Origin of the sequence: Aestuariivirga sp., assembly GCF_047600585.1 — a bacterium.
GTDB lineage: Bacteria > Pseudomonadota > Alphaproteobacteria > Rhizobiales > Aestuariivirgaceae > Aestuariivirga.
In genome coordinates this window covers 3,907,501-3,963,443 of record NZ_JASGKP010000001.1, presented here as the reverse complement: position 1 = coordinate 3,963,443, position 55,943 = coordinate 3,907,501, and the positions used below count along the sequence as shown (strand labels likewise).

Below are 55,943 nucleotides of genomic sequence, written 5' to 3'. Positions count from 1 at the left end.
TGCCGCCGATCACCAGCGGAACCTTCTTGATGTTGACGAGCTGTGTCGCCTGATCGACGGCGACGTTGCCTTGCGTCTGGCTGTCGCGCGTATCGGTCACGATCTTGCAGCCGTTGGCGCCGCCCGCATCGTTGAAATCACGGAGCGCCATCTCGACGGACTTGGCGCCCGCCACGCCGTATGCGCCGGCCGGACCCGTCAGCTCGAGATCGAGGCCGATGGTGATGGTGCAGTCTTCGGCGGCGGCAAGGCCGGGACAACCGGCGATGGCGGCCGCGAAAGCGGCGGAGAGAAGCAGTTTCTTCATGGGTCTTTTTCCTTCCCTGGAGTGGCCGGATCATTCCGGCGCGTTGGTTGACGTTCTGATGGAATGAAAGACAGTCTCAAGCCGACTTGGCGATCCCCTCGCTGTTGAGATTGTATTTCATGATGGAGCCGTGACCGGAAACGTCACGTTCCAATTCGTAGACATCGCCCTTGAGCGGGCGGGCCTCGGCCAGCACCGCATCGATGGCGCGAAGGTCCTCCGGCGCGAGCACGATGTCCGAAATCCGGAGATTGGCGGCAAGATGCGCACGGTTGCGGGCACCCACGATCACCGCGGCGACACCGCGCCGCGCCAGCACGGCGGCACTCGCAATGGTCGCGATGTCGGTTCCATGGCGCTGCGCAATGCCATCGAGGACACGCAGCAGCGCCTGGAAGAGATCCCAGCCACCCAGGTCATCGATGATGAGCTTGTATTTGGTGAGGGAGCGGTTCTCGAGCGGCGGCTTCGGTTCGGCAGCGCCCAGCCAACGGTTGCCGAGGAAACCGCCCGCCACCGTGCCGTAGCAATAGAGGGCGACACCTTCCTGCATGGCGACGTCGACAAAGCTCTTCTCCGGGCGGCGGTCGAGCAGCGAATACTGCACCTGCATGGAGCTCATCTCCACGCCTGCGCGGCGCATCGCCAGCAGGTGGGCCGTGTCGAAATTGGTGCCGCCGACGCGGTTGATCTTTCCCGCCTTGCGCAAATCCTCAAGCCACTGCGCCGCCTGCAGCCAGCGCTCGGCACTGTAGTCCCACCAGTGGAACTGCACCGTATCGAGCCGTTCCATGCCGAGGCGGCGGAGCGACCTATCGATCACGCCTTCCACATAGGATTTGGTAATGTCGCGAAGCCGCGCCATGTCGGGCACGAACTTGGTGTGCACGCGGATGCGGGCCAGCGCCTCTCGCCCGCGCAGGCGGGCGTATTCACTGCGGAAACGGCCGATCATCTCCTCGACGCCGGTATAGATGTCGGCGCAGTCGAAGGTGGTGATCCCTGCATCGGCAAACGCGATCATATCAGCCACGGGATCGTCGCTGACGCTCTGGCTGTGGCTCGCCGACAATTGCCAGCCCCCGCGGATAACGCGGGAGATCTCGTAGCCGGGCGCAAGGGTAATCCGCTGCATCGTCACGAATCCTTGGGCAACGGCACCGCCGTCGTCTGGGCGTGGCTGAAGCGGCGGAGCCCCGTCCGCGTGATGCGAAGGCGTGTCGAACAGTTGGGATCGGGACAGGCCACCTCGGCATCGGTCGACATCCAGTCATGGGGATGTGTGGGCCGCTGCTTGGCGGCGAGCAAAGGCAGAACGGCAGAGAGCGAATAGATGGAGAAGCCCTGCCCCGGCGGCAGGTGCAGCATCTCACCCCGCAGTTCGAAATGATCCCCGGGCTTGGCGCCGCAATAGACCTTGCCGCCCTCAGGCACCACCACTTCCACCTTCAGGTCGTAAAGCTCGAATGAATCGTCAGCCATGAGCGGTCTGCCCCTCTGTTGCCTCGCGCTCGAACTGCACGCGGATCAGATTGAAGGCCCGCGCGATGTCGTTGTTGAGGGCGGTCACCGCCGCCGCCCCGTCGCGCCGTTCCAGTGCGGTGATGAGGGCCCAGTGATGATGGGTGCCGGCGGGATCCTGCTTCTCGTCGTGGAGGAACGCAGCCTTCTGCACGAAGGCGCCCGACTGCAGCCACAGGCTTTCGATCACGGGTGTCAGAACCCGCGAGCCGGCGGCGCGGTAGATATGATTGTGGAAGGCGTGATTGAGTTCGATCGCGGCGCGGATGCTGTCCGGGCTGCGGTTGACGAAGGCGCGCTCACAGTCTTCCGTCAGCGTGCGCAGGGTGCGGAAGTCATCGGCCGTGAGATTGTCCATGGCGAGCAGCGTCACCTGCCCTTCGATGAGGCGGCGGGCCCGCGACAGGTCTTCCAGCCGGTCGAGGGTGATCACCGGCACGCGCACCGAGCGGTTGGGCAGGGCTTCGAGGGCATGTTCGGAAACAAGCCGGCTGAGCGCATCGCGCACCGGCATGGTGCTGGTCTGGAACCTGTCGGCGAGGTCGGCGATGCGCAGGGTTTCGCCGGGTGCAAACATACCGTGGATCAGGGAGCGGCGGAGTTCGGCATAAACCTTGTCGTTCACCGTCTCACGGGTGATGGGCGCAAGCCCGTGCCCCCCATTCACGCTCTGAACCGACGCTGGCTTGTCCACCACACTCACCTCTTCACGGAAAAAACTACTTGCAACCCGCGGGCACGTAAAGTGTAATCAGTGATCTGTGATCAAACTTTTTGAGGACGCCAGCGTTCCGATGGATGGCAGCCCTGCAGACGTGCGTTCTGGCGCACTTGCGCCGCATGCAATCGCTGCGTCCGGACTTTCACTGGCATTCGGTGGCGTGAAGGCGGTCGATGGCATGGACCTCCGCCTCGGCCATGGCGAATTCCTCGGCCTGATCGGCCCCAATGGCGCCGGCAAGACCACCCTCTTCAATATCCTCGCCGGCACTTACCGTCCCGACGGCGGCACGGTGCTCATCGATGGCCACCCTGCGCCGCCGGGAGATGCCAAGGCCCGCATTGGCCTCGGTCTCGGCCGCACCTTCCAGATTCCCAAGCCCTTCCCGCAGATGACCGTCCTGGAAAATGTCCTGACTGGCGCCCAGAACCAGGCAGGCGAGCACATCTGGCCCAACTTCCTGCAGTTCCGCCGCGTCGCTAATGAAGAGCGTGCAGCGGTGGAGAAGGCGAAGGCGCTTCTCGACTTCGTCAAGCTCACGCCCCTCATGCACGAACCGGCGCGCGTCCTGTCCGGCGGCCAGCGCAAGCTGCTCGAACTGGCCCGCGTGCTGATGGCCGATCCGAAGATCCTGCTCCTCGATGAACCTGCCGCGGGCGTGAACCCCACCCTCCTCGAATTCATCATCGGCCGCGTGCTGGACCTGAACCGGCAGGGCAAGTCGATCCTGCTCATCGAACACAACATGGACATGGTGACCAGGCTCTGCCAGCGCGTTGTGGTGATGGCGGGTGGCCGCTTCCTTGTCGAAGGCTCCGCCCGCGATGTCTCGCGCCACCCCGCGGTGATCGAGGCCTATCTCGGTGCCGCCGCATGAGTGCAGCACCGGCCCTTGAGACGCGCGGCCTCGTCGCCGGATATGAACGCGACCTCCCCATCGTGCGGGGCGTTGATCTTTCCATCGGCCGCGGCGAGCTCGTCGTCATTCTGGGGCCGAATGGTGCGGGCAAATCCACCTATGTGAAGGCCATCGCCGGAACCGTGCCCACCTTCGGCGGCACCGTGCTGCTCGCCGGCAAGGACATCACCGCAACACCCCTTCACAAGCGGATCGGCGAAGGCATCGCCTTCGTGCCGCAGACCGAGAACATCTTCGCGAGCCTGACGATTGCCGAGAACCTGCAGCTTGCCGCCGACGTGCTGGAGGCTTCGCTGCGTGCTGCGCGCCTTCAGAAGATGTACGCCATGTTCCCCGATCTCGCGGCGCGGCCGAAGCTGCGGGCGGGGCTTCTCTCCGGCGGGCAGCGGCAGATGCTGGCCTTGGCCCGCGCCCTCATCGTCGAACCGGGTGTGCTCATCCTTGATGAACCTTCAGCAGGCCTCTCGCCCAAGATCGTGGGCACGGTCTTCGCCATGCTGAAGGAGATCAACCGCTCCGGCGTCACCCTGCTGCTCGTCGAACAGAATGTCCGCGCCGCCCTCGCGATTGCCGACCGCGGCGTGATCCTCGTCGAAGGCGAGCTGCGCCATCAGGGCAAGGCGGCCGACCTCATCAATGATCCGCTGCTGGCGGAACTCTATTTGGGCGGTGCTGCTTCCCGGGGTGCCGGATGATCGCCCAGACCCTCATGGATGGCCTCATCGCGGGAAGCATGATCGGCCTTGGCGCCATCGGCATCACCCTCACCTATTCCATCCTGCGCTTCGCCAACTTCGCCCATGGCGATCTCATCAGTTGGTCGGCCTATTTTGCCCTCAGCGTGAGCACGGCGCTGGGGATGCTGGTGCCGGGTCTCGCCACATCAATCGGCCCCTTCTCCTTCGGCTGGTCGCTGCCCATCGGGCTTGTGGCTGCCATCGTTCTCACGGGATTACTGGCGCTGGTGGTGGACTGGCTTCTCTTCGCGCGGCTCCGCAAGCAGGGCGGCGCCATCATCATTCTGGTGATGGCGGGCTTCGGCGCGGCGCTAACGCTTCGCAGCCTGCTCGAATTCCTCTTCACCTCGAAGCCCTACTACTTCACCGATGCCCTGCAGATCGCACGTCCGCTTGTTGCAGGTGCGCGCGCCACACCGGACCAGTTGCTCGGCCTCGGCCTTGCTGCCGCGCTGGTGGGGATCGTCCACGTCATCCTCACCCACACGGCCGCAGGCCGCGCCATGCGCGCCGTGAGTGAGAACCAGGCGCTTGCCGGCCTTGCAGGCATCGACGTCGCCCGCACCATCCGTCTCGTCTGGTTCTTCGGTGCTTCCCTCGCCGCCGTTGCGGGCGTCATGACGGGGCTCCTCGTACAGATCCGCCCGCACATGGGGCTTGATCTTCTCCTCCCGCTCTTTGCCGCCGCCATCCTTGGCGGCATCGGCAGTGTGCCGGGCGCCATGCTCGCCGGCCTCATCGTCGGTCTTGCCGAAGCGCTCTGCGTGCAGTTCATCGGCGCGGAGTGGCGGGCTGCCGTCTCCTTCGTCATCCTCGTGGCGATCCTGCTGCTGCGCCCGCAGGGCCTGTTCGGAAAGCCCGCCGCATGATCGAGCTCATCAGTTACGGCGCCTTCTTCCTCACGCTTGCCCTCACCTACGCGATCATGTGCCTGGGGCTCAATGTGCAATGGGGACAGACCGGACTGTTCAACGTCGGCGTTGCAGGCTTCGTCGGGATCGGCGCCTATGTCTCGGCGCTTCTCACCACGCCACCTGCCACCGACCATCTCGGCGGCTTCGACCTTCCCATCGTGGTGGGCTGGATCGTGGCCGCCCTCGCCGCCGGATTTGCGTCCGTCCTGCTCGGCGCCCTCACCGTGCGGCTGCGCGCGGACTATCTTGCCATCGCCACGTTTGGATTCGCCGTGGTGGTGCAGCTTGCCACCCTCAACCTGCAATCCCTGACGGGCGGGCCCTTCGGCATCAGCTTCATTCCCCGCCCCTTCGGCTGGCTCGCCAGTGACCCGCTGCGCTTCAGCCTGCTCAACCTCGCAATCCTCGTGGTGATCACGGGTGGCGTCTATTTCGCCCTCGAACACCTGATGCGCAGCCCCTGGGGCCGCGTGCTCCGCGCCATCCGCGAGGACGAGGCCGCGGCAACCGCACTCGGCAAGGATGCCACCTCCTTCCGCATCCAGGCCTTTGCCGTGGGCGGGGCCATCATGGGGCTTGCAGGCGCGGTGCAAGGACATTTCATCGGCTACGTCTCGCCCGACGGCTATGTCCCCATCCTCACCTTCCAGGTCTGGGCCATGCTGATCGTCGGCGGCTCGGGCAACAACCGCGGCGCCATCCTGGGTGCCATCGTGGTGTGGGCGCTCTGGGCCTTCTCCGGCGCGCTCATCTCCGAACTCGTGCCGCCCGACCAGCAGGCTCGTGCCTCCGCCCTCAAGATCGTCATGATCGGCGTCGGAATCTGCCTCGTCCTCCTGCTCAGGCCGCGCGGCCTCCTGGGCGAACTCAAGACCGTCTCGCGCCATGTCGATGACAGCGCAGCGAAGGAAAAGACCTGATGACACAGAAGCCCCTGCCCACCAGTACCCTCAATCGCGGCCTCAACGGCGGTCTGACGATCCCGCGCATCACCTGCGGCCTCTGGCAGGTGGCTGACATCGAGCGGAGCGGCACGCCCATCGACCCGCAAAAGGGTGGCGATGCCCTGCAGGACTATGTGAAGGCCGGCTTCACCGCCTTCGACATGGCCGACCACTACGGCACGGCGGAACTGATCACCGCCAATCTGCTGAAGCGCTATCCGGAGGGACAGAAGCCGCTCGCTTATACCAAGTGGTGCCCGGAGCCGGGGCCGATGACGCCCGGGGTGGTTCGGGCCGGTGTCATGGAGCGCCTCACGCGGCTGGGCGTGAAGACAGTGGATCTCCTGCAGTTCCATTGGTGGAGCTTCGAGCATCCCGCCTGGCTCGATGCCCTGCACGAGATCAAGGCGTTGCAGGCCGAAGGGCTGGTGCGCGCCATCGGCGTCACCAACTTCGATGCAGCCCATCTCTCGCTTGCCCTTGCCGACGGCATTCCCATCGTTTCCAACCAGGTGTCCTTCTCGGTGGTGGACCGCCGCGCCGCGGGTGATCTCAGCGCCGCCTGCGCGGCCTCCGGCGTGAAACTGCTCGCCTACGGCACGCTCAATGGCGGATTCCTCTCGGAGAAATGGCTGGGCAAGCCCGAGCCCACCAGCATTCCGGACTGGAGCAAGTCGAAGTACAAGCGCTTCATCGACACGGCAGGCGGCTGGACCATCTTCCAGCAGCTTCTCGCCACCCTCGATGGCATCGCAAAGAGGCATGGCGTCTCGCTCTCGAACGTCGCAACGCGCTGGGTGCTGGAACAGCCCGCCGTCGCCAGCATCATCATCGGCGCGCGGATCGGCGAGACTGCGCATCACGACAGCAACCGGCAGGTCTTCGATTTTTCACTGACGCCGGACGACCATGCCGCGCTGGACTCGGTCTTCGCCCGCATGACACCGATCCCCGGTGACTGCGGTGATGAATACCGCAAGCCGCCCTTCCTCACCGCCTCTGGGGACTTGAGCCATCATCTGAGTTCCATCCCCTCGGCCTATGCCGCCGCGCCGATGAAGCATCGTGTTGGCCTGCGCGTCTCGTCCGGCAGCCAGTGGGAACCGATTGCCGGCTACAGCCGCGCCGTGCGCTTGCGCGACACGATCCATGTCTCCGGCACCACCGCCACCCACGGCAACAACCGCTGCGTGGCGCCGGGCAATGCAGCCGCCCAGACCACCTACATCCTCGACAAGATCGCCGCCTCCCTCACCGCCGCAGGGGGCCGGATCGAAGACGTGATCCGCACCCGCGTCTTCCTGCGGAAGGAAGAGGATTGCGAAGCCGTCTCCCGCGCCCATGGCCGCGTCTTCGGCACCATCATGCCGGCAAATACGCTGCTTGTGGCGGGTGGCCTGATCGGCAACTATGAAGTCGAGATCGAGGCCGAGGCGCTGGTCGAGGCGAAGTCCTAGGCGCGCCCATCACGACGCCCGGACCGCTGCCAAGCGCGGCATTGCCTTGTTCTGAAGCGCGGCACTGGCCGACGTCACGAACGAGGCCACGAGCTTTGCAAGCTCCTGGGACTGCGAGGCCAATTCCTGGGTGGCCGCCGTCGCTTCCTCCACCATCGAAGCGTTCTGCTGCGTCGTCTGATCGATCTGGTCCACGGCGGTGTTGACCTCGGCAAGACCGGCCGACTGCTCTTCGGCGGCAGCAGCAACACTGCTCACCACCTCGTTGATGCGCACGACGCTTTCGATGATGTGCTTCAGCGATGCGCCCGTTTCGGTGACCAGCGTCACACCCTCGATCACTTCAGCGGTGGCCGAATCGATCAGGGTCTTGATCTCCTTCGCCGCCTGTGACGAGCGCTGCGCCAGGGCGCGCACTTCCGAGGCGACGACGGCAAAGCCCTTGCCCGCCTCGCCGGCGCGCGCTGCTTCCACGCCCGCATTGAGGGCGAGCAGGTTGGTCTGGAAGGCGATCTCGTCGATCACGCTGATGATGTTGGTGATCTCCTTCGAAGACTTCTCGATGCCGCGCATGGAGTCGACGGCCTTCTGCACCACCTGCCCACCCCGCGTGGCATTCTCCCGGGCGCTCGCAGCAATGTCGCGGGCCTCATGGGCGCCCTGGGCCGAGAGCTTCACCTTGCCGGTGATCTCGGCGACGGCAGCCGCCGTTTCCTCGAGGTTCGCCGCCTGCGATTCCGTCCGCCGCGAAAGGTCGTCGGAAGCGGTCGAATCTCGTGCGTGCCGTTGCTGATGGTGCGGGTGGACGCCGTCACCGTGCGGATGACATTCTCGAGCTCGTCCATCGCCGCGTTGAAATCCTTCTGCAGCCCGGCATAGGCCTCGGGCAGTTTCTCGGTGATGCGGTAGGTGAGGTTCTTGGAGGCGAGGCTGCCGATGCCGGTGCCGATCGACCGGTTCACCAGCGCGCGCTCGTCGTCGATCGCCTGCTGGCGCATCCGGATGGCTTCCAGCGCATTCTGCTTCAGCACATTGATGTTGCTCGCAAGCACGCCCACCTCGTCCCGCCGTTTTACGCCAGGCACATCGACAGCATAGTCGCTGGCCGCCAACCGCTGCACCACACGGACCAGAGCTCCGAGCGGACGGACAACATTGAACTGCAACACCAATACGGCAAGCACGATGGAGATCAGGCTGGCACCGCCGATAAAGGCCGCGGTCTCGAGGGCAGACGCCTTGCTGATCGCGTCGGCCTGCGCCACTTCGTCGTTCATGTTCTTCAGGATCTCGTCGCTCATGCCACGGATCGATGTCCGGAGATCATCGACCTGCGTCTCGATCTCCTTCATTAACATCTGGCCGGTGCTGATGTCGTTGGTGCGAGACGCCGCTTCGAACGTGTGGAGAGTATCAGTGATGTTCTGGAAGCTGACGACATTTTCGTCGAAGCGGGCACCAAAACGGTCGGGCACCAAAGGCTTCGCCTCTGCGATCTGGCGCAGGAAGTCCTCCTCCCTGGTGTCCATCTCCTTGGCCGTTGCGTCCTTGGCTTCGGGGGTTGCCGCCGTCAGGTGGCGGTAGGCCAGGATGGCGATCACGTTCACATCGATGTTGGCCCGGAGGTTGTCGCGAAGACCAACCACATCCTCATGGATGATGCTGTCATAGGCAGCGCCCACTTCCTGCATCTTCTGCAGCGACATGTAGGTTGCGCCCCCGACCATGAGGGCAAAGAAAACGAAACAGCCGATCACCTTGTAGATCAGCTTGATGTGGGAAAAGATCATGTGACACCCCGAAGGAGCAGCGCTCCGATAGCCCAGGGCAAAAGTGCCCATTGGCGTCGGGGGTAGGACGGAAAGCATGTCCCAAACTGACGAAATGCCCATTTGAATGGCATGATTTCAACCAAAAGATGCAAAGTGGAAAGACCACGCGAGAACTTTGCGGAACTGTCAAACTGGGCTCTACCGCCGGATGCGAAACAGCCCAAAATCGACTCAGACACACGCCATGGCTGCATGACCTGTGAGTGCGGCAAACCAACACAATGACAGAACGACAGCGCGGCGGTCCGAATACTTATGCAAGCGGGGGCATTTCGCACCCGAAGCAAAGCCGCTAAGCCGCCCGCATGACCGCTGAACTCGACCGCTTCACCACCGCCATTTCATCCGCGCGCCGTGCCGACGATTGCTGGCGGGCCCTCCAGCACCTGTCGGCCCACATGCCGGGACACATTCTCTTCACCGTCATGACGGTCGACATGGCGGCGGGGCTCGCCCGTCGGGCCTTCAGCAGCCACCCGGAGGCCTACCCTGTCTCGGGCACCAAGCCCATCCACCGTGACCAGTGGTTCGACATCGTCCACGGCGAGCGGCGGAGTTTCGTCGCGAACACGATCGAGGACATCGCCAAGGTCTTCCCGGATCACGAACTCATCGCCTCGCTCGGCTGCGGCTCGGTCCACAATCTTCCCGTCGTGCTGGACGGCGAACTTGTCGCCACCATCAACATGCTGGCTGCGGCGCACCACTACACACCCGAGCGGGTGGCCGCCGCCGAGAGCCTGCTTGCCCTTCCCGCCCGCCTCTGCTGCGCACTCGCCATGCTGTTTGACAGCCGCGCAAAAACCCCCGCATGATGACGCCTCGCGCAACGTGAAGGGGCAGAAGGCATGGCATCGGACTTGGCCGGACGGGTGATCCGTCAGCTTGCGTCCTTTTGCGCCAGCCTGATCCTCACCTTCATCGGTCTCACCGCCGTCACCTTCTTCATCGGCCGTCTCACCAAAATCGACCCCGTTCTTGCCGTCGTCGGCGACAAGGCAAGCAAGGAGGTCTACGAACAGGCCTATCAGGCGCTCGGCCTCGACAAGCCGCTCATCGTGCAATACGTGCTCTACCTCAAGCGGGTGCTGAGCGGCGACTTCGGCATGTCCGTGCTCACCTCGCAGCCCGTTCTCTCGGACCTAGTGCGGGTTTTCCCGGCCACCTTCGAACTCGCGACCCTGGCCATCATCATCGGCGTGGCCGTGGGCATTCCGGCAGGCGTGCTCGCGGGCGCCCGCAAGGGACGCTGGCCCGATCACGTGGTGCGCGTGGCGGGGCTCTTCGGCTATTCCGTGCCCGTCTTCTGGCTGGGCCTCGTCGGGCTTTTCTTCTTCTATGGCAAGCTCGGCTGGGTTTCGGGCACCGGCCGGCTCGATGTCTTCTACGACGACATCGTCACCACCCGCACCGGCATCATCCTCATCGATTCCGCCCTCGAAGGGGAATGGGACATCTTCCGCAATGCCTTCAGCCACCTCATCCTGCCGGCCACCATTCTCGGCTACTTCTCGCTCGCCTACATCGCCCGCATGACCCGCAGCTTCATGATCGCGCAGCTCTCGCAGGAATATGTCACTGCCGCCCGCGTCAAGGGCCGCTCCTATTGGGGTGCAGTCTGGGGCCACGCCTTTCCCAACATCCTCGTGCCCCTCATCACCGTCATCGGCCTCAGCTATGCCTCGCTTCTCGAAGGTGCTGTTCTCACCGAAACCGTCTTCGCCTGGCCCGGCCTCGGCCTCTACATCACCCGCGCCCTCTTCAACGGCGACATGAACGCCGTGCTGGGCGGCACCATTCTGGTGGGGCTCGTCTTCATCGGCATCAATCTTCTGAGCGATCTGCTCTACAAGGTCTTTGATCCGAGGCTGCGCGGCGCATGAGTACATCCCTCATCACATGGCTCATGGACGAAGCCCCGCAATCGCGGCGGCAGGCGGTGATCGGCAGCCTCTACCGGCGCTGGCGCTCCATCCTTGCCAACCCCGCGGCTTTGGTGGGCCTCGTGATCGTGGCGCTGCTCATCCTCATCGCGATCTGCGCCCCGCTCCTCGACCGCGGCATCTCGCCCATCGCGCAGGACCTCAACAACCGCCTCGCGGCGCCGTCCGCGGCCCATTGGTTCGGTACTGACGAACTGGGCCGCGACATCTATTCCCGCACCCTCTACGGCTCTCGCGTGACGCTCACCATCGTCGGCCTCGTCTCCGTCGTGGTTGCGCCCATCGGGCTTCTTGTGGGAACGCTCGCCGGTTACCTCGGCGGCTGGGTCGATGCCACTCTGATGCGCATCACCGACGTCTTCCTCGCCTTCCCGCGCCTCGTGCTTGCGCTCGCCTTTGCCGCCGCCCTCGGCCCCGGCATCGAGAATGCGGTGATCGCCATCTCCCTCACCGCCTGGCCGCCCTATGCCCGCATCGCCCGCGCCGAAACCATCACGATCGCCAAGAGCGACTTCATCCAGGCCGTGGTGCTGCAGGGCGCCTCCACCTGGCGCATCCTTTTCCATCACGTGGTGCCGCTCTGCCTCTCCTCCGTGATCGTGCGTCTCACCCTCGACATGGCGGGCATCATCCTCACCGCAGCGGGCCTCGGCTTCCTCGGGCTGGGCGCCCAGCCGCCCACAGCGGAATGGGGCGCCATGGTCTCGGCCGGACGCGACGTGATCCTCGACCAGTGGTGGGTCGCCACCATCCCCGGCATTGCCATCTTCTGTGTGAGCCTCGGCTTCAACCTGCTGGGCGACGGCCTCCGCGACGTCTTCGACCCGAAGGACGCATCATGACTGCGCCGCTCCTCTCGGTCGAAAACCTCAGCGTCTCCTATGCCACCCGGAGCAGCGTCACCCATGCGCTCCGCAATGCCAGCTTCACGCTCGGCCGCGAGCGCTTGGGTGTGGTGGGCGAGTCCGGCTCCGGCAAATCCACCATGGGCCGCGCCCTTCTGGGCCTCATCCCCCGGCCCGGCATCGTCACCGCCGACCGCATGGATTTCGCCGGACAATCGCTGCTTCAGGCCCGCGACAGCGACTGGCAGAAGCTCCGTGGCCGCCGCATGTCCATGATCATGCAGGACCCGAAATACTCGCTCAATCCGGTGCGCCGCATCGGCGACCAGATCGCCGAAACCTGCTTGCTGCATCTGGGGTCCAGCCGCAAGGAGGCCGAGCGCCGCGCCCTTGCCATGCTGGAAGCGGTGAAGATCCGCGACCCCGACACGGTCTTCCGCCAGTATCCGCACCAGTTGTCGGGCGGCATGGGCCAGCGCGCCATGATCGCCATGATGCTGGTGGCCGAACCCGATCTTCTCATCGCCGACGAACCCACCTCGGCGCTCGACGTGACGGTGCAGAACGAGGTGCTGCGCATTCTCGATGATCTCGTGCAGAAGCGTGGCATGGGGCTGATCTTCATCAGCCACAACCTCGCAATCGTCTCCAGCTTCTGCGACCGCGTGCTGATCATGTATGGCGGCCGCATCCTCGAGCAGATCGCGGCGAAGGACCTGGCGAAGGCACAGCATCCCTATACCCGCGCCCTGCTCGCGGCGGCGCCTTCGCTTGATCAGCCGCGCGACACCCTGGCCACCGTCGTGAGGGACCCGGCATGGCTGGAATGATCGAGGTGCAGGACCTGCACGTGGATTTCAGCCACGAGGGCAGGATCGTTCACGCCGTTCAGGGCGTGAGCTTCTCGGTGGCCGATGGCGAGAGCTTCGGCATCGTGGGGGAATCGGGTTCCGGCAAGTCCACGGTTCTGAAGGCCATCGCAGGCCTCGTGCCGAGCCGCAGCACCGCCCTCAGCGTCAATGGCCGCGCCGCCCAGCAGCGCCGCGCCAAGGCTGACCGCCGCCAGTTGCAGTTCGTCTTCCAGGACCCTTACGCCTCCCTGCACCCGCGCCAGACGGCAGACCAGATCCTGCGCGAGCCGCTCATCATCCATGGCCTCGACAACAAGGACGACCGCATCGCCGCCGCCCTGCGCGAGGTGGGCCTGAAGCCGGAACATCGCTTCCGCTATCCCCACCAGCTCTCGGGCGGCCAGCGCCAGCGCGTCGCCATTGCCCGGGCCCTCATCCTGCGGCCGCCCATCCTGCTCCTTGACGAGCCGACATCGGCCCTCGACGTCTCGGTGCAGGCCGAAATCCTCAATCTCATTGCCGGCCTCCGGCAGGCCAACAGGCTGACCATCATCCTGGTGAGCCACGACCTCGGCGTTGTTGCCCACCTCTGCAACCGGATCGCCATCATGCAGGGCGGAAAACTTGTGGAAGTGGTAACCGCGGCCGAGCTTCGCTCCGGCAACGCTGAAGCCGACTACACCCGCAAACTGGTGGCGGCGAGCCGCGGCTTCACCCGCGCTTGAGCCTCACTTCAATTCTCCTCATCTTGCCAAGCCCCTGAAAACGGTCTGTGATGCGGAAAGCTGCGCCCCGGCACCCAAACGGGAGCGCTGCCCTGTGTGATTGGGTGTTGAGGGAGAAAGACATGCTCAAGACGTTGAAATTCGCGCTTCTGGCGGGCGCGCTCGTGACGCTGGCGCCCATGGCGCAGATGGCCCTGGCCGAAACGCCGAAGGACACGCTCGTCATCGCCGAGAACATCGACGACATCATCTCGCTCGATCCGGCCGAGGCCTATGAACTCAGCGGCATCCAGGTGCTTGCCAACACCTACGACCGCATCATGCGCTTCGAGCCCACCGACATCACCAAGCTGGTGGGCGGCGTGGCCGAGTCCCAGACCGTGAGCGAGGACGGCAAGACCTTCACCCTCAAGATCCGTTCCGGCCTCAAGTTCGCCTCCGGCAATCCCGTGACGGCACAGGATGCGGCCTTCTCCCTGCAGCGCGTGATCAAGCTCAACAAGACGCCCGTCTTCCTGCTCTCCCAGCTCGGCTGGACGCCCGAGAACGTCGACCAGATGGTGACGGCGCCGGATGACAGCACGCTCGTCGTCAAGATCGGCGTCGATTTCGCTCCGTCACTGGTGAACGCCTTGCTCTCCTCCGTGGTGGGCTCGGTCGTCGACAAGAAGACCGCCATGGAACACGAGAAGAATGGCGACTTCGGCTACGAATGGCTGAAGACCAACACCGCCGGCTCCGGCGCCTTCACCCTCAAGGCGTGGAAGCCCAATGAAAGCGTCGTGCTGGAGGCAAACCCGAGCTACCGCGGCGGTGAACCCGCCATGAAGCGCGTGGTCATCCGCCATGTGCCGGAACCCGCAGCCCAGCGCCTGCTCATCGAGAAGGGCGACACCGACGTGGCCCTCAACATGACCGGCGACCAGGTCACGAGCCTCAAGGGCAACAAGGACGTGGTAATCACGCCCTCGCCGCAGGCCCTGCTCTATTACATCGGCATGAACGTCAAGCAGAAGGAACTGCAGGACGTGCGCGTGCGCCAGGCGCTCCGCTACCTCATCGACTATGATGGCATCGTCAATTCGATCATGCAGGGTGGCGCCCAGGTACATCAGTCGTTCTGGGCCTCGGGCTTCTGGGCTGCCCTTGACGACAATCCATACAAGCTCGATCCCGAGAAGGCCAAGGCGCTGCTGAAGGAGGCGGGCTACCCGGATGGCTTCGAGATTTCTCTCGATGCGCCGAACTCTTCGCCCTTCACCAACATCGCGCAATCGGTGCAGGCCACCATGGCGCAGGGCGGCGTGAAGGTGAACATCATCCCCTCTGAAACCAAGGCGCTGCTCACCAAGTACCGTGCCCGCGAGCATCAGTTGCTGATGATCTACTGGGGCCCGGACTACATGGACCCGCACACCAACGCCGACGGCTTTGCCAACAACGGCGACAACTCCGATGCCGCCAGCAAGGGCAAGCCGCTTGCCTGGCGCAACTCGTGGTCTGACGAGGCGGTGAACAAGATGACCGCCGACGCCGTGCGCGAGCGCGACGAGGCCAAGCGCAAGCAGATGTATCTTGACGAACAGAAGAAGGTGCTGGAGGAAGGCCCCTACGCCATCATGTTCCAGGAAACCAAGCAGGTTGCGACCCGCGCCAACGTGAAGAACTTCATCTTCGGACCGAGCGCCGACGTGGTCTACTACAACCTGACGACCAAGTAACGGCGGTCGGCGGTGACAGGATTTCTTGATCGCCGCCGCGCCTCCATACTCATGCAGAACGAGGGCCTTTCGGCCCTCGTTTTGTCTCAGCCCGAAACCCTGTCCTATGCCACCGGTGCCTTCCCCGGCGTCGCCACGTTCTGGCGGCGCGCCGGTGCCGCCTTCCTGATCGTCCCGGCCGACGTGGGCGAACCGCTCACGGCAATCGTGGGCGACTTGCAGGCGAGGAGCTTCGCCGCCGCCTCCGGCATCAGCGATGTCCGTACACTCCGCCTCTGGGTCGAAACCGATACATGGCCGCTTGATACCGCCAAGCCGCACCGCACGCCGCGTCCGGCGCAATATCTCCTGACCGAAAGTCTGGCGCTCCTGCAGGACGCGTTGCACGAGAAGGGGATCACGGGCCGCATCGGGCTCGAACTGGGATTCATCCCTGCTGCGGATTTCGAAGCCTTCCGCGCCCTGCCCTATCGCTGGACCGACGCAACCCGGATCGTCGAGCGTCTGCGCAGCATCAAGCATCCGGAGGAAATCGCCCGCCTCCGCAGAGCCGCACTCTACGCAAATGCTGGCCTCAGCCATCTGTTGGAGGCGCTCACACCCGGCATGACTGCCGCCGAGATGAGCCGCATCTGGAAAGAGGCCGCCCTTGCCCGCGCAGCACAGCAGGGCGAAGCCACGCCGCCTTCCACCTGGTCCTACATTGCCGTGGGCGGAGACGGCTTTGCCCCCGGCGCACCCGCGCAGCCCGGCGACATCATCAAGATGGATGTGGGCTGCGTCATCGCTGGCTACAGCTCGGACGGCGCGCGCTCAGCCGTGATCGGAACGCCGCGGCCCGAAGCGCAGAAGATCTACGATGCACTCCACCGCGCCTTCGATGCAGGCCTTGCCCTGATGCAGCCGGGGCGGCCCCTTGCCGAAATCTACAGCGCAACTGCCCAGACCATGTGGCAACAGGGCTATGACACCTACGGCCGCGGCCATTTCGGCCACGGTGTTGGCGCCTCGATCTGGAGTGAGGAATGGCCCTTCATCGCGCAAGAGTCCGATGCGGTGCTCGAACCCGGCATGGTGATGGCCTTCGAGACGCCATGGTACATCGATGGCCTCGGCGGCTTCATCATCGAGGATCAGTTGCTGATCACGGACAAAGGCTGCGAGGTGATGGCGCCGCTGCCACGCACGCTGCGGCGGCTGTGATCCTCACGGCATCATCGGATGAACGGTGGGGCGGATCGACATCCGCTCTGCAAATTGCTTCAGGATGTCCAGCTTTGCATCCACGAGCACGATATCGCTCTCGACCGGAAGCGCAACGCCCACTGTCACCATCCAGCTGTCATGCCAATCGAAGACCGGTACGGAAACCGATTGCAGTTGCGGCTCGGATTCGCCGATCGAGCGCGCAAACCTGTTCTCCACCACCTTCTTGATCCGCTCGAGAAGGTTTTTCCTGACGTCGTCCGTCATGCCAAAGGACGACAGCTCGCGTTCCACCAACTCACGTGTGACATGTTCCGGAAGGAAGGCCGCATAAAGTTGGCCTGCCGAACTCCGCGTCACCGACAGGACCTGGCCGGGGATCGTATTGGTCACAAGACTGTCGGTACTGTAGGCCCAGCGCATCAGGATGGGGCCCGCACTCGACCAGACCGTCATGTAGGCGTGGCAGTTGGTGATCCGCGCGATGGTCTCGAGCTGATCGTTCACCCGCGAGAACAGGTTGATCTGCTTGAGCGCGGAGAGACCGAGTTTCAGGGCAGCAACGCCCAGCGCATACTCACCGGTCTTGGGATTCTGCACCACCACGGAATTCTGCACGAAGGTGGCGAGATAGCGGTGAAGCTTGCTCTGCGAAATATCGCATCGTGTGGCGAGAAGAGAGAGCGACGCGCCCTGCTTGAACTCGCCGAGGCTGTCGAGAATACGCAGCCCGACCTTGAGGGATTGTATGGGTTTCGCTTCCCGGATGCTCTGGTTCATGACCGTATTCTCTTCGCGAATTCGAAGCTTACAAAATACAGTTGGAGTGTATCTTGCTTCATTTCCAGCAGAGTCGAAATGAAGGTAAATTTTGAAGGCGTTCCGCAAATGCAGGCGTGCGCTGCTGCCGGCACAAACTGTTTTGCAAACGGCTTTTGGACACCATCAATAAGAAATCCGTTTCTGGCGCATTTTCAGCGAGATAGTAGGAATGCGGAAAAGGCCCGGAGTCATCCTGCCGGACACCGGTCAGCAAGAGGCTGGCCGCTGCTCAAGGCAATCTTCTCAAAGGAGAGAACGATGACCAAGTCTAAGTACGTACGCGTCAGTATGGTTGCAGCATCATTGATGCTTGCATCTTCCGGATGTTTGGCCGGCGGTCTGGGTGGACTCAAAGACGCTGTCGGTGGTGCCGTCGGCGGCGTCGGAGGCGCAGTCGGCGGAGCGGTTGGTGGCGCAACCGGAAGTGTGTCGCAGAGTGTCGGCGGCGTGACAAAGTCCCTCTCATCCACGGTTGGCGGCATCACCTCCGCAACCACCTCAACGGTGTCCAACATTTCGCCCAATCTGTCGGTCGGCCTCACGGCATCGGGCACGCCGGTCATGGGGACCAAGGCGACCATCGGGCAGATCGATGCCCGCTTGTCCGTGCTCAGCCGAAAGCGGCTGCTGGCGCTCTGTGTGTCGGCGGGCGGAAAGGGATGTGATGGTCTGAGCCGACGCAAGCTGATTGAGCTCGTGCAGGTGCGACTGAACCTGCTGTCCGGCAAGAAGCTGGTCGCGCTTTGTATTTCGGTAGGCGGCTCCTGCGGCACGACGCGCCCGCACACTGTCGGCAAGCCTGCGGGGCGTGAGGCCAAGGTTGCGGACCAGATGGAATGCGGCTGGTTCATTCGCGAAGGGCACCGGCGCTATTGGACATGCCTGAAATGACCTGATGTCCGCAGGTCGCGCCGGTCCCGTCAACTGGCGCGATCCCGCGGCCTGTCAGTGCGCCGTAGCTGCGCAGAAGATCCGGTAAACGTCATCCACCTTCTCGTGGTAGCAGAAGGTCCGGCCACCATCGGCCAGGGTCGGCGCCTCGGGAAAGCGCTTGTTCTTGACCAGCCGCTCCGGCCTGCCGAACGGCTCCTGCAGCGAGGGCCGGCTCGCCCGCCAGATCGATGTCTTGCGCCAGAACAGGCTGCCCGTGCCCCGCGTGAAGTAGAGCGTGAGGCCATCCTCCGAAATCGCAGGGGCGTATTCCAGATCGGCCGTGTTCACCTCCGCCAGCAGTGCCGCGCTACCGGGAAGGCGCTCGAAATGATCGCCCGCGCGGCGGGCAATGAAGATGTCCGCCGTCTTGGGGAATGGCCCGCCGGTGAAGTCCCCGTCCACGCCATAGAGCGTGTTGCCATCTCCGCTGATCGCGAGATCGAAGTTCACCTGGCCCGGCACGTTAAGCGATACACCCTTTACCAGTTCCACATCACTGGCGCGGCCCGCTGCGAAGCGCGCACGGTAAACGGTGGAGAAGGTGGTGTCGTAGCTTCGCGTCGAGACGAAATAGAGATACCCGCTTCGGTCAAGCGAGGGCACGCCATCCAGCGCTGGCGAGTTCGCGCCTTCGATCCTTCCTCCATATTGGAAGGAATAGGGCCCGGTGCGCAGCGCCCACTGGAGATCGGTGTTCACCTTCGGATCGTTGCTGTTGTTGAAGAGCAGATAGTTGCCGTCGGCAGTGATGAACGGCTCCATCGCATCACCCGTGTAGCCCGTGATCTCCACCTGATGCCTGTCCGGAGGCGAGACATCCTTGGCATCGGCTGACCGATACGGCATCGCAGCCGCCGCGATGACGCAGACGATCACGGGGAAGCATTTGATACGCACCACTGACGACTCCTCGACTCCGCCGCACCATAGCTGGACACCCCGCAATTGTATGTGGGCACGATTGCCCGATCTCATGTCACTCAGTTCCGGATTGCAATATTGCCTAGGGAACTTCAGGCGCAGGAGGAGCGCTGCGCGTCCGCTTCAACCCGTGTTTGGATGCGTCAAAAAAGCTGCGTGATTCCAACTTGCTTGCGCCGAAATCATTGGCGAATCTTTTTCCTCCTCCCTAACTGGGCGGCGGCGGGCAACAGGTTTTCACGCAACAGACGGGCTGCATTCATGTCACTTCTCTTCAGTGCCAATCACTTTCCGCTGTTTCAGCCGGGAAGCGCCGAAGACCTGAAAGACCCCTGCCCGGTGTTCGATGGCGACACGTGGCATGTCTTCGGTTCGAGCGGCAACGTCCGAAACGAGAAGTGGAACATTCTCCACGCCACCGCACCCGACCTCTACGGACCATGGACCGAGCATGATCCCGTGGCCCTGCCCATCCACGGCTCCGGCGTGGCAGCACCGGGTGTGATCCATGAACACGGTGTCTTCCACATGTTCGTGCAGACCGAGTTCATGAAGTCCGGCGGACGCTGCGAACATGCGATCTCGCGCGACGGATTTGTGTGGGAGGTGCAGCAGCCGGCCCTCTGTGCGGTGCCGAACACAGGCGAGGATGGCATTTACGATCCCCATCCTGCAATCATCGCGGGACAGCGCTACCTCGTCTATTCCGGCATGCCCGCCTTCTCGAAGGTGCCGCAGCCCGACATTTACTTGGCGCGCAGCATGTCGGATTCCTGGTTCGGACCGTGGAAGCGGATCGGCAAGATCCTCGATCATGCCGACGTGCCGCATCACAATGCGCGCGAACATCCGGACTACGAATGGGGCATCGAAGGCGCACAGCTTCTCGAATTGCCTGACGGCCGCATCCTTCTCAACGCCACGTGTTTTCTGCCGGAAGGTGAGCGTGGCAGCCGCCAGCGTGTGTTCTTTGCGCTTGCGGACCGGCCGGAAGGCCCATACAGGTCGCTGGGTCCTGTACTCGACCCCGGTGAAGCCGGTGAGAACGGGCACTCCACCGCACTTCTCACCGGAGAGGAGCTCACGCTCTTCTATCAAAGCCGCAAGTGCGCCACCAACAATCTCTGGCGCTACGGCATCGCCAGGTTCGACCTCAAGCAGGATGTATTCAGCGCAGCTCCGCCGCACGTGGCGAGTGCGGCATAAGCTGCGTCACTCCATCATGCCGTGTGGCCATGACAGGCTGCGGACGGAACGATCCCGGCACCAGTAACGTTTTCTCACCACGCATCCCCTTGCGAGCTTCAGCACTTTTCCAAGGCCCGGCAACCTGAGAGTCCGGGCTTTTCCGGAGCAAGTTCCGAAGAGCGCTTCCCCCGCGTGCCCTATTGGAGAGAAAGCCGCTTCCATGCTGAACAGAACCGCCGAGCTTGTTCCACACGACAATCCTGAATCACGCCAGACCTACAAGCGTCTGCTGCTCTGCTTCTCGCACTTGCGCTGGAATTTCGTCTACCAGCGCCCGCAGCATCTCCTGACCCGCGCCGCGCGCACCCACGAGGTGCTGTTCTTCGAGGAGCCGGTGTTCGAGGACACGCGCCACCCCAAGATCCGCATCACCCATCCGTCCCCGTCGATCCAGGTGCTCACGCCCGTCCTGCCGGAGGGCACGCCGGCCGCCGAAATCGACATCGCGCTCCGCCGCCTCGTGGACCGCACGCTGGCCTCACAGGATCATGACGAGCTTGTGCTCTGGTACTACACGCCCATGGCGCTCTCCTTCACCGATCATCTCGAGAGCGATGTCTGCATCTATGACTGCATGGACGAGCTGTCGGCGTTCAAGAACGCCCCGCCCGTGATGGCGCGCATGGAGCGTCTGCTGATGCTCCGCGCCGATACGGTCTTCACCGGCGGCCTCAGCATCTACGAGGCAAAGCGCAAGCTGCATGCCTCCATCCATCCCTTCCCCAGCAGCATCGACGTCAGCCACTTCGGCAAGGCCCGTGTTGCCGGAAACGATCCTGAGGACCAGCAGCGCATTCCCCGCCCGCGCGTCGGCTATTTCGGGGTGATCGACGAACGGCTGGATACGGCACTCGTGGGCGACGTCGCCGCGAAGATGCCGGATGTGCAGTTCGTGATGATCGGACCGGTGGTGAAGATCGACCCCGCCACACTGCCGCGCCTGCCCAACATTCATTGGCTGGGGGCCAAGCCCTACGCCGAACTCCCGACCTACATGCGCCACTGGGACGTGGGCTGGATGCCCTTCGCGCTCAACGAGGCGACGCGCTTCATCAGCCCCACCAAGACACCTGAATTCCTCGCCGCAGGCCTTCCCGTCGTCTCCACTGCAGTAGTCGATGTCGTCCGCACCTATGGTGCGCGTGGGCTCGTCCGCATCGCCGACAGGGACGACAGCGTCCGGCAAATCCGCGCCGCCCTCGAAGAGGGCCATGATGAGCTGCGCGACGCTGCCGACAAGTTCCTTGCCACAATGTCGTGGGACAAGACCTGGGAAGAGATGTCCACCCATCTCAGCAAGAAGCCCATCTCGCAACGCCCGGTCACCTCGCCGCCACGGCGCTCGCGCAACAAATATGACTGGCTGATCGTGGGTGCCGGCTTTGCCGGCAGCGTGCTGGCCGAGCGCATCGCGAGGGAGCGCGGAGAATCCGTGCTCATCGTCGACCGCCGTAACCACATCGGCGGCAATGCCTATGACTGGCACGACGAGGCGGGCATTCTCGTGCACCGCTATGGCCCGCACATCTTCCACACCAACGCAACACAGATCGTGGAGTATCTCTCGCAGTTCACGAAGTGGCGGCCCTATGAGCACCGCGTGCTGTCCAAGGTGGATGGCATGCTGCTGCCGATCCCGATCAATCTCGACACGATCAACAAGCTTTATGGTCTCAACCTGACATCGGAACAGCTCGAGCAGTTCTTCCAGGAGCGGCGCGAACCCTTGGCCGAGGTCAAGACCTCCGAGGATGTGGTGGTCAGCACCATCGGGCGGGAGCTCTACGAGAAGTTCTTCCGGGGCTACACGCGGAAGCAATGGGGCGTTGATCCCTCGCAGCTCAACAAGTCGGTGACGGCCCGCGTGCCCACCCGCACCAACCGCGACGACCGCTATTTCACCGACACGTTCCAGGCCATGCCGCTCCACGGCTACACCCGGATGTTCGAGCGCATGCTCTCGCACCCCAAGATCAACGTGATGCTGCAGGCGGACTTCCGCGAGATCCGCGAACGGGTGCATTACGAACACCTGATCTACACCGGTCCCATCGACGAATACTTCGACTGGAAGCTGGGCAAGCTGCCCTACCGCTCGCTCCGCTTCGAGCACAAGACACTGGACCAGCCATTGTTTCAGCCGGTGGCGGTGGTGAACTATCCGCAGACGGAGGACTACACGCGCATCACCGAGTACAAGCACCTGACGGGGCAGTCCTCGGAGCGGACCAGCATCTCCTATGAATATCCGTCGGACACGGGCGATCCCTACTACCCCGTGCCACGCGCCGAGAACGAGACGCTGTACAAGCGTTATGAAGCGCTGGCGGCTGCCACGCCCAATGTCTGGTTCGTGGGCCGGCTCGCCACCTATCGCTACTACAACATGGATCAGGTCGTGGGTCAGGCGCTCGCCACCTTCCGCCGCATCCAGGAGACCATGCCGTCGCGGGCCACGAAGCAGAAACCTGCGCAGACGGAGGCGGCGGAATAATGCGGCCGCTCGAGATTTGGGGCGGCATCGAGTGCAGCGTGGTGCGGATAGGAACGACGATCCGCAACCAGCTCACGGATACGGGCCATCACGAGCGGCCCGATGATATCGCGCATCTGGGTAGGCTCGGGCTGAAGACGTTGCGCTATCCCGTGCTCTGGGAACTGATCGAGAAGCGCCTCGGTACATATGACTGGCGCTGGACCGATGAGCGCATGGCGCTGTTGCGGGCGGCAGGCATCTCACCCATCGCCACGTTGCTGCACCATGGCGCGGGGCCCGCCCACACCAGCCTGCTTGATCCGGCGTTTCCCCAGAAGCTGGCAGGTTTCGCGGAGCGGGTGGCGCGGCGCTATCCCTGGATCGCGGCCTACACGCCGGTGAACGAGCCGCTCACCACGGCGCGCTTCTGTGGCCTTTATGGTCACTGGCACCCTCACGCACAGGACGAGGCCACGTGCTTCCGCATCACGGTCAATGAATGCCGGGCCATTGCGCTGGCCATGCAGGCGATCCGCCGCATCAACCCGGCGGCGAAACTGGTCCAGACCGAGGATTTCGGCCGCATTTCGGCAACAGCGGACCTTTCGGACCAGGCCGCTTACGAAAACGAGCGGCGCTGGCTGGCGACGGACCTTCTTTCGGGCCGCGTCGATGAGGCCCATCCCTTTCACGTGCGGCTGCTCGCTGCAGGCGTCCCGCCCAGCGACCTTGGCGAACTGGCTCGGCATCCCTGCCCACCGGACATCATCGGGATCGACTATTATCTCACCGGCGACCGCGTCCTCGATCACCGGTTGGTGCTGCATCCGAACGAGCCCGTGGGCGGCAACGGCCGGCAAAGCTATGTCGACATCGCGGCGGTCCGCTCGGATCTGCCCCAGGCGAAGACGGGCCTGTCGCAGCGCCTGCTCGAAATCTGGGATCGCTACCGCATTCCGCTCGCCGTCACCGAACTCCACAATGGCTGCTCGCGCGACGAGCAGCTGCGCTGGCTGATGGAGGGATGGTCGGAAGCCAAGGCCGCCCGCGCTGCCGGGGCTGATGTCCGCGCCGTCACGTCGTGGTCGCTCTTCGGAGCCTGTGACTGGAACTCGCTGCTGACACGGCAGGAAGGGCACTACGAATGCGGCGCCTTCGATGCGCGCCACACCCCGCCCCGCCCCACCATTGTTGCAGCAGCCCTGTCGTCCCTCATCACCACCGGCCGTTTCGATCATCCCGTGCTGGATGGTGCGGGCTGGTGGCATGCCGAAAACACGCCGCAACACAACGCCCGCGCGCTGGCGCTGGCGGGAAGCGGTGCAGGCCTCAGGATGCTGGAGGCGTGCTGCCGCGCCCGGCGCCTGAAAACGACCCACGCAGCCAAGTCCGAAATATCGTCCCTCTTTGACTCAGGCCGGGTCTGGGCGGCTGTGACCATCCGGCACGAGGCGCCGCCGATGGTCGGCTTGCCGGATGGCCGCCGGATGCAATTCCCGGACGCCATCGAGACAGAGGAACAGGCGAACGCCCTCCTCGACCAGATCATCGATGCGTCGGTTGCACAGCCGGACGCGCCACGTCCGCAGACAACCTCGCGCAAGACAAGCCTCAGTCCGGAAGTGAACGCTGTCTGGTGAGATCGCGTCCCGCCGGAACCAATCCCGCGCGCAGCACTTGAAGAATTGATCTCCGGAGGAACGCATCATGTACCATCACGTCAAGCGACTCATGTACACCGTCCGCGTGGACGCGCCCGATCCCAGCTTCGGCAACATGCTGCTGGAACAGTTCGGCGGCGCCAACGGCGAGCTCGCCGCGGCGATGCAGTATTCCATCCAGGGCCTCAACTGCGATGATGCCGCCCGCAAGGACATGCTGATGGATATCGGCACGGAAGAGCTGAGCCATCTCGAAGTCGTGGGCACGCTCGCGCGCCTCCACCTCGCCCCCATGAAGAACATGCGCGATGCAGCCGAGGCCGACCCCCTGATCGCGATTGCAGGCGGCGGAGGCGTCAACCTCTACAACTCCATGGGCAGCGCCTGGACGGCGGACTACCTGAAGATCACCGGAGAACTCGACGTGGATCTCCGCAGCAACATTGCTGCCGAGGCGCGCGCCAAGATTGTCTATGAACGCCTGATCAATTTCTGTGACGACGCCGGAACGAAGGATGCCCTGCAGTTCCTCATGACGCGCGAGATCACCCACATGAAGGTTTTCGCCGCAGCACTCGAAAGCATGGAGAAGCCCGCCTTCTCCATCGGGCGCATCGCGCCCAGCGCCGGCGTGGTGAACCAGTACTTCAATGATTCCTCCGGCACGGGCGACATGGGCGAGATCGACACGCGCGGCCCCTGGAACGAAGGCGGCGACTGGGAATATGTGGAATCCCCTGCTCTCAAGTCGAACGGCAGCGGCAACGGAAGCGCCTCAAACGGCGCCGAGAAGGCAGCCGATGGCGAGGTGGCGGGCGACATCATCTTCGAGAACTCCATCCCCGCCAGCGCTGAAGCCATTCAGGAAACACTTGTTGAACATCTGCGTGACCTTCTCCACGCAGAAAAGCAGCTGGTCCGCGCCCTTCCGAAAATGGCCCGTGCCGCGCAGTCTCTGCAGTTGCGCGAGGCCTTCGAAATGCACCTTGCGGAAACGGAGGAGCAGGTCGAGCGGCTGAACGAGGTGCTGAACTTCCTCAATGCCGGAAATGCCCGCCTGAAGCCCTGCAAGGGGATGATGGGCCTGATCGAAGAGGGCGAGGAAATCATCGCCGACGGCAAGAAGAAGGATCCCTATCTTGCCGACCTGGAGCTGATCGCCGCCGCCCACAAGGTGGAGCACTATGAGATCGCGAGTTACATCACGGCACGCAATCTCGCCTTCCAGCTCCGCCTCCCGGAGGTGAGCCGGCTGTTGCAGATGTCACTGGCCGAAGAGCAGAACAGTGACATGCTGCTCGACCAGATCGGCAGGCCGCTGACCTCCGTTCTCGGCCGCCCCGCTGCAGTGGTTTAGGGGGCGCAGGCAGTCTCCCATGCGAGGCAGACGGGCGCGAACCCCCAAGGGGGAGGCAGGATTGAGCGTCGGCGGAGTTTTCGCTCTGCTGAAGGATAGCGCGTTCAAGTGGGTGGATGACGGCGCGTCCAGCATGGGCGCGGCCATCGCCTACTATACGATCTTTTCCATTGCGCCCTTGCTCATCATCATGCTGTCGGTGGCGGGCTTCGTCTTCGGCGCGGAGGCCGCCCAAAACCAGATCTACGCCGAAGCGCGCTCACTTGTGGGCGAGGACGGCGCGGTGGCGCTGCAAGGCCTTGTCCAGAGCGCCAGCCAGCCGGCCGAGGGCATCGTCGCCACGGTGATCGGCCTTGTCGTCATTCTTGTCGGGGCGACGGGAGTCTTCGCCGAACTGCAGGGCGCCATGGACCGCATCTGGAAAGTGCCGGCGCGTCGGCAGACGGGCGGGATCTGGGAGCTGCTGCGGCGACGGCTTCTCACCTTCGGCATCCTGCTGGCCATCGCCTTCCTGCTGCTGGTGTCGCTGGCCATCAGCGCCTTCATCGCCACCTTGCAGAATTTCGTCCTTGTCTCTTCCGGCGGGCTTGAGGTGTTCTGGCAGGCCGTCAACTTCGTGGTGAGCTTTCTGATCATCTCCGCCCTCTTTGCCGTCCTTTTCAAGCTGTTGCCGCAGGTCTCGGTGGCCTGGGGCGACGTGGTCATCGGCGCCGTCTTCACCGCCCTTCTCTTCAATGCCGGCAAGCTGCTGATCGGACTTTACATCGGCAAGACGGGTGTCAGCACCGGCTTCGGCGCTGCGGGCTCCCTCATCGTGCTCATTGTCTGGGTTTACTACTCGGCCCAGATCTATCTGCTGGGCGCTGAATTCACCTGGCTCTATGCGAACAGATACGGCTCGTGGAGACGGCGGCGGCCACCGGCCCAGTCCTCCTGAAGCTTCAACTGTTATTCCAGTCCCTTCTCCATCAGGAATCCTCGAACCCCAACAGGCAATTGGGGCCATGAATAAATATTCCTTGAATGGGAGTGCCATTCGGCCAAGAGTGGCAGGGTTGCCAACTGAGTATCACGAGCGTTGGCGGTAAGAGAGACATGGTTCGCGCTCCCGCTCGATGTTTTCGACGTGAGGGCGATCATGAAGCTTCTAGATGATCGTATCCATGACTATGTGCTGCAGCTGGCCGTAACCGGCGGCGTGGTCGACGTCTACGCCGCCCTGCGGCAATTCACCGAGGACGGCACCCAGGCTCATCCGGACTGCGTGCTGAAAAAGATCCACGACGCGATCGTCACGCTGAACGCCAACGCCATGTGGATCCCCCCTGACCCGCCGGCGCAGGCCCTGCTGACATCACTCCGACGCATGCAATCTGCGGAGCTGCGAGAGCGGGCCTATACCTTCCCCACCACCATCTCGTGGTACATTCACTGAAACCGGGCGGGTCAGCAGGTTTCCCGCCGGGAACCATCACTCCGGAAGCTTTGCCTTGCGGAAGCCGTCGACGAAGTGATCGCGCACACCCTTGTCGCGCAAGGGCTGGGAATTGACCCAGTGGCGGATGGTGAAATGCGGGTGCGTAATGAGGAACAGCTCTGATTCGCGCTGTGCTTCATCGAGGAGGCCCAGCTGCGCCAGGCTTGCGGCCAGGAACTTTCGCGAATTGGTGCGATAGGTTTCTTCCCGGCGCAGCGTTTCAATGGCCGCGACATAGTCCTTGGCTGCATACTGCGCCTGCCCGAGATGATCGTAATACCAGACCGCCGGATAGGGATTGAGCCGGAAGGCCTTCTCGATCTGCTCCACGCCCTCGGCGATCCGTCCGCCCAGAACCGACATGTCCGAAAGTGCGGCCCATGTATCGGCATGGTTGGCGTCCTGCTCCAGCGCCGCAGAGAACTGGACATCCGATTCCTGCCACCGCCGCTCGTAGGCGAGAATGGTGCCGAAAAAATACCGGCAGCCCGCATCATTCGGATCGAGCGCCACGGCCGTCTCGGCAAGGTCGACAGCCTGCGCCCTGTTGGGAACTTCCGGCTCGCCGAAATGCGTCCACGCCAGCCAGCGGTTGTAGGCCAGCAAGCCATGCGCCTCGGCATAGGTCGGGTCCAGCTCGGTCGCCCGCTTCAGCATCAGGTAGGCCTCCCGCGCCGTTTGTGGAGTCTCCTCTGTCAGCACCCTGGCACGTGCGCAAAGATCATGGGCTTCCATGCTGCGCGGCCTCTTGCGCGGAACAGCCGTAGTCAGGCGGGCCGCAAGCGCTCCGACGATCGCATCCGTCACCTCGTCCTGAACCGCAAAGATGCTCTCCACATCCCGGTCGAAGCGTTCAGCCCAGACATGGCGCCCGTTCTGGGCATCGATGAGCTGCGCGTTGATGCGCACACGGCCGGCCATGCGCCGCGCACTGCCTTCGAGCACATAGCGCACGCCCAGCTCCTGCGAGATCCGGCGCACGTCCATCGCCTTTCCCTTGTAGGCGAACACCGAGTGGCGGGCGATGACGAAGAGCCCCGCGTTCCGCGACAGATCGGTGATCAGGTCTTCAGTCAACCCATCGGCAAACAACTCATCTTCCGCCTCACTGCTCATGTTGGTGAAGGGCAGAACGGCAATCGAGGGCTTGCTGGGCAAAGGCAACGGGGCAACTGCGGGGTGGGCACGGCCCGGACCAACAGACGACGCTTCGCTGGCCTGCGCCCGGGCCCTGCGCCACGCATCGTGCAGCGAAGCAGCGTCCAGGCCATCTGCTGCAAAAAGCTGGGCTGCAGCGGCGAGGTGCTCCTCGCCCTCCCGGATCAGGTTGCGCTGCGCGAGCCTTTCGAAAAGCCGCTCGTGCACGTGGAGATCAAACGGCGCGAGTTCGAGCCACTTGTCGAGATAGGGCTGGGCATCAGGCCCCGGGTCGCTCTCGACCAGCTGTTCCAGCAAGGCTGCATGCCAGCCGCGAAATTGCCGCCGCTGTGTCGCAAGCCACGTATCGAAGGCAGGCGTGCGGTCAAGCTCAAGGCCCGCCAGAAAGTCGCCCGCGTACATGGCCTCAAGATCATGCAGCCGCTCCGCCGGGATTGTCCTGAAGCCCCGCCGTGCTGCCTCCGCGACGTCGACCGCATCGACGAGACAGCCACTCATGTCGAGACGGACCATATCCCCAGCCGTTTCCACCCGCGAACGGCCGGTTGACTTGAGAACGCTCCTCACCTTGCTTAGGCACCAGCGCAGCTCGCCCCGCGGATCGTTGGGTGCATCCCACAGCATCTCGCACAGGTGACTGCGGGTCACCGCACCCGGGGCAACGGCAAGATAGGCGAAGAGTGCGCGCACCTTTCGCGACGCTGCCAGTTCCACCGGCGCGCCGTCGCTGCTGACCGCGAGGGGGCCAAGCAGACGGACATTGAGGACCGGACCTTCGGCCAACGCGTACAACTCCTCCCAATTCCACGTGCGTTTCCATGGCCGTTCCCACGCCCGCTCCCACGTGTCTCCGCCATATCCCCCAACACCGACGGTTTACATCAACTCGTCCTCCAGCGCCACGTTGGAGAATGAGCGTCAGGACGTTTGAGATGTGAGCCAGGACACAAAATATTTCGAAGGAACAATGATATGACTAGCACGACGCAGATCGGCCGGTCCGGCTTCGGCTGGATGTGGCAGATCACCAACTTCTACCGGGTCCGGCGGGATCAGCGGATTCTGAGCCGGTTCGATGATCACCTGCTGAAGGATATCGGCCTGCACAGAAGCGAGATCGCCTCGGCGGTCCGCCATGGCATTCCGCCGCGCGGCAGGGACTGACACCGCATACGCCCGGCTCACGCCCCCCGATGCCAGGCGTTGGATCTCCACTGACGTGCCCGCCACGACAGTGGGGATCCCAACTCGTCACACGTGAACACCAGCAATCCACAGCCGTCAGGCCACAGGCCTGCCGGACGGATACGGCCGCATCGGTGGGTGCGGTCACACATCAACGCATGAACCAAGGATCAAGACCATGACTGCAACAAAGACGACACACCCGGCAAAGACGGTTGACAATGGTGTCAACGTCACGGCGCTGCTCGGCGCACGGGAAGCCCTCGCCAATGCCCCGCAGGCGGCCCAGTTCAAATGGCGGGCGAGCTGCGAGTGGCTGAACGGCACGCACAGCCGTTCGGCAATCGGGACCTTCTACGGCCTCGGCTCGGAACAGCAACGCGGCAAGACCTTCGCAATCGAGGCCGACCATCCGCAGGTGTTTGCCTCCGAGGACAATGCACCGACACCGGTTGAACTGGTGCTGTCCGGCCTCGCCAGCTGCCTCACCGCGGGCATCGCCGCCGTGGCCCAGCATCGCGGCATCCAGATCCATTCGATCAAGGCATCGCTTGAAGCCGACATGGATCTCTATGGTATTCTCGGCATCGATGCAGACGTTCGCAATGGCTTCGGCGCCGTTCGCGTCAACTTCGACATCAAGGCGGACGCCAGCGAGGCCGATATCAAGGCGCTGGTTGCCCAGTCGCAGAAGCGCTCTGCGGTCTTCGACATCGTGACCAACCCGACGGCGGTCTTCGTCACCGTCAACGGGCCGTAACGCGGCTACCGGAGCAGGTCATGAGGCTGACAACCGCCATCATCATTGGTGCAGGCCAATCAGGCCTTGCCATGAGCTGGTATCTCACGCGGTACGGGATCGACCATGTCATTCTCGAGCGCGGTGAGGTCGCCAATTCCTGGCGCACCGAACGGTGGGACTCGCTTCGGCTTCTCACGCCCAACTGGCAGAGCCGACTCCCCGGCCATGCCTATGCGGGCGAAGATCCGGACGGCTTCATGACCATGCCCCAGACTGCGGCCTACCTGGATCGCTACGCGCAGCTTTCGCGTGCACCTGTGCAAACGCGCACACGTGTGCAGCGCGTGTGCCGAACCCAGAACGGCTATGAGATTGCAACCGATCGTGGACCTTGGCGGTGCCGGGCCCTTGTGCTGGCGGGCGGCGCATTCGGCATTCCCACGGTCCCGGCGCTCAGCGCCGAACTGCCGGCAGGCCTGCTCGGCCTCACACCTGTCCAATACAAGAGCCCCGATCACCTGCCAGCCGGAGGCGTGCTGGTGGTCGGTGCGTCGGCGAGTGGCGTCCAGATCGCCCGCGAGGTTCAGGCGTCAGGGCGCCGCACCGTTCTCGCGGTCGGCGAACACGTGCGCATGCCACGGACCTATCGCGGCCGTGACATCCAGTACTGGATGGATGCCACCGGCGCCATGGACCTCCGCTTCGACGAGATCGAGGACATTGCCCGGGCCCGCCGGCTGCCGTCACCGCAACTCATCGGCACCTTTGGACGCGAAACCATTGACCTCAGCAGTTTGAGCGCGATGGGCGTGGAACGCGTTGGCCGTCTCGTGGGCCTGCGCAGCGGCAAGGCGCAGTTCTCTGGTTCGCTCGCGAATTGCTGTGCATTGGCAGATCTCAAGCTCAACCGTCTTTTGACGGGAATCGATGAATGGATTGAGTCACGCGGCCTCAATGAGGCATGCGATCCTCCTCATCGGCCAGAGCCGACGGCCCTTCCGCTGAAGCCGCGGCTGGACATGGATCTCCGTGCCGAAGGGATCGCGACGGTGATCTGGGCAACCGGCTACCGGCCCGACTATTCCTGGCTCGACGTTCCGGTGTTCGATCAGAAAGGCAACCTCCGGCACGAGGGCGGTGTCGTCGCTGCGCCGGACATGTACGTCCTCGGTCTGCCGTTCATGCGGCGGCGCAAGTCATCCTTCATCGATGGCGCAGGTGCTGATGCCCATGACCTCTCGGCGCACCTTCGGCAGTGTCTCGATCGCGCCGCCTGATGCGGCAAAGGGGCAAGCCCTCGGACTAGTTCGGGATTCGCGTCAGGCGCGGCCGCCAGATGCCGAAGGCGACATTGAACACCGCAATCGCGATCAGGATGGCGATGGTGTTCCGTTCGGATGAAAACGAATGGGCGAGGGTAGAAGGGTCCGCCTTCGCGGCAAGGGCTGCAGACGCCCTTTCGGCCTCCTGCTGCAGCGGACCGAGCACGCCCATGAAGCCGCTCTCGAACATCAGGATTCCGCTCACGGCCTTGACCCACGCCCAGCCCGCGTTGTGATAGGCCGGCGTTGCGGCGATAGCGAGGAGACCGGAGATCAGCGTCAAACCGAGCGACGGCAGGAAGACCCAGGTTCCGATGAGGCTCATCGTTTCGCGGAACGACGCATAGGCGGCAAGCGATGGTGCGGGCGGAACGACAATCAGCAGCACCAGCAGCGAGGCGATCGACCCCAGCAGTCCGGTCGCACCCATCGTGTGCAGGAATTTGAGAAAACGTCTCACTGCGACCCTCCATGCCGGGCGAGACATTCGACTCATCAGTCCAAAAGGACAAGGCCCACCGCCTCGGAAAAGGCAGCAGGCCTTGGGTTTGGTTGCGGGAGCCAGATTTGAACTGACGACCTTCAGGTTATGAGGGAGCTTACCCTACCTACGGTTGTCGACGCCAAGCTACGTCACATTGCTCTAAGTCATTGTTTTTGAATTATCATTTGACACCACTTTGACTCCCACCTACGCTGATCAGCGCATAAGTTTCGCTACCAACTGCTTCCAGTTTGCTTCCAGAAACTTGCGCGTGTGCTCATTCGTTCGGGTTTCATTCCATGGTGCATCTGACCAAACGCAACATCGATGCGCTCGTCCCTCAGGCGAAGGACGTGCTCTATTTCGATGACACGCTGAAGGGCTTTGCCGTGCGCGTTCTACCCAGCGGGCAGAAGACCTATCTCGTGCAATACCGGGCCGGCGGGCGGACGCGTCGCGTCAAAGTGGGCCGTCATGGCACCCTTACCGTCGACGAGGCTCGCAAGAGAGCACAAGAGATTATCGGCGAGGTCGCAAAGGGCGAGAACCCCGCCGCCGATATCGAAACACACCGCAGGGCACCCACGTTGAAGGATGTCTGCGCGCGCTTCCTGACAGAGCATGTGGCCGTCCGATGCAAGCCGACCACGCAGAGGGAGTATCGCCGGGCCATCGAGCTCTTCATCCTCCCTGCCCTTGGCACCCATAAAGTCGTCGATATCACCCGCGCCGACATCGCAGAACTGCATCACCGCCACCGTGAGCACCCTTACCAGGCAAACCGCACCCTGGGCGTCCTGTCAAAACTGTTCAACCTCCTCGAGGTTTGGGGATTGCGACCGGATGGATCCAACCCGTGCCGGCACGTGCCAAAGTACCCAGAGCGACGCCGAGAGACCTTTCTCACCATCCCAGAGCTTCAGCGCCTCAACACTGTTCTCGAACAATGTCTCCGAGACGGCTCAGAATCGATCTACGTGGTGGGCGCCATCCGGTTGCTGATTTTGACCGGTTGTCGTCTTTCCGAGATCCAGACGGCCAAATGGACCTTTGTTCAGGGGCGCACGCTTTGCCTGCCTGACTCCAAAACCGGTCCGCGGCGCATTGCGCTCTCGGGCCAGGCTCTGACCATTCTCAGCCACATTCCCTCCATTCCAGGGAATGACTACATCATCGCCGGCGACGTCGAGGGGCAACACCTCACCGATCTCCAACGTCCATGGCGACGCATCCGGCTTAAAGCTGGACTGCCATCGCTCCGCATTCACGACCTTAGGCACAGCTTTGCCTCTAGTGCCCTGCAACAGGGCATTGAGCTTCATATGGTCAAAGAGCTCCTCGGCCACTCCCAAATCCAAACGACCATGCGCTACGCCCACGTCGCGGATGAAGGACGGATCAACGCCGTCGACCGTCTGGGGAACGCCATGCAACTCGCATCAGAGCCAGTCCAAAAACTCGTCACGATTGACGCAGGCGCTAAGACAGCTCGGGCGTTTGCGAAAGGAAACGCGCCATGATCCGCGATGTCCTGGCGTTAATTGGTGAGAGCTACAGCACAGCAAGTCAACAGCCTTTCGCCGGCAATGCGGTTGCGCAGCTGATCCGCGGTGACGCAGCCAAAGAGATTGAGGCCTCACTTGGGAATAGCCATTTCCTCGTGGAGGGAAGTCCCGGCCAAGGCAATTGGGCAGACGTCCCCTGGATCGCAGTCTTTGACCCGACCGTCACGACCTCCGCCACGCGCGGTTTCTACGTCGTCTACCTCTTTGCCAGCGATATGAGCGCCGTCTATTTGACCCTCAATCAGGGGACAACGGCCGTCCGGGAAGAGTTCAAAGGGCAAACCCATGATGAGCTCCGGCGCCTGGCAGAACTCATGCGGGCACGCCTCCCCGAGGCGAAGGGGCGATTTTCGGCAGAGCCGATCGATCTGAAGGGGCGCACGCGCCTTGCGCAGGACTATGAGCCCGCAACCGCGCTTTCGGTGTGCTATCCCCTACCCGACCTTCCATCGGAAGAGCAGCTCGTCTCGGATCTTCAAGAAATGGTCCGGCTTTATTCCCGATTAATTGCACGAGGAGGCCGCGAGAATTTTGAGGATTTAACGGGCACGGAAGCCGCGGCAACCGAAGGCGACACGATCGAGGAACGCCGCCGTTATCGCCAACACCGGAAAATCGAACGCGCCGGAAATGCCGCGAAATTGGCAAAGAAAGCGCATGGCCACGTTTGCCAGGCCTGCGGAATTGATTTTGGCAAGATTTATGGAGAGGCCGGTCAGAATTATATTGAGGCCCATCATTTATTGCCACTCTCGGAATTGCCCGAGGATATTCCGGTGTCACTCGACCCAAAAAAGGATTTCGCGGTGCTATGCGCAAATTGCCACCGCATGATCCATCGAAAAAATGGGCCGAAAACAATTGCCGAATTGCGTGAAATTCGGGGCGTCCGGGAAATGCGCCGATTATTCGCAACCCTTGATCTCGAGCTCTTGCAAGAATGAAAAAGCCGAGTGTGCCGACAGACGCAGAAAAGGTCGAGAAATCTTAAAAAGCTTTATCGCGATGAGATCAAATTAGCTGGTAGCGATTTTGACAGCATTTTCCCGGAGGCAAAGATCCGGGAAATCATGGAAATCCCAAAAATCCAGAAAATCAGCTACGACGATTTCGAAAAGGCACTTCTCGAAATATGCTCGACGTATCTGCACGCAAAAAATTCAAGGCAGTCACTTGCAACCACAATTGTTGATGCGCCAGCATTCAGTAAAATAGCGGGATCATTGAGCAGCGCGGTTGGCGAAATCAACAATCTTAAGGTCGAGCAAATTAAACGTCTCTATTCGGAGTATCGCTTTTGGGCAGGTTCAAAGAATTTACAAATTGAGTATGAGGGCATCATTGGCATAGATCGAGGTGAGGCCGAACAGGTCGTTTCTAAGAGAGCTGTCACCTTTCGATCCGCACTTAGAGCCATAAAGACAGTTCAACGAGCTTCAGCCCAACTTGCATGGGCTGGCACGGCTGATTTCTCAGATGATATGCCGCTTAAGCCTGGGCATCGGCCGAAAAATGACCATCTGCACAGTCTGATCGACAAGGTCCAAAAGCTCTGGACGAAAGCTAGTGGCACAGAGTTTACGCGAAACTTTCATCGCGACCCAAAAACCGAAAAACTGGAAGCGTTGACTCCGGCCTCAATGTTTGCGTTGAGGATTGCTCAGGCAATTGATCCCGAGCTGGAGCCGAAGCACATCAATTCAGCGATGAAGACAACTTCGCAAGCCAGGCTGAACAAGTAAGCTCTGGAAAAAAGCCATGCTGACCTCATCTCTATTTTCCTACGACTTCATTTGAGAGACCGTCGATAGCGGCGCAAAGGAAGATCCATCGCAGTGAAGCGAGGATCTGATGAAAAAGCACCAGGAATATACGTTGAGCAGTCTGTCTCATCGACTGCTCAACGAAGCAGAGGCCGCCGAACTGCTCGGAATGAGCACCCGCGCGCTTCAAAACTGGAGATGCCGTGGAGGCGGACCTAACTATGTCCGTTTATCAGCACGATGCATTCGATATCACCCCGGCGATCTGGCCGCGTGGATCTATTCCAAGAAGCGAGGAAGTAGTTCAGAGCCATGAATTTTGGTCAGGAAGGGCTGACCGCACTTCCTGACATTTTGTGGGCACGGCCGGCGGTTCAATCCGCCGGCCTGCTTTCCAACGTGCCCACAAAATAGAAGCGGTCCCAGCGCGGAGCGCGCAATCCAACCACCAACTTAAAGGAACGAAAAAATGGCAAAGATTGGATCATTGAAAGAGACGAAACCCGGGCAGCTATATGAGGGGGAAGTCAATACCCTACAGCTGAGCGTACGATTTGAAGTTCGAAAACTGCTCCTCAGCTCAGATAACCCGAATGCGCCAACTCATGCAATCGTCGCCTGGAACAACGATGGTATTGAGGTGCCTATCGGCAGCGCTTGGATGAAGACTATGAACAAGCCAGGCCGAGAGGGAACGGCCTTCATGTCGATGACCTTCTCCGATCCGTCCTTTGCGAAACCTCTGAATGTTGCCGCGTTCAAGACAGCCGAAGGCAACTCTTGGGACGTCGTATTCCGACACCGCCAGGACAAAGCCGCCTAGTCGTCAACTACCAGGGCGGGGTCCTTGTAACACCCCGCCCTAGAATTACAGGATTTCCGCATATGAGACCCGAACGCCTCCTGCACCGCGGCTTTGACCGCCTGGAAATCGCATACAAGGCCGCGCTTGCACCGGCAGATATCGATATACTTGAAGCTGCACTTGCCGAGGCAAAGGCGCGCTTTCAGCCAGTTCTAGTCGAGCTGGGGCCGGGCAAGGTACCCATGCATATTGCAGAGGCTGGTCTGAAGGGCGGATATGCGTTTCGGGGTGATACCGGTCCCGAGGGCGAGTTATGGGCCTTCAAGAGGGGCCTATCACGAAACGAATGGAATGTTCGCGTGGCGGTAAAATCGCTAACCCTTGCCACGCTCGGTCTCGGCGGCGTTCGGAATCGTTTGGCAGAGATGCATGAGCGCTTGGGGCTCGGCTCGCCGGAGGAGAGCATTGGGCGGGTGGACTACGCAATTGACTACCTCATGCCGGCCGAATTCGTTCTGAACCCTGGGCACTTCGTTTCCCATTCCAAGACGACCAAACGCGAACACGCATGCGTCCAACAGCAACCTGCTGGCTTGCCGTTACAACAGATGATTTCGCACTGGGCCGGCCGTGTTGTCCAAAGCATAACTCTCGGCAAGATGCCCGGACAGCAAGTGATTGTTTACAACAAACGACATGAGGTTCTTCAACATCAAAAGCCAGAGTGGTTTCAAATCTGGGGTGTCGATGGGAGCGATCAGGATCTTCCAATTTGGCGTGTAGAAATGCGTGCGGGTAAAAAGTACCTAAAGGATTGGAACGTGAAAACATTCAGCGACCTCGAGGATCGCGTCGGCGAAGTTCTCGGCCATACACTGGCCGCATACAGGCACGTAGTGCCCAATGAACTCGAGAAAAATATCAGCAGGTGGCCGAACAGCAAGCTCTGGAAGCAAATAGCTAGAGACTTATCGGATGGGCTTCGGGAGAACTTCGACGGCTCCGCTCGCGGTCGCATCGTAACTGGGCGTCGTGAACGGATTCACAACCAGTATCGCCAACTGATTTTTGGAGCATTGCCCGGCCTGTTGGTTTCCGCGGGTTTGTCAGTCGAACAGGCGTTCAGCTTGAAGGGTGACTTTCTCAGAAAACTGGCACGAGAGGCGGACGGATGGAAAGGCGAGCAATTCCGAAAAAAGCTCATGAATGCGAAGAAAAGAATGCGCTTCATCCGTTGAAATAACAAATAAAACAATAGATTAAGAAGAACGGACGTAAACGGGAGAGGTAACCAGGCACCTCACTTCACGACTCGATCCGGGAAAGCTTTGTCAGTGACAACGCACTATTGCACTGGTATCTAGTCGGACTAAGGGGCGCTGGGCTGGGCATTCGCATGTATACGTGGATCGATATAGCGATTCCTCAAGACTATACAAAATTGATCACACTTATTGGCAGCGAGTATGATCTGGCATCCGTGGTCCCACGCCTACAAGCCGACATCTCTCCAGCGGTGAAGGGCATTCTTATCGAGTTCGACTATGTCGATAAGGATTACCGCAGCACATACTACAACTTCTATGCAAAGAAAGGCCGAACTTACGCCCAAGAGTGCGTCAGGCTCCACTTCTTTGATGACACAATTTCTTTTGATGAGCCACGCCTAGAGTTAGTGTCCTCGGACAAGTTTGCTGTCGGAATTCAAGATCACTATTTTGGCTTCATTGTATTGAGACCTACACTGCTCGGCACCATTGGTCGATCGGTGTTGTCGCCAAACATTCGAATGGGGGCGACAGGTTCAACCATTCAATCTACACACCACGTTCACCTCTTAGGACACCGGCTTCAGCTGTCCGGATTCCCATCTATGGACCAGCATACCGACATCTCGGTGTGCGCCCATGTGGCATGCTGGTCCATCCTGCGACACTACAGCGAACGCTATCCGCAGCATCGCGAATTGCTGATGCATGATGTGACGATTCTTGCACATCAATTCAATCCCGGGGGCTTAGTGCCGGCCAATGGACTCGACGTAAATGAAGCGGAGAGAGTTTTTCAGCAAGCTAATACATTTCCACTAATCGTTACAAAAACAAGCGACAATCAGGAATCTTTCTACCGGCAGATGATTGCTTACCTGGAGTCCTGCTTTCCTCTTTTTGTGGCCATGTATGGAGACGGATCTAAGCCGGGACATGCTGTCGCGGTAATCGGGCATGCTTGGGGCAATTCAGCTTCGGTTCCTTCAGGAGCCGATGATGCTACAGCTTGGCATCAGATGAAAAGTGTAGTTGTCGTCGACGACAATCATCTACCATACAAATTGGTGCCAGTACTTCCAGATGGCGTCTCTGACTATACGGCAGAGGATTTTGACAGTTTTATTGTTCCGCTTCCGGAGAAGATCTTCTATCCCGCCGAGGCAGTGGACCAACAATATGTAACGCTCGCCAAAACTTTGTCTAGCTTCATGCATATCCCCCAGTCGGGAGATCTGATCGTTCGGTACTTTGTTACCACCCTTTCTAAGCTCAGAAGTTTTGCACGGGATCAAGAAACGAACTTGGGTTCAATTCTAACTAACTCGATAATGCAGTTGGACGCAGCACAGTTTGTTTGGATCGTCGAGTTCGCATCTTGTGCCCAGTGGGATGCAGGACATATTGCCGCCCGCGCGGTGTTGGACGCTACGGCAAGCCCGTACGACACCAATCCAGTTTGGTTCGCACACGGCAGCGATACTGGTATTTTCTTTGATCGAGACAAGGTGCCAAGTGAGGGTCTCGTCGTTGATCTGAAGCGCACCTCTGCCCCTTTGGGGCGCATGGAACAAAACCTCAAGCCGATCGTTTCCAAAAGTTGACCTCTAAAATATGGACTATAACGCATGAAAGAGTCACTCCGAAAGTATCTCGTTAGCGCACAAGCGACGGAAGCTGATAGAACCGTGATAGCCGCTTACGAGAACGAAATGGCAAATCTAGTAATTCCTGAGATTTCAACAGCGCTAAAGGAGCGGCAACGTTTGGCGGCTGAGGCTCGTCAATGGCCGGGCACAAAATCCCCTTCGCAGCGCTAGTTCGTTAAGGAACAGGACATCACACTTTGGTTTGGACCCAGCTCTAAGGTTAGTGCGATCACAAACACTTCGTTCTTAGCGCGAAAGACGAAGTTCAGTCGACTTTTAGCTCAACCGCTAGCAAGGACTACATGACGGCCGAGATTGCCATCCTCAACCGATCAGCGTTGGCTTTGGCTGCCGACAGTGCGGTCACGATTAGGATGGGCAACAAGGTTAAGATTTACGATTCCGCCGAAAAGCTATTTGAGCTTTCGCGTGTTCGACCAATTGCGCTTATGATTTACAACAACGTAGAATTTGTTGGTGTCCCGTTAGATGTCGCAATAAGAAAATTCCGGTCAGAGAGTGACAGAAACTGGCAAACGATTGATCACATTCCGACAGAGTTTCAGATCTACTTAGAGCAATTCTCGCACTCAGATCAGGATGAATTGGATTTCTTGAGGGGTGTTCTCTCCGGGACACTTGCGTCAATCAACACAAAGCTCACGGCTCTTCTAAGGGCCCAGTTTCGTAAATCTTCAGTTGGGAGCGGCAGGTTGCCGAAAGGCCTGGATGCGAAGAAGGAACTGAAGACAATCATCTTGCGAGAAACCGCTGACCTGGAGTCAAATCCTCTAACTGGATATCTGTCGGACAAATCTCAGAACGATTTCGATGGGAAGTTTGGGAATGTCGTCCGCGAAATGTCCGCTAGAGCGTTTCCACTGGTCGAACCGGATGATGAGATTTTCGGACTTCTCAATGTTTATGTGTTCGCCTTGTTGAAAAGCAATCGTCGAACCGACTTGTTTACTGGCTTGGTTTTTGGTGGTTTTGGAGCAAAAGATCTTTTTCCGACAATGGTCACGGTGGATATCGACGGCGTGTTCTTTGGAAAGCTGAGAGCGCTATCGAGGGACGTTATTGACATTGACAGAAGAGGACCGAGAGCGGCCATTGTGCCCTTCGCTCAACAGGAAATGGCCGAGCGGTTTATTGACGGCCTAGATTCTCAGCTTGAGAACAATCTTTCGATATATGTTGATGGAGTTGTCGACTCCATCCTGAACAGGCGTCCGCGTAGTTTTAGCAAGGCGGAGCGTGATTCAATTAAGCAAGAGGTTTCGGCAAACTTCGTAAAAGTGATTGAGCAATTGAAGCAGAAATCAAGAAGCAGCGTTCTTGATATCGTGTACTCCATGTCAAAAAAGGAACTTGCCGAAATGGCGCATGCGCTTGTTGAGTTAACGTCCAAAAAGCGTCGTTTCTCCTCTGACCAGGAAACAGTTGGTGGCCCTATTGATGTTGCAATCGTTACACGCAACGAGGGGTTGATCTGGATTCAACGCAAGCACTATTTTGATCCAGCCTTAAACTTGAGCTTTCAAACAAGAATGGCCGCTAGGAGAGATGGAGGATTAAATGGAAAGTGAGATGAATAGGTCCCGACCTCAGAAGCGGAGCTCAAAACCTCATGTTTTCAGCTCTCCACTGTCCACAGAGGATTGGAGCCTGGTCTCCGGGACAGAAATTGTAGCCACTGCGATAAGAGCGCTCGACCAAAATCTTTCTCTAGCGCTTCGAAAACACAAGACAAAGGGCTCGAATGCGGTGGAAGTGTGAAAGAATGCCGATAGCCGTCAAGTCACGCTGGCTGATGGCTCCGCCCCGCCGGGCACATGACCGTCGGAGACACTAAGCGCCTCTCGGAATGAAATCTCATTCTAGGTCAGTAGTTGATCAGTGTACGCGCTCGAGATCCGTAAAATCAATTGGATCTAAATCTTTCGTAAGCCGCGCGAATAATTGCTTCAAGTGCGTCCGCTCCCTTGGAGTTCAGATTGGGGTCTTGGCGAAGCAATCTGCCTACAACTGCAAGGGGCTCTGCCGATTTGTGGTTTCCCGAGACGAAGTCACTGGGATTTAGGCCGGCCCATGCGCTCAGACTTGCGAGGCTTCCAGCATCCGGCTGCCTTCCACTCGCCATCCGCGAAAGAGTTGTCTGACTGACCCCCGTTTCACTCGCGACATCTTTCCAGCTTAAGTTGCGGACGGAAACCGTTGTACTCAGCGCCCTATAAAAGCCCATTGAATCAAAGCTATTCTTCTTGATCACTACCACCTCCACGAAAATTCACCGGCAGTTGCTATTTAGCAATTGACATCCGAGTTGGCAAGCCTATATGAGGGGAATTGCTATAAAGCAATTTTACATCAAAGGAGCAACAGACTTGGAGAAGAACGAACTTCGCCCCGAAACTGAAGGTAAACCCATCGTTGTTGAGGTGAATGGGCGCGACGTCTTGGTTGCGCTGAAGCGTGCAACCGGCCTCCAGATTAAAGAAGCCGCCATTGCACAGGGAGTGAACATTCAGATCAATTTTGTCCTGCAACAGGAGCTTCCAAACGGAGCGAGCGCCATCATCGGAGACACCGATATGGTGCATATCCACGCCCATCTGAAGTTCACAGCGATCGCTCCCGACGACAACTCATAAAGGAAAACGAGAATGAAGAGCGAGGTTGGACTGGCCATCGAAGAGCTCAAGAGACACTTTTCATCTTCAGTCGTCGATTTTCAAGATGATGGAAGTGGTGGGGCTTTTGTAGTTATCGAAAGTGTTGACCTCGGTGAGCGCTACAAGCCACGCAAGACTTGGCTTGGCGCTCACATCCCCCCTCTCTATCCCTATGCGGACATCTACCCAGTGTTCATGGGCGCAGACGTCCGTCGGGCGGACGGCGCAGAATTCTCCGCGCCGGTCACTTGCGGAGCAAGTTTCAGAGGAAGGCCCGCAATTCAGATTTCTCGACGCAACAATCTGGCGGGTCAAACTCTGCAAACCGCAGTTGGAAAGCTGCTCAAGATTCTCAAATTTTTGGAAACGCTGCCATGACGAAGAAGGTCAACGTATCAATAACAGAGAGTGACTACGGCTCACTAATGCGTCATCTTTTCTCCGGTGATCAAGATGAACATGGCGCGATACTCAAGGCTCAACTGGTCGAAACAGAAGGGTTTTCAAGACTGCTGGTACGCGAGATAATTCCCGCGATTGATGGTATCGATTATATAGAAGGTGAAATTGGTCACAGAGCTCTATCTCCAAAATTCATCCACAAACACATCATAGAATGTAGAAACGAACGACTTGTCTATGTTGCTGTTCACAACCATTACTCAGACGAACATGTGAACTTTAGCAAGGTGGACTTCGACTCACACGAACGAGGTTACCCAGCTCTCCTTGATATCGCCAAGGGTGTACCCGTTGGAGCGCTCGTGCTCGGCAAAAGATCTGCCGAAGCTGATATCTGGTTTCCAGATGGCAGCCGCGCGACCCTCAACGAACTTAGGGTTATTGGCTCGACCATTTCTCGACGTTGGCCTTCTCCGCCTGATTTACTAGAAACAACTAGCCAATTTGATCGCCAAATCAGAATGTTCGGCGATATCGGGCAATCGATTCTAAAAATGAGCAGAATTGGAATCGTGGGTCTGGGCGGAATCGGATCACTTATTGCGGAATACACCTCGAGACTGGGAGTAGGAAGATTTGTCCTGGTTGATCCCGATCGCGTTGAGGACACCAATCTCTCACGAGTAGTTGGCGCATATCAAGAAGACGTTCAAAAGAATCTGCTCAAGATCGAGATAGCAGGACGACAAATTCGCCAGTTCAACCCTACAGCGGACGTAAAACTGGTTGGAATGGATGTAGCACTCGGTGAAGCGGCCGAGGCCCTATTGGCTTGCGACTACATATTCCTCGCCGCAGACTCAATGCGTGCACGTCTTGTCGTAAATGCGATTGTTCACCAGTATCTCATACCAGCAGTTCAGGTTGGAGCAAAAATTCGAATGAACAAATTGGGAGTTGTTGAAGATGCGATGAGTGCCATTCGCACTCTACGTCCCGGGATCACATGCCTTTGGTGCAATCAGCTCATTGACCCTTCACAGCTTGCTATTGAATCAAAGACCGACGATGAAAGGGCGGCGCAGGCCTATGGTACCCATCAGCCAAATCCGAGTGTGATTACGATGAATTCGGTTGCAGCGGCGCACTCTACCAATGACTTTCTGTTCGACTTTCTCGACCTACGAACCGAAGATGAAAGGAATTCCTTTCAGCATTTTCACTATACTCTGAGAAAGTTCAGCAATGTTACGCCCCGTATCGATCTTCATTGCAGTGAGTGCAGTAGGCCTAGCGGCAGGTTCGCCAAGGGAAGCGCGATGCCATTGCCCGTCTTGGAGGAGTGAGTAGCTAAGGAGTACGGAACGCGCCTCGACAGGCTGCAATACTGTTGGAGCAACCAGGCAATCTTGATCGGGTCGATCAACCGTTAACTGCTTCCAGTATGCTTCCAAAAATCTCCCGTGGTAACGAACCAAAAAACAACCCCGCTCAACTCTCTGAGTTGGCGGGGTTATTGGTTGCGGGAGCCAGATTTGAACTGACGACCTTCAGGTTATGAGCCTGACGAGCTACCGGGCTGCTCCATCCCGCGTCAAAAAGCGCCTTGCGCTGAGGGGTATCTATGCGGCCAGACACAGCAAAGCAACCCCCTGATGACACTATTTTTTGCAGGTTTGAGCCGCTTCCGCACAGCCCTGTAACCACTTGTTCATACAAAACTTTGTTTTGGAAACGGTTTCGAAACCAGGCGCGCCTAGTCTCAGTCTCACGACACGCGTAACCCTGAGCGGGGAAGTGTCCGGGAAGGATCCGGGATTAGGTATTGCGTACCTGGGTCGCCAGTTTGTGATGGGGAGCATCCGGAAACGGAAGCTCCCCATTTGTCTTTCCGAGGGCCCTCACCACTCCGCCGGGGGCGGCGGCACGGTTCCGTTGTGGGCGCCATGCACCTGCTGGTCGAAATCGATGATCGAACCGGTCATCAGCCCTGATTCCTCCGAACAGAGATAGGCGCAGGCCCGCGCCACCTCTTCCGGCTTCAGCAGCCGCCCAAACGGGCGTCCGGCCTCGGCATCCGCCAGCCAGCCGGGCTTGGCATCGTGATAGGTCTTCATGATCCGGTCTTCGCCGGGCGTATCCATCCAGCCGATGTTGAGGCCGTTCACCTTGATCCGGTAGCTCACCACCGAGGCCGCCACATTGCGGGTGAGCACAGCGAGCGCACCCTTGGACGTGCAGTAGGCGGTGAGGAAATCCTGTCCGCCATGACCCGACATGGAGAGGATGTTGACGATCGCCCCGCTCACCTTCGTCTTGCGCATCAGCTTGAGCGCGTCCTGCATCAGGAAGAAGGGCGCCTTCACATTGGCGTCCATGATCTCGTCGTAGCGGGCTTCGCTCGTCTCCCAGATGGTGCCGCGGTCGGTGATGGCCGCCGCATTGACGAGTGCGTCGATCCGGCCGAAGGCCGCCTCGCAGGCCGGGATGATCTTGCGCACATCCTCAAGCCGGGTGAGGTCGCCGGGCACGAAGACCACCTTGGCGCCCTTCGCTTCCAGCGCCGCCTTCACCTTGGCGGCCCGCTCGGCATTTCGGCCAGCCATGACGATGCAGCTGCAGCCGCGCTCCACGAAAAGATGCGCGATGGCCTCGCCCAGACCCTGGGTTGCGCCCGTGATGACGGCGACCTTGCCGTCCATGGAAAGCCGGGAGAGCGATTGCGCCTGCATGATCACACCTTCACGGGTTTGCCGGTCTTCCAGCTTTCCGTGGCGGCATCGGCGAGGATCTGCGCCTGCAAGCCGTCGAAGCCGTTGGGCTTGGGGTCGCGGTTGCCGGATTCGACCGCCGCGATAAAGGTGTTGAGCTCGTTGGCATAGGCCTGGCCGTAGCGCTCGAGGAAGAAGTTCTGGATCGGGTCAGCCTGTGTCCCTTGCCCGTTGTGCAGTTCCACCGTGGTGTTGTGAATGTTGCGGGCCGAAAGCATGCCCTTGCTTCCATGCACTTCCATGCGCTGGTCGTAGCCGTAGGTGGCACGGCGCGAGTTGGTGATGACGGCGATGCGGCCGGACTTGGTCTGCATCTGAACCGCAGCGGTATCGACGTCACCCGCTTCGCCGATCGCCTTGTCGACAAGTGCCGAACCGAGCGCGTTCACGACAACGAACTCCTCACCCATCAGGAAGCGGGCCATGTCGAAGTCGTGGATCATCATGTCGCGGAAGAGGCCGCCCGAGCCCTTCACGTATTCGGCGGGCGGCGGAGCCGGGTCACGGCTGATCACAGTCACGAGTTCGACCTCACCCACGGCACCGGCGCGGATGCGGCGCTCAAGCTCAGCGAAGTTGGGGTCGAAGCGGCGGTTGAAGCCGATCATCAGGGTGGACTTGTTCTTCTCCACCACCTTCAGCGTCTGGTGGATGAGATCGACCGAGAGGGACACGGGCTTTTCGCACATGATCGACTTGCCGGCATTGGAGGCGGCCTGGATCTGTTCGGCATGGAAGCCGGTGGGCGAGCCGATCAGCACCGCATCCACGTCCTTGGCCTTCATGATCTCGTCGACGCTGGCAACCTTGGCGCCATGCTTCGCGGCAAGTTCTTCCGCCGCCTTGGGCATGGCGTCTGCGATATAGGCGAGCTTCGCCTTGGGGTTCGCGGCAATCGTGGCCGCATGCACCTTGCCGATGCGCCCTGCGCCAATCACACCAAACCTGATCATCTCGTGTCTCCGTTGAAGTCTGCAAAATTTAGCGAATGAGGCCCTTGAGCGGCTGCGCCGCATCGGCGAGCACATCCCTTGGCGGCTTGATGCCCTTGGCCATCATCATCTCGGCCATCTTGATGTCGCGCGAAATGGCATTGCCGGGACCGATGCCGCTCGCCCCCATCAGGCTGCCATCCTCGGCGAGGTGGAAGAGCACCAGCGTTTCAGGGTTTACCTGCCGCGCCACGGTGATGGGTCCCATGTCGGCCATGCCGGCGATCTGCAGGCCAAGCTCGTACTGATCGGACCAGAACCACGGCACGGCCACGTTCTGCTTTGCACCACCCAGCATGTTCTCTGCCGCCGTCGCCGCCTGTTCCTGGGCCGAGCGCCACGCCTCGAGGCGGATGCGGCGGTTGCCGAGCCTGGCATGGATGAAGGAGGCACAGTCGCCCGCCGCGAAGATGTCGGGGTCGGAGGTCCGCATGTTCTCGTCGCAGGCAATGCCGTTGTCGATCGTGAGGCCCGCCTCCTTGGCGAGGGTGATCTCCGGCGACGCACCGATGCCGGCGATGATCGTGTCGGCCGGCAGCACGCGACCATCGGCGAGATGCACGCTGTTGGCAGTCAGATGCGAGATGCCTGTCGCCGTCAGCAGCGTGACACCCGCAGCCACATGGCGGTCATGGATGATCTTCGCAATCGCTTCCGGTACGCCGCGCATCAGGATGCGGGGCTGCGCTTCCACCAGCGTCACGCTGCAACCCTTCTTCGCAGCAGACGAAGCAAGCTCCAGCCCGATGAAGCCGCCGCCGATGATGACGACGGTCTTGCCGGGGAGGAAGCGCTTGCGGAGGTCCAGCATGTCCTCCTGATTGCGGAGCAGAAGCGCGTGTTCGCCGCCCGGAATGGGCAGCTTGCGCGGTCGCGCGCCGGTGGCGATCAGCAGCTTGTCGTAAGGCAACGCACGGCCATCCGTGAGCAGCACCGTCTTCGCCTTGGGATCAATCGCCTTCGCCGCCACGCCGGTGATGACCTCGGCCTTGAGCGAGGCGACAATCCCCGCATCGAGCAGCCACACCGGCTCCGGATCGGCATCGGCGAGGATCGAGGCCTTGGAGAGCGGCGGCCGGTCATAGGGCAGCAGCGCCTCCTCGCCCACCAGCGTGATGGCGCCTTCATAGCCATTGGCGCGGAGGTTGATGACGGCGCGGGCCCCGGCCATGCCGGCCCCGATGATGACGATGCGGGAAATGCTGTTCATGTCTTGGTCCTTGGTGACGCCGAGAAACACGTTTCAGCGGCGCCTGTCCACCAGACTGGCGCGATCCCAACGGCGGAAACCGTCTCTGCGCGACCTCCCGCAGGCGGGAGCATGCAGCCCTGCATCTGGATGGACATGAATGGAATTTATGTTCTCTTTGGAGAAAGCACCAGAACAATAATTCCATGATTTCGTCAAGCCGGACATTCCGCGACGCGCCCCGGCAGGCTAAGGCTCGCCCATGACTCCACATTCCCGGGCGCGCCGATGAGCGGCCCCTCACCCCTCGGCATATTCCTTGTGGCCATTCCGGGCCTCGAATCCGCCCTCGCCCGGGAGGCGAAGGAGGCGGGCTTCACGGTGACCGGCCAGGAACAGGGCGGCGTCTCGCTGGAGGGCACATGGGCGGATGTCTGGCGGGCCAATTTCAGCTTGCGCGGCGCCAGCCGGGTGCTGGTGCGGTTCGCCAGCTTCCGGGTCAGCCATCTCGCCCAGCTCGACAAGAAGGCACGCGCCCTACCCTGGCGCGACATCCTGCGGAAGGATGTGCCGGTGACGGTCGAAGCCGCCTGCCGCAAGTCGAAGATCTATCACAGTGGTGCCGCTGCGGAGCGCATCGCCACCGCGATCCGTGAGGAGCTTGGCGCACCCGTTCGCGACGATGCCGATGTCGTCGTCAAGGCCCGCATCGAAAGGGACGTCTGCACCCTCAGCCTCGATACCTCGGGCGGCCTCCTTCACAAGCGCGGCTCGAAGCAGGCCATGGCCAAGGCGCCGCTCCGCGAGACCATGGCAGCCCTCCTGCTGCGCGAATGCGGCTTCACCGGGCGTGAACCCGTCGTCGATCCCATGTGCGGCTCCGGCACCTTCGTGATCGAGGCGGCGGAATGGACGCTGGGCCTGATGCCCGGCCGCAACCGCAGCTTCGCCTTCGAACAGTTGGCAAGCTTCGACGCGAAAGCCTGGGCCGCACTGAAGGCGCGCCCAGCGCAGCCCTTGGCAGAGGGCATTTCCTTCTTCGGTTCCGACCGCGATGCCGGCGCCATCACCGCCGCAATGGCGAATGCCGAGCGCGCGGGCGTTGCCCATGTCACGCGCTTCGATGTGCGGTCTGTCAGCGATCTCGCACCACCGGAAGGCCCGCCGGGATTGGTGATCGTCAATCCGCCCTATGGTCTTCGCATCGGCGACAAGAAGCCCTTGCTCGATCTCTACGCCAGCTTCGGCCGCGTACTCCGCGAACGCTTTTCGGGCTGGCGCGCCGGCCTCTTCACCACAGATGCCGCCATGGCCCGCGCCACAGGCTTGCCGTTCGCCGGCAAGCCGCTTCCCGTTCTGCATGGTGGCTTGCGCGTTTCTCTCTGGAAGACAGCGCCGCTGCCCTGACGGTCAACGGCAGTTGGAGGGCGCCGGCAGGCCCGCGAACCGCTCGGAAATCCACTGCACGGCGTCCGCCACACCAAACTGTGGCGCAGTGGTGTGGCCGCGGCCGGGAAGCGAGATGAATTTCACCCGCGTTCCGGCCCGGCAGGAGGCGCGCACCGTGTCGAGCGTCACGTTCGGCCGCACGATGTCATCACTGTCGCCCTGGATCACAAGTGCGGGCATGTCGACGGGCAGCGAGGTCAGCGAGTTGTCGCGGAGCGCCGTGTTCCAGCCTTTCACCGTGCCGGGATCATAGAGAAGGAAGCTCTTGCCAAGTTTCTTCTGCGCCTTGAGCACGCCGATCTGGCCATCAACGGTGTCGATGCATTGCTTGTTGATGGCAAGAATGGCCGCAAGCGAATTCTCGCTTGCGACGTCGCGCATGGAAAGCCCGTACTTCACCGCCCAGGACTGCAGCGTGAAACCGGCCAGCACACGGCCTTCGACCGAGCCGATGTTGGCGAGCAGCAGGCGGCGAAGATCCGTGGGCGGAGCAATCGCCGCAACACCGCGGATCGTGTAGCCTGGAGCATAGCGGCTGGCGAGCAGCGAGGCAAAGATTGCCGCGTGGCCGCCTTGCGAATAGCCGAACAGCACCACGTCCTTGCCGGTGCCGTGATTGGCGATCTGCTGCATCGCCCGGATGGCATCGAGCGTGGCATAGGCCTGGCCCTTGCCGACAAGATAGCCCGTGGGGCCGGGCGTACCGAGGCCCGGATAATCGGTGGCCACCACGGCGTAACCGAGGCTCACGAACTCATCGATGCCGACGATGGTCTTGTGCGGCGTCTTGGCGAGGCTCGGCGCGCAGGCGCGCTTGGTGCCCGTGGTCGGATGGGCCCAGGCGACGATCTTGCGCGGTCCGGGCTGACGTTGTGGCACGGTCGAGATGATTGCCATGCCGGAACTGACGATGGGGCGGCCGAAGGTGTCGCGCGTGGCATAAAGCATGCGCCAGGCTTTCGCCCGGTAGAGCGGCGGCAGCGGCATTCTCTCGGCCTTGAGGAGCGTCCCCGGCGGAAGGGCCGCTTCGGCCAGCGTCGCATCGTAGAAGGACGGATCGGGAGATTTTGCCTGCGCCGTTGTCACACAGGCCAGCAGAAGAAGAGCGGCACAGACAAGTGATCGCAAGAAAGCCTGAAACTTCACGCGGGATGTATTATGGAGGATGACAGGTAACGACAGCTTTTCAATGGACGGCATTCCATTGGACCCGGGGAAGATGTTGAACATGCAGACTGGTACGAACAACAAGCCTAAAATCTCCATCCGCAGCCTGCAGATCTTCGAATGCGTGGCGCGCACCGGCTCGACGGTCAAGGCCGCCGAGGAACTTTCGGTAACACAAAGCGCCATCAGCCACCAGATCAAACAGCTCTCGCAGGCGCTGGGTGAAACACTGCTCGAGAAATCCGGCCGCTCGCTGAAGCTCACGCAGCGCGGCGCGGAGCTGGCCCAAGAGCTCACCAAGGCCTTCACCAACATCGGCGATTCCGTCAACACGATCATCGGCACCAACCGCAACCGCGTGCGCCTTGCCGTGTGCAGCAGCTTCGGTGCGGGCTGGCTTGCGAACCACATGCCGGAATTCATGTCGACGCATCCGGAGGTCATTTTCGACGTGCAGAAGTATGGCGACGATCCCGATCTCAGCGATTCCATTGCCGATGCCTTCGTCACCGCGAAGCCGGTGGTGAGCGGCTTCCAGGCTTTCGACCTGATGGAGGAACGCCTGATCGCCGTCGCTGCCCCTGCTTACGTGCAGCAGCAGCGCGACAAGCCACCCGCGACACTTATTTCAACCACCGTGGGTGAGCCCATGCGCGGTGCGGACTGGCTGAATTTCCTCGCCTTTTCGGGGCAGGACCAGATGATCTTCCAACAGGCGAAGCCCATGTTCTGCTCCCACTACGTGACCGCGCTCGCCCTTGCCGAGACCGGATGCGGTGCCGCCCTCGTCCCTGACTTTCTGGCAGAGCGGCCGCTCCGCGAAAAGCGCCTCGTCCGCATCATGGAAGGCTCGTTCAAGACCGGCCGCACCTATCGCTTCTGCGTCAAGTCCGTCCGCATGCGCGAGCCTGCGCTTGCCGCCGTGATCGACTGGTTCGCGGCCGCCGCCGATCAGAAGATGCGCCTCGCGGCCGAGTAGAAGGCGGGGAAGAATTCCGGCGCGGTCACGGGATATCTGAATCCAGGTCATGTGAGCGCAGCAGCTATTCATTTGTCGGGCTTGCGCCCTTCGTGCAGTATGACCGCGACGTTGCACTGCACGAGAAAGGACCGACCCCTGTGCTGACCCGCCGGACCTTCATCGCGTCGTCCCTGGCGCCGCTGGCCACCGCAGCCGTGCCGTCGATCGCCGGCGCGCAGCTCGTGAACAAGTATGCCGAGCAATTGCAGAACGGCGAGTTCAACTGGTTTCCGGAGCGCTCGGCTGCAGGACCAGTGATCGTCATCGTCTCCATCCCCGATCAGAAGGTGCACGTCTACCGGAACGGCATCCGCATCGCCGCCTCGTCGTGCTCCACCGGAAAGCCCGGCCACCGCACGCCCACCGGCGTCTTCAAGATCCTGCAGAAGGACAAATTTCACCGCTCCTCCACCTACAGCAATGCGCCCATGCCCAACATGAACCGGCTCACCTGGTCGGGAATTGCGCTTCATGCCGGAAACCTGCCGGGCTATCCGGCCTCGCACGGCTGCGTGCGCCTGCCCATGGCGTTCTCGGAGCGCCTGTTCCAGGTGACCCGCCTCGGCATGACCGTGGTGATCGCCGATGAAAATTCCTCGCCCGCCAGCGTGGTCCATCCGGGCCTGGTGCTGGGCGACTATGCGAAGCGTGAGTATGCCGCCGTCGATCTCTCCATCAAGGCCAAGCAATATGCCGAAGGCCGGGTGGGCACGCCGCCCGAGACGAGCATCGTGGTCAGCAGTGCCGACCGCAAGGTGTCCCTCTGGAACGGCAGCGATCTCGTCACCGAGGGCGAGGTCAGGATCGCCAATCCCCGGCGGCCCCTGCCGAACCGGGTCTACACCCTCACAAAAACCGATGATGCCAAAGATTCGCTTGAATGGAGCGCCACAGGTTATGGCCGTGGCGCCCAGGCACGGCGCGCCGCTGCGGATCTCACGCGCATCAAGGCGGAACCCCGGCTTCGCGACGCGCTGCGCCAGAGCCTGCATCACGGTGCCACGCTTGTGACGACAGGCGAGCGCGACAGTCCGTCGAAGCGGACCGGTCCGGGCTTTGTCGTCATCGACGGCTTGTATTGATTGAGTTCTGTTCAGGGAGACACCCAAATGAAGAAACTGATATTCCTCGCGCTGTCCTTCATGCTGCTGGCGGTAATGCCGGCGGCCGCCGAGGACATGGCGCGCAATCTGCGCTTCAGCCCCGGAAGCAGCGGCGCCGTCATCAATGGCCGCATCCAGGGCTATGACACGGCCACCTACCTGATTTCGATCCGCGGCGGGCAGCGCCTGCGCGTCGGCTTGAATGCCACCAATCCGCAGACCTACTTCAACGTCATCGCCCCCATGGGCAATGCCATCTACAACAGCTCGGATGCCGACAACAATTTCGCCGGCACCGTGCGCCAGACCGGCACCTATCGCATTCAGGTCTACCTGATGCGGGCGGCGGCGCGGCGCGATGAGATGTCCCGCTACAAGCTCTCGGTCACCGTTCCCCCCGGTGGTGGCATGGGCGGCGGCATGGGCGGCAACAACGGCGGCTATGACGACGGCTATGACACCGGCGACAATGGCTACGACAACGGCGGTGGAAATGGCGGCGATTACGCCGACGGCAATGCCGGTGGCCCGGACACCTGGATGGTGCGTGGCGTGCCTCCGGGTGACCGCCTGATGATGCGGGTCATCCCGCGTCCGGGTGCGGAAGTGGTGGGCGCCCTCAAGAACGGCGCCATTGTGCGCAATCGCGGCTGCCGCTTTGCCAATGGCGGGCGCTGGTGCCGCGTCACCAAGATGGGCGGCGCCACCGGCTGGGTGAACGGCCGCTTCCTGCGCGAATACTGATCAAGCGAAAGAGAAGGCCATGGGCAACGACATGCAGTCGCAAAATCGGATGCCCGTGGCCTTTGCCACCTATGTGGCGTGGGCACTCGTCACCATCTTTGCCGGCAAGCTGCTGGCGGGCAGCGAACCCACGACCCTCGCCGACAGCGTGTCGCACGGCATCAGCTGGAACATCGCCGCCGCACTTCTCCTGCTTCTGATCGTGACGGCGGTGATGCGCTGGCGCGACCTGGGCTTCGGCCCGCCCACGCCCCTGGGCTCGCTGAAGCTCCTGTGGTTCCCGGCGCTCTATCTCGTGATCTTTTCGGTGATGGCGGTGGCAATCGGCCTGCCGGCCTCATCCGTCATGGTCTATGTCTTCCTCAACACGGTGATCGTCGGTCTCTCGGAAGAGATCATGTTCCGGGGCGTCATGTTCCGCGCCCTTCTCGGCAAGCTGTCGATCTGGCCTGCGATGATCCTCACCACCGTTCTTTTTGGCGGCGTGCATGTGCTCAACGTCATCATGACGGGGCAGTTGGGTGAAGCAATGGTGCAATCGGTGGCCGCCGCCATGAGCGGCTTCCTCTTCATGGCGCTTCTCATCCGCACGGGCTCGCTGTGGGTCCCGATCGTCTATCACGCGCTCTGGGACTTCTGCACCTTCATGCTTTCGGTGGGCGCAGAGTCCGGCGGTGGCGAAGAAGCCATGGCCCCAGGTCTCCGGATCCTGATTCCGGTGCTGTTGGTCACGCCCAACTTCCTCTATGCCCTCTTCCTGCTCCGCAAGGTGCGGAATGGCAGCGTGGCAACGGCCGCGGCCCGGCAGGCGGCGTGACCGTCCAAGTCCGATCTTCCGATATCTCGACAGCAAAAAACCCGCCGTGCATTTCTGCAGCGGCGGGTTTGGCTTTGAAGGATCGTGATTGAAGGGTTCAAGCTGTCTTTCGCAGGCCTGGCAGCGACCTACTCTTCCGCGTCTTAAGACGAAGTACCATTGGCGCTGGGGCGATTTACGGCCGAGTTCGAGATGGGATCGGGTATAGACACCCCGCCAAAGCCACCAGGCCGGCGAAGGACAGCAAGGCCAGCGCTTTCGTGTGAAAGAGCCGGGAGCACATTTTCTGAAGTAGATTATCTGAGCTGCTCACTTGATGAGGTGATCATCAATAATGAGAGCGATTCAAGCCGTTCGAACAATTAGTACCGGTAAGCTGCATGCATTGCTGCACTTCCACACCCGGCCTATCAACGTGGTCGTCTTCCACGGTTCTCAAGGGAATTCTTGTTTTGAGGTGGGTTTCCCGCTTAGATGCCTTCAGCGGTTATCCCGTCCACACATAGCTACCCTGCACTGCCGCTGGCGCGACAACAGGTCCACCGGAGGTGTGTTCAACCCGGTCCTCTCGTACTAAGGTCAAATCCTCTCAAAATTCCTACAATCACGGCAGATAGGGACCAAACTGTCTCACGACGTTCTGAACCCAGCTCACGTACCACTTTAATCGGCGAACAGCCGAACCCTTGGGACCTTCTCCAGCCCCAGGATGTGATGAGCCGACATCGAGGTGCCAAACGATTCCGTCGATATGGACTCTTGGGAATCATCAGCCTGTTATCCCCGGCGTACCTTTTATCCGTTGAGCGATGGCCCTCCTCACGTAGAACCACCGGATCACTATGGCCGTCTTTCGACTCTGCTCGACTTGTCAGTCTCGCAGTCAGGCAAGCTTATGCCATTGCACTCGAGGGCTGATTTCCGACCAGCCTGAGCTTACCATCGCGCGCCTCCGTTACTCTTTGGGAGGCGACCGCCCCAGTCAAACTACCCACCATACACTGTCCCGGGCCTCGATTCAGAAACCGCGGTTAGACATCCATGACAACAAGGCTGGTATTTCACATTTCGGCTCCATCGCGGCTAGCGCCACGACTTCAAAGCCTACCAGCTATGCTACACATGCCAACACGAATGCCAGTGTAAAGCTATAGTAAAGGTGCACGGGGTCTTTCCGTCTGACCGCAATAACCCCGCATCTTCACGGGGAGTTCAATTTCACTGAGTCTATGCTGGAGACAGTGGGGAAGTCGTTACGCCATTCGTGCAGGTCGGAACTTACCCGACAAGGAATTTCGCTACCTTAGGACCGTTATAGTTACGGCCGCCGTTTACCGGGGCTTCGGTTCAAAGCTTGCACCTCTCTCCTTAACCTTCCGGCACCGGGCAGGCGTCAGGCCCTATACGTCATCTTACGGATTTCGCAGAGCCCTGTGTTTTTGCTAAACAGTCGCTACCCCCTGGCTTGTGCCCCCCTCCAATGGTTGCCCATCAAAGGGGCCCTCTTATCCCGAAGTTACGAGGGTAATTTGCCGAGTTCCTTCAGCATAGTTCTCTCAAGCGCCTTGGTATACTCTACCTGACCACCTGTGTCGGTTTCGGGTACGGATTATGTGGAGGCTCTTTCCTGGAACGGCTTGGCTGCCCGGACAATCCAATAAGCCCGAACAACGTCTACCATTCGTCACCATCCACTAGCCCAGGAATATTAACCTGGTCGCCATCGGTTACGCCTTTCGGCCTCACCTTAGGATCCGGCTCACCCTCCTCAGATTAACTTTAAGGAGGAACCCTTGGTCTTTCGGCGACAGTGTTTCTCACACTGTTTATCGTTACTCATGTCAGCATTCGCACTTCCGATATCTCCAGCAGCCCTCACGGGTCTACCTTCACAGACTTACGGAACGTTCCGCTACCGCGTGCTTGCGCACACCCTAAGCTTCGGTAGATGACTTAACTCCCGATACATTTTCGGCGCAGAAACCCTTATTTAGACCAGTGAGCTGTTACGCTTTCTTTAAAGGATGGCTGCTTCTAAGCCAACCTCCTGGTTGTTTTGGGATCTCCACATCCTTCCTGACTTAGTCATCATTTGGGGACCTTAGCTGTAGGTCAGGGTTGTTTCCCTCTTCAC

The 55,943-nt window shown here is 60.9% G+C and carries 53 protein-coding genes, 1 tRNA gene and 2 rRNA genes (1 of these 56 running past the window's edge); 38 read left to right on the top strand and 18 right to left on the bottom strand.

All coding sequences use genetic code 11. From position 1 onward, the window contains the following. From QM801_RS19490 to QM801_RS19475, 4 genes are all read right to left on the bottom strand, one after another. Positions 1 to 307 (bottom strand): ABC transporter substrate-binding protein (locus QM801_RS19490; RefSeq protein WP_415020863.1); only part of this gene is annotated, 307 nt, incomplete at its 3' end. A 76-nt stretch (positions 308 to 383) separates the two neighbouring features. After that, positions 384 to 1,442 carry an aldo/keto reductase gene (locus QM801_RS19485; protein WP_415020862.1) on the bottom strand — a complete coding sequence of 353 codons (1,059 nt, stop codon included), beginning with the start codon at positions 1,440 to 1,442 and terminating at the stop codon, positions 384 to 386. A 2-nt stretch (positions 1,443 to 1,444) separates the two neighbouring features. Beyond that, the gene (locus QM801_RS19480; RefSeq protein ID WP_415020861.1) at positions 1,445 to 1,789 is read right to left on the bottom strand and encodes a TIGR04076 family protein; all 345 of its coding nucleotides are present in this window, start codon (positions 1,787 to 1,789) and stop codon (positions 1,445 to 1,447) included. Beyond that, a complete protein-coding gene (locus tag QM801_RS19475; RefSeq protein WP_415020860.1) occupies positions 1,782 to 2,522 on the bottom strand; it encodes a GntR family transcriptional regulator in 741 nt (246 codons plus the stop codon). The genes QM801_RS19480 and QM801_RS19475 overlap by 8 nt, the downstream gene beginning before the upstream one ends. A 100-nt stretch (positions 2,523 to 2,622) precedes the next feature. On the opposite strand from QM801_RS19475, the gene QM801_RS19470 reads away from it, so the two are divergent. The 5 genes from QM801_RS19470 to QM801_RS19450 are packed head-to-tail and all read left to right on the top strand — an operon-like array spanning position 2,623 to position 7,520. Then, positions 2,623 to 3,426: an ABC transporter ATP-binding protein gene (locus QM801_RS19470; protein ID WP_415020954.1), complete on the top strand. Its 804-nt coding sequence runs from the start codon at positions 2,623 to 2,625 to the stop codon at positions 3,424 to 3,426. Continuing rightward, positions 3,423 to 4,163, top strand: a complete 741-nt coding sequence (locus tag QM801_RS19465) for an ABC transporter ATP-binding protein (RefSeq protein WP_415020859.1) — start codon at positions 3,423 to 3,425, stop codon at positions 4,161 to 4,163. The genes QM801_RS19470 and QM801_RS19465 overlap by 4 nt, the downstream gene beginning before the upstream one ends. After that, positions 4,160 to 5,074 (top strand): branched-chain amino acid ABC transporter permease, encoded by a 915-nt coding sequence (locus QM801_RS19460; protein WP_415020858.1) that lies wholly within the window; start codon positions 4,160 to 4,162, stop codon positions 5,072 to 5,074. Before QM801_RS19465 ends, QM801_RS19460 begins: the two co-directional genes overlap by 4 nt. Next, positions 5,071 to 6,039, top strand: coding sequence for a branched-chain amino acid ABC transporter permease (locus QM801_RS19455; protein ID WP_415020857.1), 969 nt, complete (start codon positions 5,071 to 5,073; stop codon positions 6,037 to 6,039). The genes QM801_RS19460 and QM801_RS19455 overlap by 4 nt, the downstream gene beginning before the upstream one ends. Then, positions 6,039 to 7,520 carry an aldo/keto reductase gene (locus QM801_RS19450; RefSeq protein ID WP_415020856.1) on the top strand — a complete coding sequence of 494 codons (1,482 nt, stop codon included), beginning with the start codon at positions 6,039 to 6,041 and terminating at the stop codon, positions 7,518 to 7,520. Before QM801_RS19455 ends, QM801_RS19450 begins: the two co-directional genes overlap by 1 nt. Positions 7,521 to 7,529: 9 nt before the next feature. Here QM801_RS19450 and QM801_RS19445 read toward each other — a convergent pair whose 3' ends face one another. Together QM801_RS19445 and QM801_RS19440 are read right to left on the bottom strand one after the other, a co-directional pair. Then, on the bottom strand, positions 7,530 to 8,198 hold the full coding sequence (locus QM801_RS19445) for a methyl-accepting chemotaxis protein (protein WP_415020855.1): 669 nt from the start codon (positions 8,196 to 8,198) through the stop codon (positions 7,530 to 7,532). Beyond that, positions 8,195 to 9,310, bottom strand: a complete 1,116-nt coding sequence (locus QM801_RS19440) for a HAMP domain-containing protein (RefSeq protein WP_415020854.1) — start codon at positions 9,308 to 9,310, stop codon at positions 8,195 to 8,197. The genes QM801_RS19445 and QM801_RS19440 overlap by 4 nt, the downstream gene beginning before the upstream one ends. A 347-nt stretch (positions 9,311 to 9,657) precedes the next feature. On the opposite strand from QM801_RS19440, the gene QM801_RS19435 reads away from it, so the two are divergent. The 7 genes from QM801_RS19435 to QM801_RS19405 all read left to right on the top strand — a co-directional run bounded on the left by QM801_RS19435 (position 9,658) and on the right by QM801_RS19405 (position 16,640). Further along, positions 9,658 to 10,167, top strand: a complete 510-nt coding sequence (locus tag QM801_RS19435; RefSeq protein WP_415020853.1) for a GAF domain-containing protein — start codon at positions 9,658 to 9,660, stop codon at positions 10,165 to 10,167. A gap of 33 nt (positions 10,168 to 10,200) precedes the next feature. Continuing rightward, a complete protein-coding gene (locus tag QM801_RS19430; RefSeq protein ID WP_415020852.1) occupies positions 10,201 to 11,235 on the top strand; it encodes an ABC transporter permease in 1,035 nt (344 codons plus the stop codon). Continuing rightward, positions 11,232 to 12,137, top strand: coding sequence for an ABC transporter permease (locus QM801_RS19425; RefSeq protein WP_415020851.1), 906 nt, complete (start codon positions 11,232 to 11,234; stop codon positions 12,135 to 12,137). Before QM801_RS19430 ends, QM801_RS19425 begins: the two co-directional genes overlap by 4 nt. After that, positions 12,134 to 12,970, top strand: a complete 837-nt coding sequence (locus QM801_RS19420) for an ABC transporter ATP-binding protein (protein ID WP_415020850.1) — start codon at positions 12,134 to 12,136, stop codon at positions 12,968 to 12,970. Before QM801_RS19425 ends, QM801_RS19420 begins: the two co-directional genes overlap by 4 nt. After that, positions 12,958 to 13,716, top strand: coding sequence for an ABC transporter ATP-binding protein (locus tag QM801_RS19415; RefSeq protein WP_415020849.1), 759 nt, complete (start codon positions 12,958 to 12,960; stop codon positions 13,714 to 13,716). Before QM801_RS19420 ends, QM801_RS19415 begins: the two co-directional genes overlap by 13 nt. Positions 13,717 to 13,838: 122 nt before the next feature. Further along, a complete protein-coding gene (locus QM801_RS19410; RefSeq protein WP_415020848.1) occupies positions 13,839 to 15,437 on the top strand; it encodes an ABC transporter substrate-binding protein in 1,599 nt (532 codons plus the stop codon). Between the two features lie 12 nt (positions 15,438 to 15,449). After that, complete coding sequence (locus QM801_RS19405) at positions 15,450 to 16,640, top strand: M24 family metallopeptidase (protein ID WP_415020847.1); 1,191 nt, start codon at positions 15,450 to 15,452, stop codon at positions 16,638 to 16,640. A gap of 3 nt (positions 16,641 to 16,643) precedes the next feature. Here the strand turns inward: QM801_RS19405 and QM801_RS19400 are convergent, their stop codons facing one another. Next, positions 16,644 to 17,423 carry an IclR family transcriptional regulator gene (locus QM801_RS19400; protein WP_415020846.1) on the bottom strand — a complete coding sequence of 260 codons (780 nt, stop codon included), beginning with the start codon at positions 17,421 to 17,423 and terminating at the stop codon, positions 16,644 to 16,646. A 300-nt stretch (positions 17,424 to 17,723) separates the two neighbouring features. Here QM801_RS19400 and QM801_RS19395 point away from each other — a divergent pair, with 300 nt between their 5' ends. Then, positions 17,724 to 18,356, top strand: a complete 633-nt coding sequence (locus tag QM801_RS19395; RefSeq protein ID WP_415020845.1) for a hypothetical protein — start codon at positions 17,724 to 17,726, stop codon at positions 18,354 to 18,356. Between the two features lie 54 nt (positions 18,357 to 18,410). On the opposite strand, the gene QM801_RS19390 is transcribed toward QM801_RS19395, so the two are convergent. Next, positions 18,411 to 19,298 carry a hypothetical protein gene (locus QM801_RS19390; RefSeq protein ID WP_415020844.1) on the bottom strand — a complete coding sequence of 296 codons (888 nt, stop codon included), beginning with the start codon at positions 19,296 to 19,298 and terminating at the stop codon, positions 18,411 to 18,413. A 282-nt stretch (positions 19,299 to 19,580) separates the two neighbouring features. On the opposite strand from QM801_RS19390, the gene QM801_RS19385 reads away from it, so the two are divergent. From QM801_RS19385 to QM801_RS19360, 6 genes are all read left to right on the top strand, one after another. After that, positions 19,581 to 20,525 carry a hypothetical protein gene (locus QM801_RS19385; RefSeq protein WP_415020843.1) on the top strand — a complete coding sequence of 315 codons (945 nt, stop codon included), beginning with the start codon at positions 19,581 to 19,583 and terminating at the stop codon, positions 20,523 to 20,525. A gap of 202 nt (positions 20,526 to 20,727) precedes the next feature. Continuing rightward, positions 20,728 to 23,061, top strand: coding sequence for a UDP-galactopyranose mutase (gene glf / locus QM801_RS19380; RefSeq protein WP_415020842.1), 2,334 nt, complete (start codon positions 20,728 to 20,730; stop codon positions 23,059 to 23,061). After that, a complete protein-coding gene (locus QM801_RS19375) occupies positions 23,061 to 24,683 on the top strand; it encodes a family 1 glycosylhydrolase (protein WP_415020841.1) in 1,623 nt (540 codons plus the stop codon). The genes glf and QM801_RS19375 overlap by 1 nt, the downstream gene beginning before the upstream one ends. Positions 24,684 to 24,750: 67 nt before the next feature. Continuing rightward, positions 24,751 to 26,061 (top strand): DUF892 family protein, encoded by a 1,311-nt coding sequence (locus QM801_RS19370; RefSeq protein ID WP_415020840.1) that lies wholly within the window; start codon positions 24,751 to 24,753, stop codon positions 26,059 to 26,061. A gap of 61 nt (positions 26,062 to 26,122) precedes the next feature. Continuing rightward, positions 26,123 to 26,998, top strand: coding sequence for a YihY/virulence factor BrkB family protein (locus QM801_RS19365; protein ID WP_415020839.1), 876 nt, complete (start codon positions 26,123 to 26,125; stop codon positions 26,996 to 26,998). Between the two features lie 201 nt (positions 26,999 to 27,199). Further along, positions 27,200 to 27,496: a hypothetical protein gene (locus tag QM801_RS19360; protein WP_415020838.1), complete on the top strand. Its 297-nt coding sequence runs from the start codon at positions 27,200 to 27,202 to the stop codon at positions 27,494 to 27,496. A gap of 36 nt (positions 27,497 to 27,532) precedes the next feature. On the opposite strand, the gene QM801_RS19355 is transcribed toward QM801_RS19360, so the two are convergent. Continuing rightward, positions 27,533 to 29,479 (bottom strand): hypothetical protein, encoded by a 1,947-nt coding sequence (locus tag QM801_RS19355; RefSeq protein WP_415020837.1) that lies wholly within the window; start codon positions 29,477 to 29,479, stop codon positions 27,533 to 27,535. A 189-nt stretch (positions 29,480 to 29,668) separates the two neighbouring features. Between QM801_RS19355 and QM801_RS19350 the strand changes: the two genes are divergently transcribed. From QM801_RS19350 to QM801_RS19340, 3 genes are all read left to right on the top strand, one after another. Further along, positions 29,669 to 29,860: a DUF1127 domain-containing protein gene (locus QM801_RS19350; protein WP_415020836.1), complete on the top strand. Its 192-nt coding sequence runs from the start codon at positions 29,669 to 29,671 to the stop codon at positions 29,858 to 29,860. A gap of 199 nt (positions 29,861 to 30,059) precedes the next feature. Next, a complete protein-coding gene (locus tag QM801_RS19345) occupies positions 30,060 to 30,641 on the top strand; it encodes an OsmC family protein (RefSeq protein WP_415020835.1) in 582 nt (193 codons plus the stop codon). A 20-nt stretch (positions 30,642 to 30,661) separates the two neighbouring features. Continuing rightward, complete coding sequence (locus tag QM801_RS19340) at positions 30,662 to 31,900, top strand: NAD(P)-binding domain-containing protein (RefSeq protein ID WP_415020834.1); 1,239 nt, start codon at positions 30,662 to 30,664, stop codon at positions 31,898 to 31,900. Between the two features lie 25 nt (positions 31,901 to 31,925). On the opposite strand, the gene QM801_RS19335 is transcribed toward QM801_RS19340, so the two are convergent. After that, positions 31,926 to 32,405: a hypothetical protein gene (locus tag QM801_RS19335; protein WP_415020833.1), complete on the bottom strand. Its 480-nt coding sequence runs from the start codon at positions 32,403 to 32,405 to the stop codon at positions 31,926 to 31,928. 323 nt (positions 32,406 to 32,728) lie between these two features. On the opposite strand from QM801_RS19335, the gene QM801_RS19330 reads away from it, so the two are divergent. The 8 genes from QM801_RS19330 to QM801_RS19295 all read left to right on the top strand — a co-directional run bounded on the left by QM801_RS19330 (position 32,729) and on the right by QM801_RS19295 (position 41,068). Continuing rightward, positions 32,729 to 33,949, top strand: coding sequence for a tyrosine-type recombinase/integrase (locus QM801_RS19330; protein WP_415020832.1), 1,221 nt, complete (start codon positions 32,729 to 32,731; stop codon positions 33,947 to 33,949). Continuing rightward, positions 33,946 to 34,938: an MrcB family domain-containing protein gene (locus QM801_RS19325; protein WP_415020831.1), complete on the top strand. Its 993-nt coding sequence runs from the start codon at positions 33,946 to 33,948 to the stop codon at positions 34,936 to 34,938. The genes QM801_RS19330 and QM801_RS19325 overlap by 4 nt, the downstream gene beginning before the upstream one ends. A gap of 9 nt (positions 34,939 to 34,947) precedes the next feature. Continuing rightward, positions 34,948 to 35,736: a hypothetical protein gene (locus QM801_RS19320; RefSeq protein WP_415020830.1), complete on the top strand. Its 789-nt coding sequence runs from the start codon at positions 34,948 to 34,950 to the stop codon at positions 35,734 to 35,736. A 109-nt stretch (positions 35,737 to 35,845) separates the two neighbouring features. Further along, positions 35,846 to 36,073, top strand: a complete 228-nt coding sequence (locus tag QM801_RS19315) for a helix-turn-helix transcriptional regulator (RefSeq protein ID WP_415020829.1) — start codon at positions 35,846 to 35,848, stop codon at positions 36,071 to 36,073. A 153-nt stretch (positions 36,074 to 36,226) separates the two neighbouring features. Next, on the top strand, positions 36,227 to 36,580 hold the full coding sequence (locus QM801_RS19310) for a DUF736 family protein (RefSeq protein WP_415020828.1): 354 nt from the start codon (positions 36,227 to 36,229) through the stop codon (positions 36,578 to 36,580). A gap of 62 nt (positions 36,581 to 36,642) precedes the next feature. Beyond that, positions 36,643 to 37,800 (top strand): hypothetical protein, encoded by a 1,158-nt coding sequence (locus QM801_RS19305; RefSeq protein WP_415020827.1) that lies wholly within the window; start codon positions 36,643 to 36,645, stop codon positions 37,798 to 37,800. Between the two features lie 158 nt (positions 37,801 to 37,958). Continuing rightward, positions 37,959 to 39,434, top strand: coding sequence for a hypothetical protein (locus tag QM801_RS19300; RefSeq protein WP_415020826.1), 1,476 nt, complete (start codon positions 37,959 to 37,961; stop codon positions 39,432 to 39,434). 347 nt (positions 39,435 to 39,781) lie between these two features. Continuing rightward, positions 39,782 to 41,068, top strand: a complete 1,287-nt coding sequence (locus tag QM801_RS19295; protein WP_415020825.1) for a hypothetical protein — start codon at positions 39,782 to 39,784, stop codon at positions 41,066 to 41,068. Between the two features lie 335 nt (positions 41,069 to 41,403). Here the strand turns inward: QM801_RS19295 and QM801_RS19290 are convergent, their stop codons facing one another. Further along, positions 41,404 to 41,724 carry a helix-turn-helix domain-containing protein gene (locus tag QM801_RS19290; RefSeq protein ID WP_415020953.1) on the bottom strand — a complete coding sequence of 107 codons (321 nt, stop codon included), beginning with the start codon at positions 41,722 to 41,724 and terminating at the stop codon, positions 41,404 to 41,406. Positions 41,725 to 41,866: 142 nt separating this feature from the next. Between QM801_RS19290 and QM801_RS19285 the strand changes: the two genes are divergently transcribed. Genes QM801_RS19285 through QM801_RS19275 form a run of 3 tightly spaced genes read left to right on the top strand, consistent with a single transcriptional unit; the run spans position 41,867 to position 43,902 of the window. After that, positions 41,867 to 42,133, top strand: a complete 267-nt coding sequence (locus tag QM801_RS19285; protein ID WP_415020824.1) for a multiubiquitin domain-containing protein — start codon at positions 41,867 to 41,869, stop codon at positions 42,131 to 42,133. A 12-nt stretch (positions 42,134 to 42,145) separates the two neighbouring features. Beyond that, complete coding sequence (locus QM801_RS19280) at positions 42,146 to 42,532, top strand: hypothetical protein (RefSeq protein WP_415020823.1); 387 nt, start codon at positions 42,146 to 42,148, stop codon at positions 42,530 to 42,532. After that, the gene (locus QM801_RS19275; protein ID WP_415020822.1) at positions 42,529 to 43,902 is read left to right on the top strand and encodes a HesA/MoeB/ThiF family protein; all 1,374 of its coding nucleotides are present in this window, start codon (positions 42,529 to 42,531) and stop codon (positions 43,900 to 43,902) included. Before QM801_RS19280 ends, QM801_RS19275 begins: the two co-directional genes overlap by 4 nt. 171 nt (positions 43,903 to 44,073) lie before the next feature. Here QM801_RS19275 and QM801_RS19270 read toward each other — a convergent pair. The 4 genes from QM801_RS19270 to QM801_RS19255 all read right to left on the bottom strand — a co-directional run bounded on the left by QM801_RS19270 (position 44,074) and on the right by QM801_RS19255 (position 47,529). Continuing rightward, positions 44,074 to 44,150: transfer RNA gene (locus tag QM801_RS19270), tRNA-Met, on the bottom strand. Positions 44,151 to 44,457: 307 nt separating this feature from the next. After that, the gene (locus QM801_RS19265) at positions 44,458 to 45,288 is read right to left on the bottom strand and encodes an SDR family oxidoreductase (protein WP_415020821.1); all 831 of its coding nucleotides are present in this window, start codon (positions 45,286 to 45,288) and stop codon (positions 44,458 to 44,460) included. Between the two features lie 2 nt (positions 45,289 to 45,290). Continuing rightward, a complete protein-coding gene (gene iolG, locus QM801_RS19260) occupies positions 45,291 to 46,280 on the bottom strand; it encodes an inositol 2-dehydrogenase (RefSeq protein ID WP_415020820.1) in 990 nt (329 codons plus the stop codon). Positions 46,281 to 46,308: 28 nt separating this feature from the next. Continuing rightward, positions 46,309 to 47,529 (bottom strand): NAD(P)/FAD-dependent oxidoreductase, encoded by a 1,221-nt coding sequence (locus QM801_RS19255; protein WP_415020819.1) that lies wholly within the window; start codon positions 47,527 to 47,529, stop codon positions 46,309 to 46,311. Positions 47,530 to 47,796: 267 nt separating this feature from the next. On the opposite strand from QM801_RS19255, the gene QM801_RS19250 reads away from it, so the two are divergent. Further along, complete coding sequence (locus tag QM801_RS19250) at positions 47,797 to 48,915, top strand: THUMP domain-containing class I SAM-dependent RNA methyltransferase (protein WP_415020818.1); 1,119 nt, start codon at positions 47,797 to 47,799, stop codon at positions 48,913 to 48,915. A gap of 3 nt (positions 48,916 to 48,918) precedes the next feature. On the opposite strand, the gene QM801_RS19245 is transcribed toward QM801_RS19250, so the two are convergent. Next, positions 48,919 to 50,085 (bottom strand): alpha/beta fold hydrolase, encoded by a 1,167-nt coding sequence (locus tag QM801_RS19245; RefSeq protein ID WP_415020817.1) that lies wholly within the window; start codon positions 50,083 to 50,085, stop codon positions 48,919 to 48,921. 100 nt (positions 50,086 to 50,185) lie between these two features. Here QM801_RS19245 and QM801_RS19240 point away from each other — a divergent pair, with 100 nt between their 5' ends. The 4 genes from QM801_RS19240 (at position 50,186) to QM801_RS19225 (ending at position 53,809) form a co-directional block, all read left to right on the top strand. Further along, the gene (locus QM801_RS19240; protein ID WP_415020816.1) at positions 50,186 to 51,103 is read left to right on the top strand and encodes a LysR family transcriptional regulator; all 918 of its coding nucleotides are present in this window, start codon (positions 50,186 to 50,188) and stop codon (positions 51,101 to 51,103) included. Between the two features lie 140 nt (positions 51,104 to 51,243). Beyond that, positions 51,244 to 52,227, top strand: coding sequence for a L,D-transpeptidase (locus QM801_RS19235; RefSeq protein WP_415020815.1), 984 nt, complete (start codon positions 51,244 to 51,246; stop codon positions 52,225 to 52,227). 27 nt (positions 52,228 to 52,254) lie between these two features. Then, entirely contained in the window at positions 52,255 to 52,992 is a 738-nt protein-coding gene (locus QM801_RS19230) for an SH3 domain-containing protein (RefSeq protein WP_415020814.1), read from the top strand. A gap of 19 nt (positions 52,993 to 53,011) precedes the next feature. Beyond that, on the top strand, positions 53,012 to 53,809 hold the full coding sequence (locus tag QM801_RS19225) for a lysostaphin resistance A-like protein (protein WP_415020813.1): 798 nt from the start codon (positions 53,012 to 53,014) through the stop codon (positions 53,807 to 53,809). A gap of 115 nt (positions 53,810 to 53,924) precedes the next feature. On the opposite strand, the gene rrf is transcribed toward QM801_RS19225, so the two are convergent. Further along, a 5S ribosomal RNA gene (rrf, locus tag QM801_RS19220) occupies positions 53,925 to 54,039 on the bottom strand. Between the two features lie 111 nt (positions 54,040 to 54,150). Continuing rightward, positions 54,151 to 55,943, bottom strand: a 23S ribosomal RNA gene (locus QM801_RS19215) (it continues 950 nt past the right edge of the window).

Coding starts and splice junctions, on each gene's coding strand:
- QM801_RS19485 (WP_415020862.1), bottom strand. CDS start 1,442: ATGCAGCGGATTACCCTTGCGCCCGGCTACGAGATCTCCCGCGTTATC.
- QM801_RS19480 (WP_415020861.1), bottom strand. CDS start 1,789: ATGGCTGACGATTCATTCGAGCTTTACGACCTGAAGGTGGAAGTGGTG.
- QM801_RS19470 (WP_415020954.1), top strand. CDS start 2,623: ATGGATGGCAGCCCTGCAGACGTGCGTTCTGGCGCACTTGCGCCGCAT.
- QM801_RS19465 (WP_415020859.1), top strand. CDS start 3,423: ATGAGTGCAGCACCGGCCCTTGAGACGCGCGGCCTCGTCGCCGGATAT.
- QM801_RS19460 (WP_415020858.1), top strand. CDS start 4,160: ATGATCGCCCAGACCCTCATGGATGGCCTCATCGCGGGAAGCATGATC.
- QM801_RS19455 (WP_415020857.1), top strand. CDS start 5,071: ATGATCGAGCTCATCAGTTACGGCGCCTTCTTCCTCACGCTTGCCCTC.
- QM801_RS19450 (WP_415020856.1), top strand. CDS start 6,039: ATGACACAGAAGCCCCTGCCCACCAGTACCCTCAATCGCGGCCTCAAC.
- QM801_RS19440 (WP_415020854.1), bottom strand. CDS start 9,310: ATGATCTTTTCCCACATCAAGCTGATCTACAAGGTGATCGGCTGTTTC.
- QM801_RS19435 (WP_415020853.1), top strand. CDS start 9,658: ATGACCGCTGAACTCGACCGCTTCACCACCGCCATTTCATCCGCGCGC.
- QM801_RS19430 (WP_415020852.1), top strand. CDS start 10,201: ATGGCATCGGACTTGGCCGGACGGGTGATCCGTCAGCTTGCGTCCTTT.
- QM801_RS19425 (WP_415020851.1), top strand. CDS start 11,232: ATGAGTACATCCCTCATCACATGGCTCATGGACGAAGCCCCGCAATCG.
- QM801_RS19420 (WP_415020850.1), top strand. CDS start 12,134: ATGACTGCGCCGCTCCTCTCGGTCGAAAACCTCAGCGTCTCCTATGCC.
- QM801_RS19415 (WP_415020849.1), top strand. CDS start 12,958: ATGGCTGGAATGATCGAGGTGCAGGACCTGCACGTGGATTTCAGCCAC.
- QM801_RS19410 (WP_415020848.1), top strand. CDS start 13,839: ATGCTCAAGACGTTGAAATTCGCGCTTCTGGCGGGCGCGCTCGTGACG.
- QM801_RS19400 (WP_415020846.1), bottom strand. CDS start 17,423: ATGAACCAGAGCATCCGGGAAGCGAAACCCATACAATCCCTCAAGGTC.
- QM801_RS19395 (WP_415020845.1), top strand. CDS start 17,724: ATGACCAAGTCTAAGTACGTACGCGTCAGTATGGTTGCAGCATCATTG.
- QM801_RS19385 (WP_415020843.1), top strand. CDS start 19,581: ATGTCACTTCTCTTCAGTGCCAATCACTTTCCGCTGTTTCAGCCGGGA.
- glf (WP_415020842.1), top strand. CDS start 20,728: ATGCTGAACAGAACCGCCGAGCTTGTTCCACACGACAATCCTGAATCA.
- QM801_RS19375 (WP_415020841.1), top strand. CDS start 23,061: ATGCGGCCGCTCGAGATTTGGGGCGGCATCGAGTGCAGCGTGGTGCGG.
- QM801_RS19370 (WP_415020840.1), top strand. CDS start 24,751: ATGTACCATCACGTCAAGCGACTCATGTACACCGTCCGCGTGGACGCG.
- QM801_RS19360 (WP_415020838.1), top strand. CDS start 27,200: ATGAAGCTTCTAGATGATCGTATCCATGACTATGTGCTGCAGCTGGCC.
- QM801_RS19350 (WP_415020836.1), top strand. CDS start 29,669: ATGACTAGCACGACGCAGATCGGCCGGTCCGGCTTCGGCTGGATGTGG.
- QM801_RS19345 (WP_415020835.1), top strand. CDS start 30,060: ATGACTGCAACAAAGACGACACACCCGGCAAAGACGGTTGACAATGGT.
- QM801_RS19340 (WP_415020834.1), top strand. CDS start 30,662: ATGAGGCTGACAACCGCCATCATCATTGGTGCAGGCCAATCAGGCCTT.
- QM801_RS19330 (WP_415020832.1), top strand. CDS start 32,729: ATGGTGCATCTGACCAAACGCAACATCGATGCGCTCGTCCCTCAGGCG.
- QM801_RS19325 (WP_415020831.1), top strand. CDS start 33,946: ATGATCCGCGATGTCCTGGCGTTAATTGGTGAGAGCTACAGCACAGCA.
- QM801_RS19315 (WP_415020829.1), top strand. CDS start 35,846: ATGAAAAAGCACCAGGAATATACGTTGAGCAGTCTGTCTCATCGACTG.
- QM801_RS19310 (WP_415020828.1), top strand. CDS start 36,227: ATGGCAAAGATTGGATCATTGAAAGAGACGAAACCCGGGCAGCTATAT.
- QM801_RS19305 (WP_415020827.1), top strand. CDS start 36,643: ATGAGACCCGAACGCCTCCTGCACCGCGGCTTTGACCGCCTGGAAATC.
- QM801_RS19300 (WP_415020826.1), top strand. CDS start 37,959: ATGTATACGTGGATCGATATAGCGATTCCTCAAGACTATACAAAATTG.
- QM801_RS19295 (WP_415020825.1), top strand. CDS start 39,782: ATGACGGCCGAGATTGCCATCCTCAACCGATCAGCGTTGGCTTTGGCT.
- QM801_RS19290 (WP_415020953.1), bottom strand. CDS start 41,724: ATGGGCTTTTATAGGGCGCTGAGTACAACGGTTTCCGTCCGCAACTTA.
- QM801_RS19280 (WP_415020823.1), top strand. CDS start 42,146: ATGAAGAGCGAGGTTGGACTGGCCATCGAAGAGCTCAAGAGACACTTT.
- QM801_RS19275 (WP_415020822.1), top strand. CDS start 42,529: ATGACGAAGAAGGTCAACGTATCAATAACAGAGAGTGACTACGGCTCA.
- QM801_RS19265 (WP_415020821.1), bottom strand. CDS start 45,288: ATGCAGGCGCAATCGCTCTCCCGGCTTTCCATGGACGGCAAGGTCGCC.
- iolG (WP_415020820.1), bottom strand. CDS start 46,280: ATGATCAGGTTTGGTGTGATTGGCGCAGGGCGCATCGGCAAGGTGCAT.
- QM801_RS19255 (WP_415020819.1), bottom strand. CDS start 47,529: ATGAACAGCATTTCCCGCATCGTCATCATCGGGGCCGGCATGGCCGGG.
- QM801_RS19250 (WP_415020818.1), top strand. CDS start 47,797: ATGAGCGGCCCCTCACCCCTCGGCATATTCCTTGTGGCCATTCCGGGC.
- QM801_RS19240 (WP_415020816.1), top strand. CDS start 50,186: ATGCAGACTGGTACGAACAACAAGCCTAAAATCTCCATCCGCAGCCTG.
- QM801_RS19230 (WP_415020814.1), top strand. CDS start 52,255: ATGAAGAAACTGATATTCCTCGCGCTGTCCTTCATGCTGCTGGCGGTA.
- QM801_RS19225 (WP_415020813.1), top strand. CDS start 53,012: ATGGGCAACGACATGCAGTCGCAAAATCGGATGCCCGTGGCCTTTGCC.